General features: G+C 72.6%; 51 protein-coding genes and 1 pseudogene (2 of these 52 cut by a window edge). 31 read left to right on the top strand and 21 right to left on the bottom strand.

Features of this window, described 5'->3' with window-relative positions:
• The 7 genes from O7600_RS08730 to O7600_RS08700 form a co-directional block, all read left to right on the top strand.
• Window positions 1-1498 carry the 3' portion of an ABC-F family ATP-binding cassette domain-containing protein gene (locus tag O7600_RS08730; protein WP_281593156.1) on the top strand. Its footprint begins 110 nt before the window's first position, so 1498 of the gene's 1608 nt are visible here — the last part of the coding sequence; the start codon falls outside the window, past its left edge; its stop codon occupies window positions 1496-1498.
• Window positions 1499-1697: 199 nt separating this feature from the next.
• Complete coding sequence (locus O7600_RS08725) at window positions 1698-1925, top strand: helix-turn-helix domain-containing protein (protein WP_007072022.1); 228 nt, start codon at window positions 1698-1700, stop codon at window positions 1923-1925.
• Between the two features lie 46 nt (window positions 1926-1971).
• Complete coding sequence (locus tag O7600_RS08720; protein ID WP_281593155.1) at window positions 1972-2739, top strand: enoyl-CoA hydratase/isomerase family protein; 768 nt, start codon at window positions 1972-1974, stop codon at window positions 2737-2739.
• Window positions 2740-2853: 114 nt separating this feature from the next.
• On the top strand, window positions 2854-4836 hold the full coding sequence (locus O7600_RS08715) for an ABC transporter ATP-binding protein (protein ID WP_281594101.1): 1983 nt from the start codon (window positions 2854-2856) through the stop codon (window positions 4834-4836).
• A 78-nt stretch (window positions 4837-4914) separates the two neighbouring features.
• Entirely contained in the window at window positions 4915-5700 is a 786-nt protein-coding gene (locus tag O7600_RS08710; RefSeq protein ID WP_281593154.1) for an ATP-binding cassette domain-containing protein, read from the top strand.
• On the top strand, window positions 5697-6458 hold the full coding sequence (locus O7600_RS08705; RefSeq protein ID WP_281593153.1) for an ABC transporter permease: 762 nt from the start codon (window positions 5697-5699) through the stop codon (window positions 6456-6458). Before O7600_RS08710 ends, O7600_RS08705 begins: the two co-directional genes overlap by 4 nt.
• A 43-nt stretch (window positions 6459-6501) precedes the next feature.
• Window positions 6502-7266 carry a MerR family transcriptional regulator gene (locus tag O7600_RS08700; RefSeq protein WP_281593152.1) on the top strand — a complete coding sequence of 255 codons (765 nt, stop codon included), beginning with the start codon at window positions 6502-6504 and terminating at the stop codon, window positions 7264-7266.
• A gap of 12 nt (window positions 7267-7278) precedes the next feature.
• On the opposite strand, the gene mug is transcribed toward O7600_RS08700, so the two are convergent.
• From mug to O7600_RS08670, 6 genes are all read right to left on the bottom strand, one after another.
• A complete protein-coding gene (mug, locus tag O7600_RS08695; RefSeq protein ID WP_281593151.1) occupies window positions 7279-7899 on the bottom strand; it encodes a G/U mismatch-specific DNA glycosylase in 621 nt (206 codons plus the stop codon).
• 40 nt (window positions 7900-7939) lie between these two features.
• Window positions 7940-8701 carry an SDR family oxidoreductase gene (locus O7600_RS08690; RefSeq protein WP_091573428.1) on the bottom strand — a complete coding sequence of 254 codons (762 nt, stop codon included), beginning with the start codon at window positions 8699-8701 and terminating at the stop codon, window positions 7940-7942.
• 32 nt (window positions 8702-8733) lie between these two features.
• Window positions 8734-9180 (bottom strand): hypothetical protein, encoded by a 447-nt coding sequence (locus O7600_RS08685; protein WP_281593150.1) that lies wholly within the window; start codon window positions 9178-9180, stop codon window positions 8734-8736.
• Window positions 9177-9995 (bottom strand): DUF692 domain-containing protein, encoded by an 819-nt coding sequence (locus O7600_RS08680; protein ID WP_281593149.1) that lies wholly within the window; start codon window positions 9993-9995, stop codon window positions 9177-9179. The genes O7600_RS08685 and O7600_RS08680 overlap by 4 nt, the downstream gene beginning before the upstream one ends.
• A complete protein-coding gene (locus tag O7600_RS08675) occupies window positions 9992-10915 on the bottom strand; it encodes a TIGR04222 domain-containing membrane protein (protein ID WP_281593148.1) in 924 nt (307 codons plus the stop codon). The genes O7600_RS08680 and O7600_RS08675 overlap by 4 nt, the downstream gene beginning before the upstream one ends.
• Before the next feature lie 92 nt (window positions 10916-11007).
• Window positions 11008-11580, bottom strand: coding sequence for a TetR/AcrR family transcriptional regulator (locus tag O7600_RS08670; RefSeq protein ID WP_091573431.1), 573 nt, complete (start codon window positions 11578-11580; stop codon window positions 11008-11010).
• A gap of 79 nt (window positions 11581-11659) precedes the next feature.
• Here O7600_RS08670 and O7600_RS08665 point away from each other — a divergent pair, with 79 nt between their 5' ends.
• The 3 genes from O7600_RS08665 to O7600_RS08655 all read left to right on the top strand — a co-directional run bounded on the left by O7600_RS08665 (window position 11660) and on the right by O7600_RS08655 (window position 14302).
• Window positions 11660-12499: a carbon-nitrogen hydrolase family protein gene (locus O7600_RS08665; protein WP_281593147.1), complete on the top strand. Its 840-nt coding sequence runs from the start codon at window positions 11660-11662 to the stop codon at window positions 12497-12499.
• Window positions 12500-12557: 58 nt separating this feature from the next.
• Window positions 12558-13202: an HAD family hydrolase gene (locus tag O7600_RS08660; protein ID WP_281593146.1), complete on the top strand. Its 645-nt coding sequence runs from the start codon at window positions 12558-12560 to the stop codon at window positions 13200-13202.
• 170 nt (window positions 13203-13372) lie between these two features.
• Complete coding sequence (locus O7600_RS08655; protein WP_281593145.1) at window positions 13373-14302, top strand: RIO1 family regulatory kinase/ATPase; 930 nt, start codon at window positions 13373-13375, stop codon at window positions 14300-14302.
• Between the two features lie 45 nt (window positions 14303-14347).
• On the opposite strand, the gene O7600_RS08650 is transcribed toward O7600_RS08655, so the two are convergent.
• On the bottom strand, window positions 14348-14596 hold the full coding sequence (locus tag O7600_RS08650) for a DUF2630 family protein (RefSeq protein ID WP_091573435.1): 249 nt from the start codon (window positions 14594-14596) through the stop codon (window positions 14348-14350).
• 291 nt (window positions 14597-14887) lie between these two features.
• On the opposite strand from O7600_RS08650, the gene O7600_RS08645 reads away from it, so the two are divergent.
• The 8 genes from O7600_RS08645 (at window position 14888) to O7600_RS08610 (ending at window position 23316) form a co-directional block, all read left to right on the top strand.
• Window positions 14888-16225 (top strand): cytochrome P450, encoded by a 1338-nt coding sequence (locus tag O7600_RS08645; protein ID WP_281594100.1) that lies wholly within the window; start codon window positions 14888-14890, stop codon window positions 16223-16225.
• A complete protein-coding gene (locus O7600_RS08640) occupies window positions 16222-17097 on the top strand; it encodes a terpene synthase family protein (protein ID WP_281593144.1) in 876 nt (291 codons plus the stop codon). The genes O7600_RS08645 and O7600_RS08640 overlap by 4 nt, the downstream gene beginning before the upstream one ends.
• Entirely contained in the window at window positions 17094-18650 is a 1557-nt protein-coding gene (locus O7600_RS08635; protein WP_281593143.1) for a prenyltransferase/squalene oxidase repeat-containing protein, read from the top strand. The genes O7600_RS08640 and O7600_RS08635 overlap by 4 nt, the downstream gene beginning before the upstream one ends.
• An 80-nt stretch (window positions 18651-18730) precedes the next feature.
• On the top strand, window positions 18731-21181 hold the full coding sequence (locus O7600_RS08630; protein WP_281593142.1) for a nitrate- and nitrite sensing domain-containing protein: 2451 nt from the start codon (window positions 18731-18733) through the stop codon (window positions 21179-21181).
• Between the two features lie 67 nt (window positions 21182-21248).
• Entirely contained in the window at window positions 21249-21674 is a 426-nt protein-coding gene (locus O7600_RS08625; RefSeq protein ID WP_091573440.1) for a roadblock/LC7 domain-containing protein, read from the top strand.
• Entirely contained in the window at window positions 21671-22060 is a 390-nt protein-coding gene (locus O7600_RS08620) for a DUF742 domain-containing protein (protein WP_281593141.1), read from the top strand. Before O7600_RS08625 ends, O7600_RS08620 begins: the two co-directional genes overlap by 4 nt.
• A complete protein-coding gene (locus tag O7600_RS08615; protein ID WP_091573442.1) occupies window positions 22041-22649 on the top strand; it encodes an ATP/GTP-binding protein in 609 nt (202 codons plus the stop codon). Before O7600_RS08620 ends, O7600_RS08615 begins: the two co-directional genes overlap by 20 nt.
• Window positions 22650-22812: 163 nt before the next feature.
• Window positions 22813-23316, top strand: coding sequence for a GNAT family N-acetyltransferase (locus tag O7600_RS08610; protein ID WP_281593140.1), 504 nt, complete (start codon window positions 22813-22815; stop codon window positions 23314-23316).
• On the opposite strand, the gene O7600_RS08605 is transcribed toward O7600_RS08610, so the two are convergent.
• Window positions 23313-23720, bottom strand: a complete 408-nt coding sequence (locus O7600_RS08605; protein ID WP_281594099.1) for a LysR substrate-binding domain-containing protein — start codon at window positions 23718-23720, stop codon at window positions 23313-23315. The two genes, O7600_RS08610 and O7600_RS08605, sit on opposite strands and share 4 nt — an antisense overlap.
• Window positions 23721-23775: 55 nt before the next feature.
• Between O7600_RS08605 and O7600_RS08600 the strand changes: the two are divergent.
• Window positions 23776-24036 (top strand): annotated as a pseudogene (locus O7600_RS08600) (SDR family NAD(P)-dependent oxidoreductase); the annotation flags it as partial.
• A 9-nt stretch (window positions 24037-24045) separates the two neighbouring features.
• Here the strand turns inward: O7600_RS08600 and O7600_RS08595 are convergent.
• On the bottom strand, window positions 24046-24828 hold the full coding sequence (locus O7600_RS08595; RefSeq protein WP_281593139.1) for a hypothetical protein: 783 nt from the start codon (window positions 24826-24828) through the stop codon (window positions 24046-24048).
• 68 nt (window positions 24829-24896) lie between these two features.
• On the opposite strand from O7600_RS08595, the gene O7600_RS08590 reads away from it, so the two are divergent.
• On the top strand, window positions 24897-25298 hold the full coding sequence (locus O7600_RS08590; protein ID WP_281593138.1) for an SRPBCC family protein: 402 nt from the start codon (window positions 24897-24899) through the stop codon (window positions 25296-25298).
• Window positions 25299-25817: 519 nt separating this feature from the next.
• Window positions 25818-26486 (top strand): DUF6531 domain-containing protein, encoded by a 669-nt coding sequence (locus O7600_RS08585; protein WP_281593137.1) that lies wholly within the window; start codon window positions 25818-25820, stop codon window positions 26484-26486.
• 659 nt (window positions 26487-27145) lie between these two features.
• Here O7600_RS08585 and O7600_RS08580 read toward each other — a convergent pair.
• The gene (locus O7600_RS08580; RefSeq protein WP_281593136.1) at window positions 27146-30001 is read right to left on the bottom strand and encodes an aconitate hydratase; all 2856 of its coding nucleotides are present in this window, start codon (window positions 29999-30001) and stop codon (window positions 27146-27148) included.
• Between the two features lie 224 nt (window positions 30002-30225).
• Between O7600_RS08580 and O7600_RS08575 the strand changes: the two genes are divergently transcribed.
• Entirely contained in the window at window positions 30226-30879 is a 654-nt protein-coding gene (locus O7600_RS08575) for a DedA family protein (protein ID WP_281593135.1), read from the top strand.
• Between the two features lie 46 nt (window positions 30880-30925).
• On the opposite strand, the gene O7600_RS08570 is transcribed toward O7600_RS08575, so the two are convergent.
• Window positions 30926-31573: a C39 family peptidase gene (locus tag O7600_RS08570; protein WP_281593134.1), complete on the bottom strand. Its 648-nt coding sequence runs from the start codon at window positions 31571-31573 to the stop codon at window positions 30926-30928.
• 1341 nt (window positions 31574-32914) lie between these two features.
• Window positions 32915-33103: a hypothetical protein gene (locus tag O7600_RS08565; RefSeq protein ID WP_281593133.1), complete on the bottom strand. Its 189-nt coding sequence runs from the start codon at window positions 33101-33103 to the stop codon at window positions 32915-32917.
• On the opposite strand from O7600_RS08565, the gene O7600_RS08560 reads away from it, so the two are divergent.
• Window positions 33102-33797 (top strand): hypothetical protein, encoded by a 696-nt coding sequence (locus tag O7600_RS08560; RefSeq protein ID WP_281593132.1) that lies wholly within the window; start codon window positions 33102-33104, stop codon window positions 33795-33797. The two genes, O7600_RS08565 and O7600_RS08560, sit on opposite strands and share 2 nt — an antisense overlap.
• A 40-nt stretch (window positions 33798-33837) precedes the next feature.
• Entirely contained in the window at window positions 33838-34227 is a 390-nt protein-coding gene (locus tag O7600_RS08555; protein ID WP_281593131.1) for a hypothetical protein, read from the top strand.
• 69 nt (window positions 34228-34296) lie between these two features.
• Here the strand turns inward: O7600_RS08555 and O7600_RS08550 are convergent, their stop codons facing one another.
• On the bottom strand, window positions 34297-35805 hold the full coding sequence (locus O7600_RS08550; protein WP_281593130.1) for an APC family permease: 1509 nt from the start codon (window positions 35803-35805) through the stop codon (window positions 34297-34299).
• A gap of 199 nt (window positions 35806-36004) precedes the next feature.
• On the opposite strand from O7600_RS08550, the gene O7600_RS08545 reads away from it, so the two are divergent.
• Entirely contained in the window at window positions 36005-36658 is a 654-nt protein-coding gene (locus tag O7600_RS08545) for a GPP34 family phosphoprotein (RefSeq protein ID WP_099164425.1), read from the top strand.
• 37 nt (window positions 36659-36695) lie between these two features.
• Here O7600_RS08545 and O7600_RS08540 read toward each other — a convergent pair whose 3' ends face one another.
• Window positions 36696-37301, bottom strand: a complete 606-nt coding sequence (locus tag O7600_RS08540; protein WP_281593129.1) for a GNAT family N-acetyltransferase — start codon at window positions 37299-37301, stop codon at window positions 36696-36698.
• A 147-nt stretch (window positions 37302-37448) separates the two neighbouring features.
• Between O7600_RS08540 and O7600_RS08535 the strand changes: the two genes are divergently transcribed.
• Both O7600_RS08535 and pulA read left to right on the top strand, forming a co-directional pair.
• Window positions 37449-38132, top strand: coding sequence for a cellulose binding domain-containing protein (locus O7600_RS08535; RefSeq protein ID WP_281593128.1), 684 nt, complete (start codon window positions 37449-37451; stop codon window positions 38130-38132).
• A gap of 128 nt (window positions 38133-38260) precedes the next feature.
• Window positions 38261-43759 carry a pullulanase-type alpha-1,6-glucosidase gene (pulA, locus tag O7600_RS08530; RefSeq protein ID WP_281593127.1) on the top strand — a complete coding sequence of 1833 codons (5499 nt, stop codon included), beginning with the start codon at window positions 38261-38263 and terminating at the stop codon, window positions 43757-43759.
• 69 nt (window positions 43760-43828) lie between these two features.
• Here pulA and O7600_RS08525 read toward each other — a convergent pair whose 3' ends face one another.
• The 3 genes from O7600_RS08525 to O7600_RS08515 all read right to left on the bottom strand — a co-directional run bounded on the left by O7600_RS08525 (window position 43829) and on the right by O7600_RS08515 (window position 49702).
• Entirely contained in the window at window positions 43829-45739 is a 1911-nt protein-coding gene (locus tag O7600_RS08525; RefSeq protein WP_281593126.1) for a hypothetical protein, read from the bottom strand.
• Between the two features lie 497 nt (window positions 45740-46236).
• Window positions 46237-48003, bottom strand: a complete 1767-nt coding sequence (locus tag O7600_RS08520) for a hypothetical protein (RefSeq protein WP_281593125.1) — start codon at window positions 48001-48003, stop codon at window positions 46237-46239.
• A gap of 223 nt (window positions 48004-48226) precedes the next feature.
• Window positions 48227-49702, bottom strand: a complete 1476-nt coding sequence (locus O7600_RS08515; RefSeq protein ID WP_099164431.1) for an aminopeptidase P family protein — start codon at window positions 49700-49702, stop codon at window positions 48227-48229.
• A gap of 112 nt (window positions 49703-49814) precedes the next feature.
• Between O7600_RS08515 and asnB the strand changes: the two genes are divergently transcribed.
• Entirely contained in the window at window positions 49815-51776 is a 1962-nt protein-coding gene (gene asnB / locus O7600_RS08510) for an asparagine synthase (glutamine-hydrolyzing) (RefSeq protein ID WP_099164432.1), read from the top strand.
• A gap of 58 nt (window positions 51777-51834) precedes the next feature.
• Here the strand turns inward: asnB and O7600_RS08505 are convergent, their stop codons facing one another.
• Complete coding sequence (locus tag O7600_RS08505) at window positions 51835-52977, bottom strand: lytic polysaccharide monooxygenase (RefSeq protein WP_281594098.1); 1143 nt, start codon at window positions 52975-52977, stop codon at window positions 51835-51837.
• Between the two features lie 320 nt (window positions 52978-53297).
• Here O7600_RS08505 and O7600_RS08500 point away from each other — a divergent pair, with 320 nt between their 5' ends.
• A complete protein-coding gene (locus O7600_RS08500; RefSeq protein ID WP_281593124.1) occupies window positions 53298-54227 on the top strand; it encodes a carbohydrate kinase in 930 nt (309 codons plus the stop codon).
• A 76-nt stretch (window positions 54228-54303) separates the two neighbouring features.
• Here O7600_RS08500 and O7600_RS08495 read toward each other — a convergent pair whose 3' ends face one another.
• Window positions 54304-55527 (bottom strand): multidrug effflux MFS transporter, encoded by a 1224-nt coding sequence (locus tag O7600_RS08495; protein ID WP_281593123.1) that lies wholly within the window; start codon window positions 55525-55527, stop codon window positions 54304-54306.
• 82 nt (window positions 55528-55609) lie between these two features.
• Between O7600_RS08495 and O7600_RS08490 the strand changes: the two genes are divergently transcribed.
• On the top strand, window positions 55610-56056 hold the full coding sequence (locus O7600_RS08490; protein ID WP_098747972.1) for a MarR family transcriptional regulator: 447 nt from the start codon (window positions 55610-55612) through the stop codon (window positions 56054-56056).
• A 103-nt stretch (window positions 56057-56159) separates the two neighbouring features.
• Here the strand turns inward: O7600_RS08490 and O7600_RS08485 are convergent, their stop codons facing one another.
• Together O7600_RS08485 and O7600_RS08480 are read right to left on the bottom strand one after the other, a co-directional pair.
• On the bottom strand, window positions 56160-56990 hold the full coding sequence (locus O7600_RS08485) for an MBL fold metallo-hydrolase (protein WP_281593122.1): 831 nt from the start codon (window positions 56988-56990) through the stop codon (window positions 56160-56162).
• A complete protein-coding gene (locus O7600_RS08480) occupies window positions 56987-57391 on the bottom strand; it encodes a hotdog domain-containing protein (protein WP_281593121.1) in 405 nt (134 codons plus the stop codon). Before O7600_RS08480 ends, O7600_RS08485 begins: the two co-directional genes overlap by 4 nt.
• A gap of 127 nt (window positions 57392-57518) precedes the next feature.
• Here O7600_RS08480 and O7600_RS08475 point away from each other — a divergent pair, with 127 nt between their 5' ends.
• On the top strand, window positions 57519-57541 hold the 5' end (the start) of the coding sequence (locus O7600_RS08475) for a phosphatase PAP2 family protein (RefSeq protein ID WP_281593120.1). The gene runs 1036 nt beyond the window's last position; the window shows 23 of its 1059 coding nt (coding positions 1-23); it begins with the start codon at window positions 57519-57521; its stop codon lies beyond the right edge, outside the window.

Raw genomic sequence — 57541 nt, 5'->3', positions numbered from 1 at the left:
CGCCGGCAAGACCACCACCCTCAAGGTGCTCGCGGGGGAGGGTCAGCCGTACGCCGGGCAGATCGACCGGCGCAGCGCCATCGGCTACCTGCCGCAGGACCCCCGTACCGGTGACCTCGACGTCACCGGCCGCGACCGGGTGCTCTCCGCGCGCGGGCTGGACGTCCTCATGGCGCAGATGAAGGAGCTGGAGAACAAGCTCGCCGAGGGCGCCGACGACGAGCGGTTGGTCCGCCGCTACGGCGCGCTGGAGGACCAGTTCGCCTCCCTCGGCGGCTACGCGGCCGAGGCCGAGGCGGCCCGGATCTGCGCCAACCTCGGCCTGCCCGACCGTGCCCTGGCGCAGACCATCGGCACGCTCTCCGGCGGTCAGCGCCGCCGCATCGAGCTGGCCCGGATCCTGTTCCGCGACGCCGGCGAGAACGGCGGCGGCATCCTGCTGCTCGACGAGCCGACCAACCACCTCGACGCCGACTCGATCACCTGGCTGCGCGGCTTCCTCGCCAACCACAAGGGCGGCCTGATCGTGATCTCCCACGACGGGTCGCTGCTGGAGTCCGTGGTCAACAAGGTGTGGTTCCTGGACGCCACCCGGTCCGTGGTCGACACCTACAACCTCGGCTGGAAGGCGTACCTGGAGGCGCGCGAGACCGACGAGCGGCGCCGCCGCCGGGAGCGGGCCAACGCGGAGAAGAAGGCCGGCGCGCTGATGGCGCAGGCGGACAAGATGCGGGCCAAGGCCACCAAGACGGTCGCCGCGCAGAACATGGCCCGCCGGGCCGAGAAGCTGATCTCCGGGCTGGAAGAGGTACGCCACGCCGACAAGGTGGCCAAGGTGCGCTTCCCCAACCCGGCGCCGTGCGGCAAGACGCCGCTGACCGCCACCGGCCTGTCCAAGTCGTACGGGTCGTTGGAGATCTTCACCGACGTCAACGTGGCGGTGGACCGGGGTTCCCGGGTGGCCATCCTCGGCCTCAACGGCGCCGGCAAGACCACCCTGCTGCGGATGCTCGGCGGCCTGCTGGAGTCGGACACCGGCGAGGTGCGCCCCGGGCACGGGCTGCGGCTGGGCTACTACGCCCAGGAGCACGAGACGCTGGACGTGGACCGGACGATCCTGGAGCACATGCGCAGCGCGGCCTCGGACCAGACCGACACCGACCTGCGCAAGATTCTCGGCGCGTTCCTGTTCTCCGGCGAGGACGTGGACAAGCCGGCGGGTGTCCTCTCCGGCGGGGAGAAGACCCGGCTGGCGCTGGCCACGCTGGTCTGCTCGGGCGCCAACGTGCTGCTGCTCGACGAGCCGACGAACAACCTCGACCCGGTCAGTCGTGAGCAGGTGCTCGACGCCATCGCCCGCTACCCGGGCGCGATCGTGCTGGTCACCCACGACCCGGGCGCGGTCAGCGCGCTCAAGCCGGACCGCGCCATCCTGCTGCCCGACGGAGACGAGGACGCCTGGTCCGACGACCTCCTGGAACTGGTCGAGCTGGCCTGATCCCCACCACCGCCCGTTCCGCGACGAGGTCGTCGGGGTCGGTACGGATCAGCCGGTCGGAAGGATCACTCTATCGGGAAGCTGACATTGCGTAGCGTGTCGGTTGGCGAATAGTTGATATCTGGCGCATGATCGTCCGAGGCGGTCTAATAGGTGGGACCGTATCCGAACCGCACAGTCTGGGACGTGAGGAATCAGCATGGCAGCCACCGGCACAGCCACCAGCACTGAGAAGGGTCGCCGGATCGTCGGGGCCGAGCGTCAGACGCTCGCCAAAGACCTGGTAAAGCGGTACACCGGCGGAGAGAGCATCCGTGCTCTGGCGGCCTCGACCGGCCGTTCCTACGGGTTCATCCACCGGGTGCTCACCGAGTCCGGGGTGCAGCTGCGGCAGCGCGGCGGCGCCCGGCGCCGCAAGAAGGCGTGACCCGCCCCCCAGCGTCGTCCATCAGCGCCGCGCTCCGGGTGGTCCGGTGACCGCCGAGACGACCGGAGTGCGACTCGACTGCGACGGGCCGGTCGCGACGGTGACGTTGTGCCGGCCCGACGTTCTCAACGCCCAGACCCCGGCGATGTGGCGCGCGATGAGCGACTTCTCCCGGGACCTGCCCGGCGACGTCCGCGTCGTCGTCGTACGCGGGGAGGGCCGGGCGTTCTCCGCGGGCCTGGACCTGGCGGTCGCCGGCGCCACCGGGCCCGGTTCCTTCGCCGAGCTGGCCACGCTGTCCGAGGCGGAGTGCGCCGACCGGATCGCCGAGTACCAGGGCGGCTTCACCTGGCTGCACCGGCCGGACGTCATCTCGATCGCCGCCGTGCAGGGCCACGCCATCGGCGCGGGCTTCCAGCTCGCCCTCGCCTGCGACCTGCGCGTGCTCGCCGCCGACGCCAAGCTGTCCATGGCCGAGGTCACCCTCGGTCTGGTCCCCGACCTGGCCGGCACCCGCCGCCTGGTCGAGCTGGTCGGCTATTCCCGGGCGCTGGAGATCTGCGCCACCGGCCGCCGGATGGACGCCGCCGAGGCGGACCGGATCGGCCTGGCCACCCTGGTGGTGCCCGACGACGAGCTGGACGCCGCCGTCCGCGACCTGTCGGCCGGGCTGCTGGCCAACAACCGGGACGCGATCGTGGAGATCAAGGCGTTGCTCGCCGGCGCGGTCGGACGCTCGCACGCCGAGCAGCAGCGGGCCGAGCGGGAGGCGCAGACGCGGCGGATCCGGGACCTGGCCGGACGGGGCGAATAGTAAGGACCGTTCGGGAAGATCCGGGTTACTCGCGAGGTTGTCACAGGCGTCGGGAGAATTGAACCCGACGGTTCATGCTGCCCGACGACCCGGAGGTGACGGATGTCCAACCACATGGCCGGCGGCGGCATGGGCGGCTGGAGCATGCTCCGGTCGCTGCGCAACCGCGACGAGGTCTCCGCCCACCAGCTCAAGCGCGGCACCGCCCGGCGGATCGTCGCCTTCGCCGGGCCCTACCGGCGCGACATCGTCGTCTTCCTGCTCACCGTGATCGTGGCCGCCGTGATCGGCGTGGCCACCCCGCTGCTCGCCGGTGACGTCATCGACGCGATCGCCGGCGGCGGCCCGGCCGCCCAGTCCACCGTCGTCCGGCTCGCCCTGATCATCGCCGTGCTGGCCGTGGCCGACGCGCTCTTCTCCCTGGCCCAGCGGTGGTATTCCGCCCGCATTGGCGAGGGCATCATCCTCGACCTGCGCACCCGGGTCTACGACCACGTCCAACGGATGCCGTTGCAGTTCTTCACCCGCACCCAGACCGGGGCGCTGGTCAGCCGGCTCAACAACGACGTGCTAGGCGCCCAGCGGGCGTTCACCTCGACGCTGTCCGGGGTGGTCAGCAACGTCATCCAACTCGTGCTCACGGCCGGGGCGATGCTCGTGCTGTCCTGGCAGATCACCGTGTTGGCGCTGGTGCTGCTGCCGATCTTCATCATTCCGGCCCGCCGGGTCGGCCGGCGGCTGGCCGAGATCACCCGGGAGTCCTACAACCTCGACGCCAAGATGAACGCCACCATGACCGAGCGGTTCGGTGTCGCGGGCGCCCTGCTGGTCAAGCTGTTCGGCGCGCCGGAGGTGGAGGCCGACCGGTTCGCCCGCCGGGCCGAACGGGTCCGCGACATCGGCATCCAGTCCGCGATGTACTCGCGCACGTTCTTCGTGGCGATGCTGCTGGTGGCCTCGCTGGCGCAGGCGCTGACCTACGGTGTGGGCGGCTGGCTCGCGGTCGCCGGCGCGGTCAGCGCGGGCACCGTCGTCAAGCTGGCCCTGCTGCTCACCCGTCTCTACGGTCCGCTCACCGCGTTGTCCAACGTCCGGGTCGACGTGATGAGCGCGTTGGTCTCCTTCGACCGCGTCTTCGAGGTGCTCGACCTGCGCCCGGGCATCGAGGAGAAGCCGGACGCGGTGCCGGTCCCGCCGCGTAACGGCCGGGTCGAGTTCCGTGACGTGCGCTTCCGCTACCCGACCGCCGCCGAGGTGTCACTGGCCTCGCTGGAGGAGGTCACCACGCTCGACCGCACGGTCAACGAGCCGGTGCTCAAGGGCGTCTCGTTCGCCGTCGAGCCCGGGCAGATGGTGGCCCTGGTCGGCCCGTCCGGCGCCGGCAAGTCGACGCTGTCCATGCTGATCTCCCGGATCTACGACGTCACCGACGGCCAGGTGCTGGTCGGCGGCGTCGACGTGCGCGATGCGACGCTCGCCTCGCTGCGCGACGAGATCGGTGTGGTGACGCAGGATTCGCACCTGTTCCACGAGACGATCCGGGAGAACCTGCGCTACGCCAAGCCCGACGCCACCGACGACGAGATCTGGGCGGCCCTTGCCGGCGCGCAGGTCGCGGACCTGGTGCGCGCGCTGCCCGACGGGCTCGACACCACCGTCGGCGAGCGCGGCTACCGCTTCTCCGGCGGCGAGAAGCAGCGCATCGCGATCGCCCGCCTGCTGCTGAAGGCCCCGTCGATCGTGATCCTCGACGAGGCCACCGCGCACCTCGACTCGGAGAGCGAGGCGGCGGTGCAGCGGGCCCTGTCGGTGGCGCTGACCGGGCGCACCGCGCTGGTGATCGCGCACCGGCTCTCCACCGTGCGCGACGCCGACCAGATCCTGGTCCTGGATGAGGGGCGCATCGTCGAGCGCGGCCGGCACGACGAGCTGGTGGCGGTCGGCGGTCTCTACGCCGAGCTCTACCGCACCCAGTTCGCGGTCGCCGACTCGCCGGCGCCCTACGCCGAGCCGGAGCAGCCCGAGCCGGTGGTGACCACGGTGCCGATGGGCACCTACGTCGCCCAGGAGAGCATGCCGCCCGCCACCGCCAACTAGGGCAGCCGGCCCACCGACCGAAGACCTCCGCTGCCGGGCTTGACCCTGACGCTGCGTCAACCCCCGATGCTGACCGTCATGAGCAGTCAGGTGGAACAACGGCCCGCGATACACGTGCGAGGGCTGGAGAAATCGTTCACGCGCGTCACGGTGTTGCGCGGCGTGGACTTCGACGTGGCCCCGGGCAGCATCTTCGCGCTGCTCGGCTCGAACGGGGCGGGCAAGACCACGGTGGTGAGGATCCTCGCCACGCTGCTGCGGGCCGACGCGGGGACCGCCCGCGTCAACGGCTTCGACGTCGGGACGCGGGCCGCCGACGTACGGGAGTCCATCAGTCTCACCGGGCAGTTCGCCGCGGTCGACGAGATCCTCACCGGGCGGGAGAACCTGGTCCTGGTCGCCCGGCTGCGACACCTCAGGGACCCCGGCGCGATCGCGGACGACCTGCTGCGGCGTTTCGCGCTGACCGAGGCGGGCGCTCGCAGGGTGGCGACGTACTCCGGTGGGATGCGCCGTCGTCTGGACATCGCGATGAGTCTCATCGGGGATCCACCGGTCATCTTCCTCGACGAGCCGACGACCGGGCTGGACCCCGAGGCGCGCATCGAGGTGTGGCAGGCGGTCAAGGACCTGGCGGCGCGGGGGACCACGGTGCTGCTCACCACGCAGTACCTCGACGAGGCCGAGCACCTCGCCGACCGGGTCGCGATCCTCCACGAGGGCCGGATCATCGTCGAGGGCACCGTGCCCGAGCTCAAGCGGCTCCTCCCACCCACCGAGGTCCAGTACGTCGAGAAGCAGCCGACCCTCGAGGACGTCTTCCTCGCCCTGGTCGGTGCCGACGCCCAGGGGGCACAGCGATGAACAGGCACCTGCTCGGTGACACCGCCGTTCTCCTGGGACGGTCGCTGCGCCACGTCGCCCGCAGCCCGGACACGATCATCACGACCGCGATCATGCCGATCGCCTTCATGCTGCTGTTCGTCTACGTCTTCGGCGGCGCGATCGACACCGGCACCGACTCGTACGTGAACTATCTGCTGCCCGGCATCCTGCTCATCACGATCGCGTCGGGCATCTCGTACACCGCGTTCCGGATCTTCCTCGACCTGCGGGGTGGTCTCGTGGACCGGTTCCGGTCCATGCCGATCGCACGGTCCGCCATCCTGTGGGCGCACGTCCTGACCTCGCTGGTCGCGAACCTGGTCTCGATCACGGTGGTCGTCCTCGTCGCCCTGGTGATGGGTTTCCGCACGGGGGCGGGGGTGCCGGGGTGGCTCGCGGTCGCCGGCATCCTGGCCCTGTTCACCCTGGCGCTGACCTGGCTCGCCGTGCTCCCCGGCCTGGCCGCGAAGTCCGCGGACGGTGCGAGCGCGTTCTCCTACCCGCTGATCCTCCTGCCGTTCGTCAGCTCGGCGTTCGTGCCGACCGACACCATGCCCGGCCCGGTCCGCGCGTTCGCCGAGAACCAGCCGGTGACCTCCATCGTCGACACGATCCGGGCCCTGTTCGACCAACGGCCGGTAGGCGCCGGCATCTGGACCGCCCTCGCCTGGTGCGTCGGCCTCCTGGTCGTGGCCTTCGTCTTCGCCACCATCTCCTACCGTCGGCGGACCTCCTGAGTCGAGGCGACGGGGCCGGGCACGTCGAGGGCAGGATCAGAGGATGTTGACGATCGGGCAACTCGCGGCGTACGCCGGCGTCACGGTGCGGGCGGTGCGGCACTACCACCAGGTCGGGCTGCTGCCCGAGCCGGAACGGGACGCCTCCGGCTACCGGCGGTACGGCCCGACGGCGGTGGTGTCGCTGATCAGGATTCGCACGCTCGCCAATGCCGGGGTGCCCCTGTCGGAGATCAGCCGGCTGCTCGACGCCGACGAGTCGGCATTCACCGAAGGGATCCACCGGATCGACAGCCGTCTTCGCGACCAGATCGAACGGCTCGAAACCAGCCGTCGGCAGATCGCCCAGCTCGCCGCCGGGGACGCGCTGGCCGTCCCGGCGGAGGTGACCACCTACCTCGACCGGCTGCGGGAGATCGGAGTGTCGGAGCGGGTGGTGAACGGCGAGCGGGACGGGTGGATCCTGCTCGCGGCCCGCTGGCCCGATCGGGTCCGGGAATTCATCCCCTACAAGATCGCGCAGCTCGACGACCCGCACGTCGTCCGGCTCTACCGGACCCTGTCGGAGGTCTTCGACGGTGACGGTGACGGTGCCGGCGATCCGCGGTTGGAGGAGGCCGCCGACATCATGGCCTGCCTGGCCGAGCAGGCCGACACCGGCGGCGAGGTCCACGCCGACTACGACGACATGCCCCACGATCTCCTGGATGCGCTCGCCGTCGAATCCGATCCGCGCGTGCGGCGTCTGGTGGAGCTGATGCGCGAGCGCGGCTGGTCCGGCTGGAACCGCATGGAGCGGCTGGCATAGCCGCGTTCCCGGCTATCCGCCGGCGACCGCGGCGCGCAGCTCGCCGAAGGCGGCGCCGAGCGTCTCCGGGGTGAAGTGGGCGTTCAGCCCGCTCGGGTTGGGCAGCACCCAGAGCCGGGCGGGCCCGAGCGGTTCCGGCTGCCGCCCGAACCCGGCCTTCGGCCGGACGAACCCGATCCGGTACGCGGTCACCCCGACCACCGCCACCCAGCGGGGCCGGTAGTGCTCGACCTTCGCGGTCAGCTCGCGGGCGCCGTCGACCAGCTCCTCGGCGGTCAGCTCGTCGGCGCGGGCGCTGGCCCGGGCCACCATGTTGGTGATGCCCAGTCCCAGCGCGGGCAGCGTGTCCTGCTCGCTGGGGTGCAGTTGGCGCGGGGTGAAGCCGCCGCGGTGCAGCGCCGGCCAGAACCGGTTGCCGGGCCGGGCGAAGTGCCAGCCGGTGGCGGCCGACCACAGGCCCGGGTTGATGCCGACGAAGAGCACGTTCAGCCCGGGTGCGATCACGTCGGGCAGCAGCCGGTCGGCCGCGGCGGCGAGCTGTTCCCGGCTGGGCCGGGGATGACGCCGGTCCGGTGTGCCCGGGCCGGGCGCGGGTTCCGGCCGGCCGCCCGCCGGTCGACGTCGATCGCTCACCGAACCGCCCCCACCGGTCGCGAGGTCACCCCGGCCGTCCTCACAGGCCGCGCAGGGCGCCGCCGTCGACCGGGACGCTCACCCCGGTGACGTAGCCGGCGGCGGGGGAGAGCAGGAACGCGGCCACCCGGCCGAACTCGGCCGGGTCGCCGATGCGGCGCAGCGGGATCGCCGCCTCGGCCTCGGCGCGGGCCCGATCGGCGTTGCCGGCGGCGGCCAGCAGCTCCCGGTTGCGGTCCGTCATGATCCGCCCCGGCAGCAGGCTGAACACCCGTACGCCGCGTGGGCCGTACTCGTCGGCCATGTCCTTGGCCACGCCGGCCAGGCCGGGCCGCAGGCCGTTGGAGATGCCGAGGCCGGGCAGCGGCCCCCGGACCGAGGTGGAGAGCACCAGCCCGATCGCGCCCCCGTCGCCGAGCGCGCCGGCCACCGTCCGCGCGACCCGGACGCTGCCCAGGAAGACCGTCTCGAAGGACTCCCGCCACTGCGCGTCGGTGACCTCGGCGGCGGTGCCCCGGGGCGGGCCGCCGACCGAGACCAGCGCGCCGTCGAGGCGGCCGAAGTGCTCCCGGGCCGCCGCGACGAGCCGCTCCGGGGTGCCCGGGTCGGTGAGGTCGGCGGTCAGCCCGATCGCCCGTTCCGGGTCACCGAGCGCGTCGATCGCGGCGGCCACCCGTTCCGGGGCCCGAGCGGAGATCACCACGCGGGCGCCGTCGGCGACGAGCTGTTCGGCGGTGGCGAAGCCGAGGCCGCCGGAGGCGCCGGTGAGCACGTACACCCGGTCGGCGAGTCCGAGATCCATGCCTCCGATCCTGCCGTACCGCGGGGCGCGTGTCAGCGCGGGGCGGCTCGCAGCAGGCGTACCCGGCCGGCGAGCTGGGCCGCGACGGCGCCGCCGGCCCGGGCGACGGCCGGGAGGCGGCGGGGCCGGGGCGCGGTGCGGCCGTCGTAGCGGCTCGCGGCCTCGCGGGCGGCGAGCTCCTCCGCGCCGAGCGGCGGCAGGGCGCCCCGGTCGCGCAGCTCGCGGGCCAGGTCCCAGCCGTCACGCAGCGAGCCGTTGGTGGGCCGGCCGTCCGCCCAGCCGGTGAACGTGGCCGGCCAGTCGGCGCCGAGGCCGGCGGCGAGCAACGGCCAGTGCCGGGCCACGTCGCCGGCCCGCTTGCGCAGCAGCGCCCGGCGCGCGGCGTCGACCGGCGTCGGGGCGAAGCCGGGCGGCAGCGGCCCGCCCGCGACCAGCGCCGCCACCAGCTCGGCCTGCCGGGCCGCCAGGTCGCCGCTCACGTGACCACCGGATACCCGGAGGCGGTGGCGAGCGCGTCCAGCTCGCCGCGCAGCTCGGCGGCGGGCGGGTAGTGGCCGTCGCGTTCCAGCAGCAGCGCCGGCGGGCGGCGTCGGGCGCACAGCTGACGGACCAGGTCGAGCACCTCGGCGGGGACCGGGTCGGTGTGCGTGTCGTGGTAGAAGCCGCCGGCCTCGGCGCCGCCGGCCACGTGCACGTAGGCGATCCGGTCCAGCGGCAGCCGGTCGAGCAGGGCGGTCGGGTCGCCGCCCCGGTTGCGGGCGTTGGCGTGCACGTTGGCGACGTCGAGCAGCAGCAGCGCGTCGGTGGCGGCGAGGATCTCGGTGAGGAAGTCGGCCTCGTCCAGCTCGTCGTCGGGCCAGTCGAAGAGCGCCGCGATCGGCTCCAGCGCCAGCGGCACCGGCAGCTCCGCCTGCGCCCGCCGCACGTTGGCCACCACCGCGGCCACCGCCTCCCGGCTGCGCGGCAGCGGCAGCAGGTGTCCGGCCTCCAACCCGCCGGCGCGCACGAACGCGATGTGCTCGCTGACCAGCGGCGCCTCCAGCGCCGCGGCCACCCCGGCCAGGTGCGCCACCCGGGCCGGGTCGACGGGTTCCGCGCCGCCGAGGGACAGCCGCACCCCGTGGGGTACGACGGTGACGCCGCGCTCGCGCAGCTCGGCCAGGCCGGCCGGGAGCGGCCCGGTCGGGGCGACCGCCTCCGCGACCACCTCGACGAAGCGCAGCCCCGGCAGCCCGGCGACGAAGCCGGCGATCTCGGGACGCCAGCCGATGCCGACGCCGGACGGGCCGCTCATCCGCCGCACCCGCCACCGCCGCCGCAACCCCCGCCGCCGGAGCAGGAGCTGCCGCCGGAGCAGGAGGAGCTGCCGCCGGAGCAGGAGCTGCCACCGCCGCACGAGGTGCCCGTGCTGCCCGCCGAGCCCATCGCCTGTCGTTGGATCTCGGCCTGCTCGGCGAAGCCCGGATCCATCGTCCAGAGCGTGGCGGTGCCGAACAGGGCCACGCCCAGGGCCGCGTCCGACGGGCCGTACGTGGCGTACGCCGGTGCGGCGGCGGGCCGCAGCCAGGCGTGCCGGCGACGCAGGTCGCGCAGCGCGGCGGTGGCCGCCCGGGTGCGCCAGGGCACGCGGTTGAGCAGGAGGAACGCGATGAACAGCGGGACCAGGGTGAGCATCAGGAAGCCGGCGGGCCGGCTGTGGGAGAGCCCGACGAAGGCGCGCAGGAGGCCGATCGCGAGCAGGACGCCGATCAGCACGGCGCCGCGCCGCAGTGACCGGCGTCGGTCCTGGTCCAGGGCCAGGCCCCGGCGGACCAGGCCGTCGCGCAGCTCGTCGAGCGCGCGCCGGACCCACTCGTCGCGGGCCAGCTCGCGGGTGCGCAGGCCACGGGTGGCGGCGTGGCGGACGGCCTGGTCGAGCGGGGTGACGCCGGCCGGCAGCGGTCCGCCGGGGGCCAGCCGCCGGTCCGGGTGCGCGCCGACCGCGCCGGCCCGGCGCAGCCCGCCGAGCGAGGTCCAGACCGCGAGCTGGTCGCCGCCGTTGAGGTACGCGACCTGCTGCGGTCCGAGCGCGCCGTGGTCGGTGACCGGGGTGCCGGCGAGCGCCCGGAACCGGTGCACCGCCGTGCCCACGACCAGGACGACGGCGGCCACGAGGTACCAGCGCAGGAAGACGGGACCGGGAATGCCCCAGGTGTCGGCCGCGAGGACGGTCATGGGCTGCTCCTGTCGCGAGGGGGTCGCGGCTCATTGTGGAGCAGGAGCGCCAGTGTCGATCTCCGCGGAGGGCCGAGTTACCGGACCGAGACTCAGTGCCGGCGGACGGCCTCCTCGACCAGGTCGAGCACCCGGCTCAGGTCGCCGGCCGGACGCCCCATCGCCAGGTGCAGCACCAGCCCGTCGTAGGCCAGCTCCAGGAACTGGGCCAGCACGTCGATCGGCACGTCGTCGCGGAGCACGCCGGCCTCGCGTTGGCGGAGCAGGCGTTCCCGGGTCGCCTCCGCGATGGCGGCCGAGCGTTCCGCCCAGCGCCGGGCGAAGGCCGGGTCGGTGCGCAGGCGGCGGGAGACCTCCAGCTGGCTGCCGAGCCAGCCGGTGGTGTCCGGGGAGACGGCCCGGGCGAGCAGGTCGCGCATCACCTGGACCAGGCCGTTGCGGGCGACGGTCTCGACCATGGCGGCGGCGTCGTCCTCGGCCACGGCGAGGAAGAGCGAGTCCTTGTCCCGGAAGTGGTGGAAGATCGCGCCCCGGGACAGTCCGGTGGCCTCCTCCAGCCGTCGCACGGTCGCGCCCTCGTAGCCGTGCCGGGCGAAACACGCCCGCGCGGCGCCCAGGATCTCCTGTCGGCGCGCGTCGAGCTGGTCCTGACTTACTCTGGGCACGGGAACGATCGTCGCAGGTGGAGACGGCCGACGCAAACCGTACGTACGGCTTGGGAGAGGGTCCGCTAGCATCCCGGTCGTGTCGCTCCCCTCCCGCCCGCTGACCGTCGCCGCCGTGCAGGCCGAACCCGTGCCCGGCGACGTCGCCGGCAACGCCCGCACCGCCGCGCGCCTGGTCGGGCGCGCCGGTGCCCGCGTCGTGGTGCTGCCGGAGTTGTTCCTGCCGGCGTACCACCCGCCGACGCTGGGCGCCGACCCGGCCGGGACGGACGTGGCCGCCGACCCCGACGGCCGGGTCGACGACCCGAGGCTGGACCCGCTGCGTGTCGCCGCCCGGGAGGCGGGAGGCGCGGTGGTGATCGGGGCGGCGGTGCGTCAGCCCGACCGGCGGCGCACCATCTCGTCGCTGGTGGTGGACCCGACCGGCGCGGTCACCGTGGGGTACGACAAGCAGCAGCTCTGGAGCGGCGAGCGCGAGCTGTTCGACGCCGGCCGGCGGGGCGCCACGCTGGTGGTCGAGCAGTGGCGGTTCGGCCTCGGCATCTGCTACGACGGCTGCTTCCCGGAGCACGGCCGGGCCGCGGCGGGCGACGGCGCGCACGGCTACCTCTGCCCGAGCGGCTACCTGGCCGGCTCCGCGCACCGCCGCGACCTCTACTACGCCGCCCGCGCGCTGGACAACACGATGTACGTGGTCTTCGCCAACGCGGTCGGCGGCGCCGATCCCTGGCGGTTCAACGGTGGCGCGGCGGTCTACGACCCGGAGGGCCGACCGCTGGCCCGGGGCGCGGACACCGGTGAGGACGTGCTGGTGGCCACGCTGGACCCGGAGGCCCTGGCGGCCACCCGCGCGGCCCACACCATGCTGCTCGACCGGCCCGCGGACGGCGGCGACCCGCGGGCGTCACTCGTCGCCTGAGCGCGCCGGGGGACCCTCGGCCCTGTCGGTGCTCCGACCCTTCCCGTAGGGTGCCCAAGTGCCGTTGCTCCTGCTCGATCTGGACAACACCCTGCTGGACCGCGACGGGCCGTTCCGCTCCTGGGGAGAACGCTTCCTGGAGGGCATCGGCGCGCCGCCCACCGACCTCGACTGGCTGGTCTCCGTCGACGCCGACGGGCTGACCAACCGCTGGGACGTGGCCGACGCCATCCGTGACCGCTACAGCCTGCGCATCCCCTCGATCGACCTGGTCGACGAGCTGCACGACGGGGTGGGGGCGCTCATGCGGCTGGACCCGCTGGTGGCATGCGCGTTGCGGATCGCCGCCGACGCCGGCTGGGTGCCGGTCGTGGTCACCAACGGCACCGCCCGGCAGGACGACACCAAGATTCGCAAGACCGGCCTGGACCGCTACGTCGCCGACTGGGTGATCTCCGAGGAGGCCGGCGTCAGCAAGCCGAACCCGCGCATCTTCGCGCTCGCCGCGCAGCGGGCCCGGATGCCGCTGCGCGGGGCGTGGGTGATCGGCGACAGTCCGGAGGCGGACATCGGCGGCGCGACCGCGGTAGGCCTGCCCAGCGTCTGGCTGCACCGGGGGCGTCGCTGGTCGGACACCCGGTTCGCGCCGACCCGGGTCGAGGACGGGTTGATCCCGGCCGTGGCCGCAGTGCTGGCGGGCTGAGCGCGGCGGGTCGAAAACCGGTTGCGTCGTTCGGCACGCCGCACGAACATGGTGCCGCGCGAGGGCGCAGCCGGGTGTCGCCCGGTCGAGGAGAGGAGGTCGGTCATGGCCGTCTTTGCAGGGTCGTTCCACCTGCCTCCACCAGCCTCGATCGAAGGACAGATCCACCCGTGCGCGATCACGACACCCCGGCGCCGCAGCGCCGTGGCCGCGGCAAGAGCCGCTTCGACGACGACGAGCCCGATTTCCTGAAGCGGGGGCGGCACGCCCCGCCGACCCTCACCGACCCCGACGCCGAGCCCGACGCGGAGGACACCTGGTCCTCCTGGGACCAGGCGGTCCACGGCCCCGAGCCGCATCCCGACTGGCTGGTCACCGAGCTGGCAGCCCGGGACACCGAACTCGGGGTGCTGAAGACCGGCAAGGAGGCGGACGTCCACCTGGTCCGCCGTGCCGTGCCGGACACCGACCGTGCCTGTCTGCTGGCGGTCAAGCGCTACCGTGACGCCCAGCACCGGCTCTTCCACCGCGACGCCGGCTACCTGGAGGGCCGCCGGGTCCGCCGGTCGCGGGAGATGCGGGCGATGGCCGGCCGCACCGCCTTCGGCCGGCAGATGATCGCCGGGCAGTGGGCGGCGGCCGAGTTCGACGCGCTGTCCCGGCTGTGGGAGATCGGCGCCGCCTCCGGGCGGATCGCCGTGCCCTATCCCGTCCAGTTGCTCGGCACCGAGCTGATGCTGGAGTTCGTCGGTGACGCCGAGGCGGGGGAGGCCGCGCCCCGGCTGGCCCAGGTCCGACCCACCGACGACGGGCTGCGCGACCTGTGGGAGCAGTTGGTCGAGGCCCTGCTGGTGCTGGCCCGGGCCGGGTACGCCCACGGCGACCTGTCGCCGTACAACCTCCTGGTGCACACGGGCCGGCTGGTCATGATCGATCTGCCGCAGGTGGTCGACGTGGTGGCCAACCCGCAGGGGGCCGAGTTCCTGGCCCGCGACGTGCGGGTGGTGGCCGCCTGGTTCACCGCCCGCGGACTGCCCGCCGCCGACACCGACCCGGTGGCGCTGACCGAGGTGCTGCTCCGGGAGGCGGGGATCCGCTGACCACCGGGTGTCCCGGGCGGGAGTCGTCCCGCCCGGGACCTCGGCTCACTGCAGGTAGCGCTCGACCTCGGGCACCGGGCGCTCGCCCTGGGCGTCCGGGTCGCCGTGTGCCTGCCGGGCGGCCCGGCGGCGGCGGAGCAGGTCCCAGCACTGGTCCAGGGACTCCTCCAGGGCCCGCAGCCGCTCCCGGGCCTCGTCGTCGGTGCCGGCCTCGTGCTGCTGCGCGTCGGAGCGCAGCCGGTGCTCCTCGTCGACGAGTTCCGAGATCCGGCTCAGGATGGTCTTGTCGTCCATGCCCGAAGCTTGGCACAGCGGACGCGCCCGCGCCCGCGTTCCCGGGGGACGACGCCCGGGCACCAGAAAGACTTCCCGCGTGACGCACGTCCCACTGGCTCCATTCTCGACAAAGAGAATGTTGTTACGTGAAATATCCTCCGTCCCGTCTTTTGATTCGGCGCTCAGGATGGCATGCTCACGAGCAACGTTTCACGGGTCGCGACGGGGTGGCGACCCTCAGCAACCCGAGGGAGCGTTCAGGTGGCGGATTCGTCCGGCCCGTACCGGCCTGCCGGTCGCCCGCACACCGTGCCGTTGCGACAGATCCTGCCCGCCGTCCTGCGCGACCCGGCCCGGGCGCTGATCGACATCGGCAACCGCACCGGCGGCGACCTGGTCCGGCTCAACCTCGGCTCGTTCCGCCCCTACCTGGTCACCCACCCCCGGCACGTGCAGCACGTGCTGCGGGACCGGGCGGACAACTACGAGCGGGCCGGCGACGGACTGTTCTGGCGCCCGGTCAAGCGCCTGTTCGGCGAGGGCATCCTCGGCGAGGGCCAGATCTGGTCGGCCAGCCGCCGGATGCTCCAGCCGATGTTCACGGCGAAGCGGGTCGAGGCGCTCGTCGACGGCATGGCGGACGCCGTCCGGGACGCGGTCGACGAGCTCGACGAGCCCTACCGCGCGGGCCGGCCGGTGGACATCGGCGTCGAGCAGGCCCGCATCGTCAGCCGGGCGATCATGAAGGTGCTCTTCGCCGACCGCATCTCGGTGCCGGACGCGATGCGGGTGATCGACGCCCAGGACCGGATCGCCACCGCCGTCATCCCGCGGATCGTGGTGCCGTTCGCGCCGCTGTCGCTGCCGATGCCGGGAGACCGCGCGTTCCGCCGGGCGGTACGCGTCGTCGACGACGTGCTGGTGCCGATCGTCCGGCAGACCCGTGACGCCGCCGACCAGGGCGACGACATCATCTCCACGCTCTGGCGGGCCCGCACCGACGACGGCCGGCAGCTCGACGAGCGGCAGGTCCGCAACGACACCGTGGCCATGTTCGCCGCCACCACCGAGACCACCATCAACGTGCTCACCTGGGCCTGGCCGCACCTGCACCAGCATCCCGAGGTCGCCGAGCGGCTCTACGCCGAGATCGACGAGGTGGTCGGCGCCGGGCCGGTACGCCGGGAGCACCTGAACCGGCTCACCTACACCCGGATGGTGCTGGACGAGTTGCTGCGGCTCTACCCGATCGGCTGGATCATCCCGCGTCGCGCGGTCGTCGCGGACGTCATCGACGGCGTGCCGATCGAAGCCGGCGCCACCATGGCGGTCAGCCCGCTGATCACCCAGCGGATGCGGCAGTTCTGGGACCGCCCGGACGAGTTCGACCCGGAGCGGTTCCGCCCGGAACGGGTCCGCGCCCGCCACCGCTACGCCCACTTCCCGTTCGGCGGCGGCCCGCACCAGTGCCTCGGCATGTACCTGTTCTATCTGGAGGCCCAGCTCATCCTCGCCACGATGCTGAGTCGCTACCGGTTCCGGCTGGACCGCACCGACGTACCCGGATTGCGGTTGGCGGCGGCGCTGCGGCCACGCCGGCGGGTCGAGCTGACCCTGCTCGCCGCCGGCCGGGCGGAGCCGGCGTGACCGGCGGGCCGCTGCCGGATCCCATCGCCGACGCCGCCGAGCAGGGACGGATCTGCGCGCTCGCCGCGCACGGTCAGCGCGGCCTGCGCCGGGCCGCGGCCGCGCACCCCGACCTGTTCCCCGCCGAGCCGTTCGACGCCACCCTGTTCAGCAGCATCGCCTCGGCGATGGCGTTCAGCGCCCCCTGGCACACCGCCGCGGAGCTGGCGGTCACCAACCGCGCGGTGCTCTGGGGGTTCGCCGTCGACTGGCTGGTCGACCACGAGGCGACCAGTCGGGCCGAGGTCGACCGGATCTCCGACACCTGCCTGGCCGTGCTCGACGGCGCGGACGCCGCCGACCCGCTCGGCCGGTTCCTCGCCGAGCTGCGCGACGACGTCGCCGCCGCGCCCGCCTACCCGGCGCTGCGCGGACGCTGGCGGGCCACGATGGAGCGCACGGTGCGGGCGATGGCCCGGGAGTGGACCTGGCGGCGCACCACCCGACCCACGCTCGCCGACTACCTCGACAACGCGGACAACCTCGCCGCCACCGTGGTCGACGTGGCCCACTGGATCCACACCGGATCGGTCGTCGACCCCGCCGCGCTGGACCGGCTGATCGAGGTCGCCGACGAGGTGCAGCGGGCCCTGCGGCTGGTCAACGACCTCGGCACGCACCGGCGGGACGCGGAGTCGGGCGACCTCAACGCGCTGCTGCTGGTCGACGACCCGGCCGAGGTCGAACGGCGGTTCGCCGAGCAGGTCGACCACTGCCGCGTCCGGTTGGCGAAGCTGGCGGAGGAGTCGCCCCGGGAGGCCGAGTTCCTGTCCCGGCAGCTCGGCTTCACCACCGGGTTCTACCGGCACACCGACTTCTGGGGCGTGCGGTGAGCCTCACCGCCGAGCCGGAGACCCGGGTCGGACCCGCGCCCGAGCCGGTCGGCGCGCTCGTGGACGACTCGGCGGGAGGGACCTCGCCGTCGGTCTACGAGACCGGTCGGCTGGTCGCGTCGGCGCCCTGGCTGCCCGGCCACGGCGAGCGGCTGGCCTGGCTGCTCGACGGGCAGCGTCCGGACGGCGGGTGGGGCGCTCCCGGCGGCTACGCGATCGTGCCGACGCTGAGCGCGGTCGAGGCGCTCCTGACCGAGCTTCGTCGCGGCGGACCGGCCCCGCAGTCGGTGGCCGCCGCCGCGCACCGGGGCCTGGCGTTCCTGGCCGCCGCGCTGCGCGCGGAGACGCCGCCCGACCTGCCGGCCACCGACCTGATCGTGCCGGCGCTGCTGGCCGCCGTCGACCGGCTCCTCGACGCGCCGGCGGGTCCGCCGGCCGGGCTGGCCGACTGGGCGGGCCGGCCCCGCCTGCCGCTGCCGGCCGGTCTGGACCCGACCCGGCTGAGCCGGGTACGCGGACTGCTGGCCGCCGGCCGGCCCGTGCCGGAGAAACTGGCGCACGCCCTGGAGGTGGCCGGCGAGCTGGCGTACCGGGCGCCGGGCGTGCGTCCCTCGGCCAGCGGGGCGGTGGGCGCCTCACCGGCCGCCACCGCCGCCTGGCTCGGCCGGCCCGAGCCTGGTCCCGCCCTGGACTACCTGTACACGGTCGCCCGGTCCGGTCCGGTGCCCTGCGCCAGCCCGATCACCGTCTTCGAGCGGGCGTGGGTGCTCGCCGTCCTGGTCCGGGCCGGTGTCCCGGTGCGCGTGCCCGAGGGGGTGCTGACCGGGCTGAGCGCCGCCGTCGGCGCGTCCGGCGCGGCCACCGCGCCCGGGCTGCCGGCCGACGCCGACACCACCTCCGTTGTGCTCTACGCGCTCGCCCGGCTGGGCCGGTCGCCCGGTGTGGGCGCGCTCGCCGGATACGACACCGGGCGGCACTTCTGCACCTGGCCGGGGGAGGACGGGGCGTCGCTGACCACCAACGCGCACGTGCTCGACGCGCTCGGCGAGCACCCGAGCCGGCCGGGTGTGACGGCGGCCCGGCGGCGGGTCACCGACTGGCTGGTCGGGCGGCAGGAGGCGGACGGGCGGTGGGAGGACCGGTGGCACGCCTCGGCCTACTACGCCACGTACGCGGTGCTGCTCGCGCTGGCCGACCACGCGCCCGACGGCGCGGCGCGGACCGCGGTCGAGCGGGGCGTCGGCTGGCTGCTGGCGACCCAGCGGCCAGACGGCTCCTGGGGACGCTGGCGCGGCACCGCGGAGGAGACCGCGTACGCGGTGCTCGCCCTGGCCGGCGCGGGCCGCGCGGGCGACGCCCGGATCGGCGCGGCGCTGGCCCGGGGGCGGGCTCTCCTGTCCGACCTGGACGGACGCGACGGCGGTCCGGCACTGTGGCACGACAAGGACCTCTACCGCCCGACGCTGATCGTGCGCGCCGCGGTGCTGGCCGCCTCGGGGCACGCCGGTCGGGCGTCGGCGCACCCGGAGGCCACCATGATCAGGATCGCTTGAATGGAGTTCACGACGGCTGCTAGCGTGCGCCGGAGTCGATCGGATTTCGGACCGACCGAAGACCGGGCCAGGACGGTGTGATGCGTTCCCGCAGTACGAATCTCCGTACGAAGATCATCGCCCTGCTGGCGTCGCTGACCGCGCTCTGGGCGTTCGCGGCCTGGGTGACCGTGCGCGACGGGTTCAACCTGCTCGGCGTGCAGGCGCTCAACGCCCGGGTGTTCGAGCCGAGCGATCCGCTGTTGCTGGAGTTGCAGAACGAGCGCCGGCTGTCGCTGCGCTACCTGGGTGAGTCCGACCCCGGGCAGTTGCAGGAGTTGCAGGCCCAGCGGGCGCGCACCGACGAGACCGCCACCGCGCTGTGGGACTCGGTGCAGGACTGGCGCACCGAGGTGCCGGCCAGCGACGAGCTGGAGCAGCGGCTCGCCGAGCTGAAGACCGAGCTGGGCCAGCTCGTCCAGGTCCGCGAGGAGGTCGGCCGCAAGACCATCGACCGGACCGCGACATTGGCGGCCTACGACGAGGCGGTCGACGGCATCTTCGCCGTCTTCGACGCGCTCGGCGGCCTCGACGACGACCAGATCGCCCGGGACACCGCCGCGCTGATCGACCTGAACCGCTCCCGGGAGCTGCTGTCCCAACAGGACGCCCTGCTCACCGGCGCGGTCTCGGCCAACCGGTTGACCGTCGCCGAGCAGACCGCGTTCGCCCGGCTGGTCGGCGCCCAGTGGTTCCTCGCCGACCGCACCGCCCGGGAACTCGCCCCGACCGACCGGGCCCGCTATCAGCAGATGGTCGACGGGGAGGCGTTCGTCGCGCTCCGGACCCTCCAGGACCGGGTGCTGGCGGCCAAGGGTGACGACGTGCGCCCGCCGATCACCGCCGCGGCCTGGCAGAAGGCCGCCGAGCCGGCGATGGCCGACCTGCGCGAGGTGATCCTCGCCGGTGGTGAGGACATCGTCTCCCGGGCCACCCCGGTCGCCATCGGCGTCATCGTCCGGCTGGTCCTCGCCGCCGGCCTCGGCCTGATCGCCGTCGTCGCGTCCGTGATCGTCTCGATCACCACGGCCCGGTCGCTGGTCCGGCAGCTCGAACGGCTGCGCGGTGCCGCCATCCGACTGGCCGACGAGCGGCTGCCCAGCGTGGTGGAGCGACTGGGTCACGGCGAGGAGGTCGACGTCGCCCGGGAGGCGCCGCCGTTGCAGTTCGGCGACGACGAGATCGGCCAGGTCGGCCGGGCCTTCAACCGGGTGCAGGAGACCGCCGTCCGCACCGCCGTCGAGCAGGCCGAGCTGCGCCGCAGCGTCCGCGACGTGTTCCTCAGCCTGGCCCGGCGCACCCAGGCCCTGGTGCACCGCCAGCTCACCCTGCTCGACGCCATGGAACGCCGGGAGCACGACGCCGAGGAGTTGGAGGACCTGTTCCGGGTCGACCACCTGGCCACCCGGATGCGGCGCAACGCGGAGAACCTGATCGTCCTCTCCGGCTCGACGCCGGGCCGTGCCTGGCGGCGCAACGTGCCGATGGTGGACGTGGTGCGTGGCGCGGTCGCCGAGGTCGAGGACTACACCCGGGTGACCGTGCGACCGCTGGGTCCGGTGTCGCTGACCGGCCGGGCCGTCGGTGACGTGATCCACCTGCTGGCCGAGCTGATCGAGAACGGCCTCTCCTTCTCCCCGCCGCAGACCACCGTGGAGGTGCGCGGCCAGCTCGTCGGCACCGGCTTCGCCATCGAGATCGAGGACCGCGGCCTCGGCATGAGCGGCGACGAGCTGGCCGCCGCGAACGCGCGCATCGTCGACCGGTCCGAGCTGAACCTGGCGGACGCGGCCCGGCTCGGCCTGTTCGTGGTCAGCCGGCTCACCGAGCGGCACGGCGTGAAGGTCCAGCTCCGGGAGTCCGCGTACGGCGGGACGACAGCGGTGGTGCTGATCCCGCGCGAGCTGATCACCGTGGACGGTGACTCGGGTGGGTCCGTCGACGTGACGGCGGGCCCGGTCGCGTCGGCGCTGCCGCCGGCGGCCGAGCCGGCCGCCCCGCCCGCCGCCGACCCGGTCGCGGCCCCGACCGCCGAGGCCGGCGACGCCGCGACCGAGCCGACCGACGACGGTACGACCGCGACCGAACCGGTACCGCAGGCGCTTCGGCTGACTCCCTCCGGGCTGCCGGCCCGTACCCGCAAACGGCAGCCCGCGGTCGCCGCGCCGACCGCGGAGCTGGCCGTGGTCGAACCCCCCGCGGCGCCGGTCGGGACCGAGGAGGTCCCGGCGGTGACCGATGCCGGGTTGCCGGTCCGGGTACGCCAGGCCAGCCTCAAGCCGGAGCTGCGCAACGACCAGTCCGGTCCGGACGAGCCCGGGGCGGAGGACGACGGGGCGGACGACACGGCGCGCCCGCCGGAGCAGGTGCGCCGGATGATGAGCTCCTACCAGAGCGGCACGCGACGTGGCCGCACCGACGCGGCGCGCCTGCTCGGCGGGGCGCGTGGGGCCGGCGGCGCGCCCGCCGACGAGAACGAGCAGGCCACCTGACCGGGGCCGTCGACGCGACGGGACCGGGACGAGAACGGCACACCAGCCGGGGAGAAGAGGACGACGAGTGGCGCAGAAGACGGCTTCGAGCGCGGATCTGGCGTGGCTGCTGGATGACCTGGTCGGCCGGGTCAAGCAGGCGGAACACGCCGTGGCGCTCTCCACGGACGGACTGCTGATGGCCTCGTCCCGCGGCCTGAGCCGGGACGACGGCGAGCACCTGGCGGCGATGGCGGCGGGCATCCAGAGCCTGGCCCGCGGGGCGGGCAAGCGGTTCGGCGGCGGTCAGGTGCAGCAGACCATCATCGAAATGCAGTCCTCCTTCCTCTTCGTCACCGCGGCCGGCCGCAACGCCTGCCTGGCGGTGCTGGCGGCGGAGGACGCGGACGTCGGCCTGATCGCGTACGAGATGGCCATGCTGGTCACCCGGGTCGGCCGGTTCGTGGCGTCACCGACCCGGGAACAGCCCCTCGGCGAGAACACGGCGCGATGACCGGCCCGGGGGAGTCCGCGGAGCAGGAGTGGGTGGACGACCACGCCGGCCCGGTGGTGCGCCCGTACGCCGTGACCGGAGGCCGGGCCCGCCCGGTCACCGGGACGTTCGACCTGATCTCCCTGGTCAGCGCGACCCGCACGGAAGTGGGGTCGGAGTCCGGGCTCGGCCCGGAGCACGTGGCGATCGTCGGCCTCTGCCAGCGGATCCAGTCCGTGGCCGAGATCGCCGCCCATCTCAACCTGCCGGTGGGCACGGTCCGGGTCCTCCTCGGAGACCTCGCCGCCCGCAGCCTGGTGCAGGTACGCGAGCCGCGCGCCACCCCCGCCGGCCTTCCCGACGAGCACGTTTTCGAGGCGGTAATCAATGGACTACGGGCGCTCTGAGCGGCCGGCGGGAGCGGCGCCGCTGCCCACCGCGATCAAGATCCTGATCGCCGGCGGGTTCGGCGTGGGCAAGACCACCCTGGTCGGCGCGGTCAGCGAGACCCGGCCGCTGCGCACGGAAGAGGTGCTGACCGAGACCGGCATCGGCATCGACGACCTGTCCGGTGTGGAGGAGAAGTCGACCACCACCGTGGCGATGGACTTCGGCCGCATCACCATCAGCGACGACCTGGTGCTCTACCTGTTCGGCACGCCCGGGCAGGACCGGTTCTGGTTCGTCTGGGACGAGCTGGCGCTGGGCGCCCTCGGCGCGGTGGTGCTCGCCGACACCCGCCGGCTGGCCGACTGCTTCCCGTCCATCGACTACTTCGAGGGCCGGGGCACGCCGTTCGTGGTGGCGGTGAACTGCTTCGAGGGCGCCCGGACGTTCCGGCTCGACGAGGTGCAGGCGGCGCTGGACCTGGACCCGGGCGTGCCGGTGGTGCTGTGCGACGCGCGGGAGCGGGACTCGGCCAAGGAGGTGCTGATCACGCTGCTGGAGCACGCCATGAAGCTGCGTGAGGCGCGCCGTCGGGCCGCCGGCGACTGACCGTCACCACGCGCGGGAGAAGGCACCACTCTTCTGCGATATACCTCAGCGTCATAAATATGACGCTGAGGTATATCGCTCGTCACGGCTTGTGCCGACCGGAGTCGACACGCCGCGGCGCCGAGCGTCTGCCCCGTGGGCACCGGGGCGGCCGGTCCCCAGCATGCGTGAGAGTCTGGCGCACATGACCGAGGTGACCGTCCGGGCGATGTCCCCGCAGGAGTTCGACCACTGGCAGCACGAACTCGCCGCCGGCTACGCCCAGGAACAGGTCGCCGCCGGCAACTGGCCGGCCGAAGAGGCGCTCGACCGGGCCCGGGAGGCCAACGCCACCCTGCTACCCCAGGGCATGGCCACCCCCGACATGCTCTTCCTGATCGGCGAGACGGCCGACGGATCCCCGGTCGGCCACCTGTGGATCGGCCTGACCCATCCGCGTGGCGTCCCGGACTGTGCCTTCCTCTACGACATCGAGGTGGCACCCGAGCGGCGCGGCGCGGGCCTGGGCCGGGCGCTGCTCGCCGCGGGGGAGGCGGCGGCCCGGGAGCGGGGCGCCCGGGCGCTCGAACTCAACGTCTTCGGCTCCAACGAGCGGGCCGCGTCGCTCTACCGGACGTCGGGCTACCGCGTGATCACCCAGCACATGCGCAAGGACCTGCTCGCCTAGAGACGGGTGGCGGTGCGGACCAGCGCCGCCAGGGCGCGCGAGCGGCTGTGCGGCGGCCACGCGATCACGGTGGTCACCGCGGGCGCGTCCGGCACCGGCACGGCGGCCAGATCGGGGCGCAGCAGCGGCCGGCACGACTCCGGCAGCACCGCCACGGCCCGGCCGAGCGCGATGAGCTGGAGCAGTTGGGCGTGCTCCCGGACCTGAGGGCCCGGACCCGCGGGATAGGTGCCGTCCCGCTGTGGCCAGCGCGGCAACGGCAGGTCGGGCAGCGCCTCGACGTCGGCCAGCCGCAGATGCGTCCGGCCGGCCACCGGATGCCCCGCCGGCACCACCGCCACCTGCTGCTCCGTCACCAGCGCCTCGGTGTCCAGCCCGGCGGTCGAGTCGAACGGGAGGTGCAGCAGCGCGACGTCGGCCCGACCGTCGCGCAGCAGCCGCTCCTGCTCGCCGATGCAGCAGACCGGGCCGCTGTCCGTCGCCTACGCGCCGTCGAAGTCGATGCTCAACGCGGTGACCATCCAGTACGCCCGGGCGTTGGCCGACCCGAACATCCTGGTCAACGCCGCCTGCCCCGGCTTCACCGCGACCGACCTGAACGGCTTCCGTGGGGTGCGGACGCCGCGGCAGGGCGCGGCGGTCGCGGTCCGGTTGGCGACGCTGCCCGACGACGGGCCGACCGGCGGCTTCTTCGAGGACGCGGGCGTGGTGCCGTGGTGACCGGCCCGGTCAGCACCACATGACCGGGTTGCCGGTGGCGACCGACGCGGCGCAGAGCCGGCGCAGCGGCTCGACGAGGTAGGCGTAGTCGTCGGCGCACCGGGGCCGGGTCACCACCGCGAGCCGCTCGGGTCGGGGCGAGTCGTGCTCGCCCACCGGCCTCATCGTCACGGTGGCCCGGGTCCCGTCGTCGCCGACGAGGTCCACCCGGCCGTCGGGCCGCACGCGTTGGGTGAACCGTGTGGCGCGGAACAGCGTGGACGGTGGCTGCGCGACGGTGTCGACGACGAAGAACCCGGCCGGGTCCACGCCGGCGTGCCAGCCCGACCCGTGCATGAAGATCCCGTGGTAATCCTCGATGTACTGCATCACCACCTCCCCGGTCGCCTCGTCGACGAGCGCGGTCTCGTCGGCGATCCGGCTCTCCCGGAACGCGTCCAGCTCGGCGAGCGCCGTCGCCGCCTGCTCGACCGTCAGCCCGCCGTCGTTGCCGTCGGGCAGGCCGGCGACAAGCGTCGGGAAGCGGTCCGCCCCGGCCGCGCGCAGCGCCTGCTGGAACATCCGTACCCCGGTCCAGTTGGCCAGGCCCTCGCTGACCAGCTCCATGTGGCGGTGCGGGCAGGCGTTCTCGGCCATCCAGGCGTAGAAGGCATTCTCGGCCGCGGCGTCGTACCCGTCGCCCGGCAGCAGGGTGAGGCGGCCCTCCTCGTCGTAGCCGACCGGCCCGACCGGGCACGGCGCGGCCAGGCCGTCCTGCCAGCACCGGCAGTGCACGAACGCGTCGAGTCCCACGCCCGCACCCTAGGCGGCGACCGGCTCGGTCGTGGTCCCGGCCGGACGGGCGTGCCATCATCGGCGGCGTGGCTACGCCGTCCCGGCACCTCAGTGTGCACATCGACCGTCCGGTCGCGGAGGTCTACGCGTTCGCGTCCGACCCGGCGAACCTGCCCCGCTGGGCGCCCGGCCTGGGTGCCTCGGTGACGCGCGAGGACGGCCGCTGGTACGTCGAGACGCCCGAGGGGCGGGCCGGGTTGACGTTCGCGCCGGGCAACGACTTCGGCGTGCTCGACCACGAGGTGCGGACGCCGTCCGGCGAGACGGTGTACGTGCCGCTGCGTGCCGTCGCGGACGGCGACGGCACCGAGGTGGTGTTCAGCCTCCGGCGGGGCCCCGGCATGAGCGACGCCGACTTCGCCCGGGACACCGCGCTGGTCGAGGCCGACCTGGCGCGGCTCAAGGCCGTGCTGGAGTCGGCGGAGTAGGTCGGCGGGACAGCCGGTCACGCAGCGCGATCTTTTCATTACTTGTGCCCGGATTCGCGGCTTTGCTCCTTTCCGGATGTCGTTGTCATTGACTCCCGTTTGTGTGGTGGATAGCGTTGTCGTCACGTTGATTGACCGATGACAACCACGGGGATGACATGAGTGAGGTCCTGCGGCGCTGGCCGCGTGTGTGGCGGCTCCATTGAGCCGTCTCGGCATACTCATTCCTCGGGGCCTTACGGCCCTGGAGTGAGTCTTTTCCGGCGTGCGCCGAGGCGTCACACCGGTTTCGTGGGGACCTGACCGTGCTGGTGTAGCGCGTGAATCGCGCCCCTGGTGGCCCTGTCGCCCGTACTGAAGGATCCCTTTTTCTTTTCTCTTTCCGCGATGACGCCGGCGCTTTCGCAGATGCGTCGAACTCCGTGCTGCCACGAATTCTTTCGTGGTCGGCACGGCGCGGTGCGTCCATTTTCCGGCGGAAACAGGTCCGCCCGGAAAAGTGTCTGGTGAGGAGTGTCGATGGGTCAACGTCAAGTGGTCGTGGGGGTGGCGTCCGCGCTACTGGCCACGTCGGTGCTGGCGGTTCCGCCGGCCGCGTCCGCCGTGCCCGCCGCGCCGAAGGCGACGGAGTCGGCGCCCGAGGTGTCGCCGCGCTCGTCGTCGAAGGTGTGGTTGTACGACTCGCCGCAGCGTGCGGTGGCACGGGCCGCCGCGGGGGCGGCGCCGTCGGTGCCGAAGGGCACCGGGCCGGTACGCAGCGGCACGCAGGTGTCGTTCTCGCTGGCCGACCGGATGGAGGTGAAGGTCAACGTCGGGTCCGGCAACCTGATGGTGAACACGACGGACCTCACGCTGCCGGGGATCGCCGGGAACCTGACGCTGGGCGCGTCGTTCAACAGCCTGATGCTGGGCAGCGACCTGTCAGCCGGCGCGCACGGGCCGGGATGGCGGACCCGGGCCGGGCAGGACGTCAAGCTGTACCCGGCCGACGACGGGTCGGTCACCTACGCCGCCGCCGACGGGGTGGTCGGCACGTTCACCTGGTCCGGGTCGGCCTACACCACGCCGGGTGAGTTCAAGGCCAAGCTGGTCAAGAACGGCACCGGCTGGAAGCTGACCGAGAACGAGAGCGGCAAGGAGTTGTTCTTCACCTCCGACGGCCTGCTCGACAATTTATGGTTTGTTTAGCTGAGGATCAACATGGTTCGGTCAACAGACGACGATCTTCCGCGCAAGTTGACCGAGGAGGCCCGGCGCGAGGTGCGCCAGGCTCTCCGGGCAGGAAGGCAGGTACAAGATCCCTCTCTCGCTTGCATGGCTGTAGCGGAGGGGGAAAGGAGTTTGACGTGGCTGGATAACTCCTTGAACCGTCCGAAGAGCCGAAGTTTGCTGGTTCGCCTTGCGCCGCTATTCTGGACCACCGTAATGCTGGCAGCAGCCGTGTATCTACTGCAGCAGGATCGGCTGCTGTTCGGTCTTATTGCAGCTGCTGGCGCTCTTTTGGTGGGACTAGCCGTAATCGGTGCGGGATGGGCGAGAGCTCGCCTACGTCTACTCCGGCTACGTACTCGGAGGTCGGTGGGTTTGAACCGATCGATTTGTGGCACTGCACGAGACGCTAACTCGTGATTCTGCCTGTGGGAGCCGAACGTGACGTTCGGTCCCCACAGCGTCGCTGGCCTCGGGGCCACAGCCCAATGCCACGTAGCCTAATTGGTCGACGGCGTACGCGGTGAACTGGTCGTGCCGCAGTTGTAAGGAAGGGCCCCTTATTAACGCCTGGGGTAGAGGAAGGGCCCCTTTTTAACAGCGAGCTGTTAAAAAGGGGCCCTTCCTTACATCCAAGGTCAGCTGGCGATCATGCGGCGCAGCACGTACTGCAGGATGCCGCCGTGCCGGTAGTAGTCGGCCTCACCCGGGGTGTCGATGCGGACCACGGCGTCGAACTCCACGCCGGTGTCGGTGGTGACCTTCACCGTGCGCGGGGTGTCGCCGTCGTTCAGCGCGGTGACGCCGCTGATCGAGAACGTCTCCGTGCCGGTCAGGCCCAGCGACTCGGCGGTGGTGTCCACCGGGAACTGCAGCGGCAGGACGCCCATGCCGATCAGGTTCGAGCGGTGGATCCGCTCGTACGACTCGGCGATGACCGCCTTGACGCCCAGCAGCATGGTGCCCTTGGCCGCCCAGTCGCGCGACGAACCCGAGCCGTACTCCTTGCCGGCCAGGATGACCAGCGGGACGCCCGCCTCCTGGTAGGCCATCGAGGCGTCGTAGATCGAGGACTGCTCGCCGGTGAGGTGGTTGACCGTGAAGCCGCCCTCCACGCCCGGGACGAGCTGGTTGCGCAGCCGGATGTTGGCGAACGTGCCCCGGATCATCACCTCGTGGTTGCCCCGGCGGGAGCCGTACGAGTTGAACTCGTGCCGGGCCACGCCGTGCTCGGCCAGGTACGTGCCGGCGGGGGAGTCCGCCTTGATCGAGCCGGCCGGGGAGATGTGGTCGGTGGTCACCGAGTCGCCCAGCTTCGCCAGCACCCGCGCGTCGGCGATGTCCTGCACCGGGGTCGGCTGCTGCTGCATGCCCTCGAAGTACGGGGGCTTGCGCACGTAGGTCGACTCGCCGTCCCAGGAGAACGTGTCACCGGTCGGGGTCGGCAGCGACTGCCAGCGCTCGTCGCCGGCGAACACGTCGGCGTACGCGGAGCTGAAGCCGGTCGCGCCGATCGCCGAGGCGATGACGTCCTGAATCTCGGCGGTGTTCGGCCAGATCTCCCGCAGGTACACCGGGTTGCCCTGCGAGTCCTCACCGATCGGCTCGTTGGCCAGGTCGATGTCCATGGTGCCGGCGAGCGCGTACGCGACCACCAGCGGCGGGGACGCCAGGTAGTTCATCTTGACGTCCGGGTTGATCCGGCCCTCGAAGTTGCGGTTGCCGGACAGCACCGACACGACGGCCAGGTCGCCCTCGTTGACGGCGGCCGAGACCTCCTCCGGCAGCGGGCCGGAGTTGCCGATGCAGGTGGTGCAGCCGTAGCCGACCAGGTTGAAGCCGAGCTTCTCCAGGTACGGCGTGAGGCCGGCGCGGTCGTAGTAGTCCATGACGACCTTGGAACCCGGCGCGAGGGTGGTCTTCACCCACGGCTTGCGGGCCAGGCCCTTCTCCACCGCGTTGCGGGCCAGCAGCGCGGCGCCGATCATGACCTGCGGGTTCGAGGTGTTGGTGCAGGAGGTGATCGCGGCGATCACCACGGCGCCGTGGTCCAGCTCGTACTCGACGCCGTCGGCGCCGGTCACCCGGACCGGGTTGGTGGCCCGGCCGCCCGAGCCCACCGCGGCGGTCTCCAGGTCACGCGGCGCGTCCGCCGGGTCGTTGACCCCGTTGGCCGGGGCGTCGCTGGCCGGGAACGACTCGGCGCTGGCCTCGTCGGCCGGGCCGTCGGTGCCGAACGGCTTCTGCTGCTGCGGCACGCCCGGCTTGCGGCTCGGGTCGCCGCCGGTCTCGTCGGCGGCCACGTAGTCGGTCAGCGCCGAGCGGAACAGCGTCTTGGCGCTGCCCAGCGGCACCCGGTCCTGCGGGCGCTTCGGGCCGGCCAGGGACGGCTCGATGGTGCCGAGGTCCAGCTCCAGGCGCTCCGAGTACTCCGGCTCGCGCGCCGGGTCGTGCCAGAGGCCCTGCTCCTTGGCGTACGCCTCGACCAGCGCGACCTGAGACGCGTCACGGCCGGTCAGCTCCAGGTAGCGGACGGTCTCGGCGTCGATCGGGAAGATCGCCACGGTCGAGCCGTACTCCGGCGACATGTTGCCGATGGTGGCGCGGTTGGCCAGCGGCACCGCGCTCACGCCCGGGCCGTAGAACTCGACGAACTTGCCGACCACGCCGTGCTTGCGCAGCATCTCGGTGATGGTGAGCACCAGGTCGGTGGCGGTGGTGCCGGCCGGCATCTCACCGGAGAGCTTGAAGCCGACGACGCGCGGGATCAGCATGCTGACCGGCTGGCCGAGCATCGCGGCCTCGGCCTCGATGCCGCCGACGCCCCAGCCCAGCACGCCGAGGCCGTTGACCATGGTGGTGTGCGAGTCGGTGCCGACGACGGTGTCCGGGTACGCCTGGCCGTTGCGCTCCATGATCGTACGGGCCAGGTACTCGATGTTGACCTGGTGCACGATGCCGGTGCCCGGCGGGACTACCTTGAACTCGTTGAACGCGGTCTGGCCCCAGCGCAGGAACTGGTAGCGCTCCTTGTTGCGCTCGTACTCCAGCTCGACGTTGCGCTCGAAGGCGTCCTCGCGGCCGAACAGGTCGGCGATGACGGAGTGGTCGATGACCAGCTCGGCCGGGGCGAGCGGGTTCACCTTGGTGGCGTCGCCGCCGAGGTCGCGGACCGCCTCGCGCATGGTGGCCAGGTCGACCACGCAGGGCACGCCGGTGAAGTCCTGCATCAGCACCCGGGCCGGGGTGAACTGGATCTCCACGCTCGGGTCGGCGGTGGGGTCCCACGCGCCGAGCTGCTGGATGTGGTCGGCGGTGATGTTCGCGCCGTCCTCGGTCCGCAGCAGGTTCTCCAGCAGGATCTTCAAGCTGTAGGGCAGCCGATCGTGGCCCTCCACCTTGTCGATCCTGAAAATCTCGTAGCTCGCGTCTCCGACGCGTAGCTGGGTCTTCGCACCGAAGGTGTCGAGGCTCGCCACGTCGTACTCCTTCACACCAGCGACCGTGAGTAGTCCTGAGCAGTTTGTCGCACCGACCGGGGCGCCGCCGTGCTTAGGCGACACTTACCTACGTCGGTCTCTACAAAACCGTACGTCCGTCTTGCTATTCGCGCAACCTCGCGTGAGGGTGCGGGACGCGGAGGGCTCCCGGCCGGCGACGGGTCCACACGTGTGCTTCGGGCCCTCGGGCGGCGAGGTCGCGCGGGTAGGGTCGGTGCGTGGTCGACGTGCAGCACTGGCTCTCCGCGCTACCCCCGGGCGTGATCTACCTGATCGTGGGCGGGGTGATCGGCGTCGAGAGCATGGGCATCCCACTGCCCGGCGAGATCGTGCTGGTCAGCTCCGCTCTGCTCGCCGCCACCGGGGTGGTCCAGCCCGAGTGGGTGGCCATCGCCGCCGCGACCGGCGCGATCGTCGGCGACTCCATCGGGTACGCGGTGGGCCGTCGCGGCGGGCGGCCGCTGCTCGAACGGCTGGGTCGGCGCTTCCCCAAGCACCTCGGCCCGGCGCACCTGGCCCGCGCCGAGCAGAGCTTCGCCCGTCACGGTGTCTGGGCGGTCTTCTTCGGGCGGTTCGTCGCGCTGCTGCGCATCCTCGCCGGCCCGTTGGCCGGGGCGCTGCACGTGCCGTACCGGCGGTTCCTGGTGGCGAACGCGGCCGGCGGTCTGGTCTGGGCGTTCGGCACCACCTACCTGTTGTTCTCCGTCGGGCGGGCCGCCGAGCACTGGCTCAAGGACATCTCCTGGGCCGGGCTGGTGCTCGCCGTGCTGGCCGGCCTGGTCAGCACCGCGTGGCTGCGCCGCCGCGCGAAGCGGCTGGGCCCGGTCGAGGCGCCCGACCAGGCTGAGCCGGTCGGGGCGACCGAGCGCTGACAAAGGGCCCGACCCCGTGGTGGGGTCGGGCCCTTGTCGGTGTGGGTCAGCTGGTGCTGTAGCCGCGGGTGGCGATCCAGTCGGCGAGGTTGTCCACGCTCATCCGGTAGGTAGCCATGGTGGGGTCGGCGCTGTCGGCGATGGTGACGGTGGTGCCGTTGTCGCGGTAGCCGATGACGCTGATGTAGTGGCCGCCTTCGAAGGAGTGGGTGGTGCCGTCGGTGTCGGTGGCGGTGCCGGCGATGTTGGCGACCACGGCGCGGCCGTCGTCGACGGTGCGCACGATGTCGGCGCGCAGGGTGTCGGTCTGCTTGTCGTCGGCCTTACGGTCCTTGATTTCGACGGAGTGGTAGGTCTTGCCGGTTTCCTTGTTCAGGACCGGGGTGATGTCGTTGATGCTGTTGGTGCCTGCTTCGGTGGTGCCCATCTCCTTGGCCATGGCGTGGACGTCGATGTTCTTGCCCAGGACGCTGATGGCGTTGCGGGCGGCGGCGGGGCCGCAGTAGTAGAAGTTGGGCTGGGCTTCGTAGCGCACGTCGAGTTCCCGCTCGCCGTGGCCGCTCTTGCGGTCGGCCACCACGGCCTTCTCGGCCGGGGCGGCGTGGGCGGCGATGGCGGGGCCGGCGATGCCACCGGCGGTCGCGGCGATACCGGCAGCGGTCAGCACGGTGGTGCGCAGCAGGGTGGTAGCCATGATGGTGCCTCCCGAAGGGGGGGTGGGGGGACACGGCACGGGGGGTGCCGTGAAGAGGGGGGAAAGTCTGCGATCCGGCGGCCCGGGGGCCTGCACGGGGCCTGCGCGGCGGCCGGGGGGCCTGCACGGCGGCTCAGGGGGATGTAACCACCGGCGGGGGCCGGTCATTCCCAGCGGGCCTGCCGGAGCGGGGGTGTGTAACCACCGGTGGCGGCGTGGTCATTCCGACCGGGCCCGGCAACCACCGGTGGCGGGGTGGTCATCCCGACCGGGCCTGGCCTGCCGACTCGACGGTCGGGGCGGCACGCGGTCTACCCGGTACAACGCCGCGCCCCCGGCACCGATTCCACCCTGACCGTGGCACCGACCACGGCCGAACCGGACACACGGGCTGATAGCGCGCAGCCACCCCTGATGTCCGGTTTGTCGACCGGACATCACGGGTCACATCGCCGTCGACGACCTACGCGCCGACCCCGGCTTCTCGGTCGACGGTCCCGAGATCTTGATAGGGAAGCGGCCCCCCGTCGGGGCGCTTTCTACCAAGGTCTCGAGGCGTCCCGGACGGTGATCCTGAAGGCGAGCAGCTCACCCCACCCGACGCAGATGGCATCGGACCGGGCGGACACCACCGACCGGGGGCGTCGGGTGACCCGGCACGGGCCGGGCGGCGCCCTGTCACGGTGCCTATCGAGCTGATGCCGTCAACGACTCACGCTCCCGTCGCCGGCGGGCACCAACGCCCCGAAGCGACTCACGCTCCCGTCGCCGGCGGGCACCAACGCCCCGAGTCGTTTCTGATATCAGCTCGAAAGGCGTCGCGAAGGCGAATGCAGCGGGCGCGGGCTGTACGCGATCCGTCCTGGTACGCGGGCGGCGACCGAGCCACCGGCTCGATCACACCCCCGGTCGCAGCCGTTCGGCGGCCGGCTGGCGGACACGCGAATGTCACGGCCCGACGCACCGACAGCAGGCCAAGCATGCCTCTGAGGCCATCCGCGTCGCCGCCACCTCGGCGTCATGGATCGGGACGTCAGGTGAGCCGGTCGAGCAGGGCGTCTCGGGCGGTGCGGACGGCAGTCGGGATTCCTCGGGTGTGGTCCAGAGGGTCGAATCCGTGCCGTCCGTTCGGTACGTCCACCACGCGCATCGGCAAGCCCTGTCGCTCGGCGGCGGCGGTGAACGCCGCGACGGTCGAGGCGACCCGGGTCGGTCCCCCCGACCCGGGTCGGCCGCGCCCGTCGACCCGGCCGCGCACGCCGCCCGCAGAGGGCCGGCGGGTCTCCCATCGCCCCGATGGGAGGGCAGCCCGCCACCGCGCGCCGCCCCGTCACCCTCCAGTCAGGAGGAGGATGCTTTCGCGTGCCGCTCGCGCAGCCGGTCCCGGATCTCCTCCGGGGTGTACGCCCGCCGCCGCCGTTCTGCCCGGGCCACGACCACGCCCGTCGCCGCCACACCGGCGAGACCGGCCAGGCCGAGCAGCTTCCACCACCGCATCCGTTGCCGCATCGGCTTAGGGTAGTCCTCCATGAGCATCAGCCTGGACGAGGCCGTGGAGCTGACCCGCACCGGCGACCTGTGGGTGTTCCGCGGACGCAGCGTGCCCGATCGGGCCATCCAGTTGACCACCAACAGCCCGGTCAACCACGTGGGCATGGCGGTGGTGCTGGACGACATGCCGCCGTTGATGTGGCACGCGGAGCTGGGCCGCTCGCTGCCGGACATGTGGACCGGCACGCACCAGCGCGGCGTGCAACTGCACGACCTGCGCGACGCGGTCTGCGTCTGGGCCAACCGCTACGGCCAGCGGGGCTGGCTGCGTCAGCTCGAACCGTCGGCCGACGCCGCGATGGAGGAGGCGGTGCTGCGTACCGTGGCTCGTCTCGACGGCACACCCTTCCCGTCCACGGCGCAGCTCGCCTGGCGCTGGGCCCGGGGCCGGGTGCCGAACCCGCGCCGCCGTCCGTCCACCCCGGACGGGGGCCGGCCGACGGACGGGAGCGGGTCCACCGACGGCGGCCGGACCTCCGGCCGCGACCGGGCGCTGGAGACGGCGTACTGCGCGGAGGTCGTCGCGGTGACCTACGAGGCGATGGGGCTGCTGCCCGCCGGCCGGCGCCCCAACTGGTACGACCCGGGGCGGTTCTGGAGCGGCGACGACCTGGCCCTGACCGGCGGCGCGCAGCTCGGCGCGGAGATCGAGGTGCGCATCCCGCCCCGCTGACCAGGTTTGCCCGGTCGGCCGGCCGGTAATGAGGAGCCTCGTGACGGCTTCCACCGACCTCGACACGCTCGCCGACTTCTTCGACCGGTACGGCGTGGCGCTGACCACCGCCGACGTGCCGGCCATCGCCGGCTGCTACGCCCTGCCCGGGCTGGTGGTGGCTGACACCTACAGCTTCTCGTTCACCTCGCCGGCCGCGGTGGCGCTCAGCTTCGTCGGCGCCGCCCCCGACTACCAGGAGCGGGAGCTGGTCGCCGCGAACGCCCAGATCGAGGACGTGCAACAGGTGTCGGCGCTGCTCACCGAGGTGGCGGTGCGGTGGGAGTTCCTGGACAGCCAGGGCGGCGCGGTGCCCGGCGAGCGCTATCGCTACCTGCTGCGGACCACCGACGAGGGTCCGGTGATCTGCACCGTCATCCGCACCGCCTGAACCGCCCCGGGTGTTAAGCGGGGGCCCCTCCTCTACCGCAGGCGTTAAGAAGGGGCCCCTCCTTACCTGTCAGCGGCGGCTGCCGGCCCAGCGGTCGGCCTCGGGCGCCGAGTGCAGGCCCGGCTCGTGCAGGCCCTCCTCGGTCACCTGGCCGATCCGGCGGTAGGTGTCCGGCCGGCTGGTCCGAAGCACCGCGCCCCAGATCAGGCCGAGCACACCGGCGATCACCGGGATCGCCGGCAGCAGCCACTTGAGGTAGCTCGCGGTGTCCGGCGCGAGCAGCGCGTCGAAGTTGAACAGCAGCACCAGCAGCACGGCGGTGAGCAGGACCGTGCCGAGGACCGGGGCGATCGCCCGCTGCCACAGCGTCTCCGGGCCGGAGCGGCCCCGGAAGAAGCCGACGACGGCGGCGGAGGTGAGCGTCATCAGCAGCACGACACCGACCGCGGCCGAGCCGGACAGCCAGGTGAACAGGTCGATGACCGGGTCCCGGCCGGTGACCGCGAACGCCAGGAAGACGACCACGGCCAGCACGCTCTGCACCAACGAGCCCGCGACCGGAGCGCCGCTGCGGCTGGAGGTGGCGCCGAGGAAGCGGGGCAGGACGTTCTCCCGGCCCAGCGCGAACAGGTAGCGGGCGACGCCGTTGTGGAACGACAGCAGGGCGGCGAGCACGCTGGTGATGAACAGGACGTTGGCGATGTCCGCGACGACCGCGCCGGTGTACTGGTCGAGGGCGCCGAAGACGACGCCCGGTCCGGCCTCGCCGCTGGCCTGCGGCGCGTTCTCCGGCCCGGTGAGCACGGTCAGCGCCCAGGCGGAGAAGGCGTAGAACAGACCGGTGAACGCGACCGCGATGTAGGTGGCGCGGGCCACCGTGCGCCGCGGGTCCTTCACCTCCTCGCTGTAGATGGCGCCGCTCTCGAAGCCGGTGAAGGAGGCGATGGTGAACGCGAGCACGGCGCCGAACCCGGCTCCGAACAGCTGGCCGGGGCTGATGCCGGCGGTGGTGACGCTGCCGCCGGCCGGGTGGGCGAACGCGACCAGGTCGAAGATCAGCACCACGACGCACTCGAGGACGAGCAGCACCGCCAGCACGCTCGCGTTGAGGTCGATGCGCAGCACGCCGAGCACGCCGATGAAGACCCAGGCCAGCAGCGCCCAGACCCACCAGGCCAGGTCCAGCCCGGCCTTGGCGGACATGAAGTCGGAGACGATGGCGCCGAGCAGCCCGTAGAGGCCGATCTGGATGGCGTTGTACGCGGCCAGCGCGACCGCCGAGCCGGCCACCCCGCCGGCCCGGCCGAGGCCGTTGGCGATGTACGCGTAGAACGCGCCCGCGTTGGCGACGTACCGGCTCATCGCGGCGTAGCCGGTGGCGAAGATCGCGAGGACGGCGGCGAGCAGCACGAAGCCGAGCGCGGCGCCGATGTTGCCGCTGACGGCGTACATGGTGGTGACACCGCCGCCGAGAACGGTCAGCGGGGCCGACGCGGCGACGGTGAAGAAGACGAGATGGGCGGTGCCGAGACGGCCACGGCGCAGCCCACCGTCGGAGAAGAACGGATCGGAGGACAAGGCTTCTCCAGGGGAGGGGGTGAGGGGGTCGGGAGTGTCTACTTCGGAACAGCCTGAAGCAGGGTATTGGTGATCACGGATCGTCACAACCCCACTTCGATATCGATTGGGGCGCGCGCACTCGACCGGAATTGAGCTGTGCGTGGTCATGCCGTACCGTCCCGTGTCGACGATCACGGCCACCGTTCGAGGATGGACCATGACCTACCCCGGGGCACAAGCCACGTACCGGCTCGCCGATGCGCTGTTCCTCATCGGACACGACGAGTTCACCGGTAAGCCGCACGTCGCCGTCGACCGGCTGGAGTGCGGGCTGGCCGGTGCCGCGCTCGCCGAGCTGATGTTCGAGGGGCGGATCGCCCTCGACGGTGGCGGCATCGCCGCGGTCGACCCGCGGTTGTGGCAGGAGCCGCTGACCGATCTGCTGATCACCGAGATCCTGCGCCGTGAGGGCGCGCATCCGGCCCGGCTGTGGATCCGCTACCTGCGCACCCAGCTCAACATCAACGAGCGGGTCGGCACCCGGCTGGTCACCGCCGGCGTCCTGCGTCGCGAGCAGGGCAAGCTCATCGGCCGGTCGGTGCGCTGGCCGGCCATCGACCCGAACCAGGCGGCCTCACCTCGGGTACGCCTGACCGCCATGCTGATGCACTCGTCCCCGGCCGAGCTGGACCCGGGCACACTGCTGCTGGCGAGCCTCGCCGAGGCGGTCGGGCTCGCCGCGCACATCTTCGACCCGCAGGTGGGCGGCCGGATGCGGGACTGCCGGCGGTTCCTGCCGGCGCAGCTCGACGGGCTGCTCGCCGCCGTGGTCGGCGCGCTCGACGCCAGCACCACGACGGTACGCCGCTGAGGTCCCGCCCCGACGGGCCGGGGCGGGACCGGCCCGCTCAGGCGGGGTCGCGCCACATCGGGTAGAGGCTGGGTCCCTCGGGCAGGTCCAGCGTCACCGGGCGGCGCCGGAAGCCGAGCCGTTCGTAGAGCGCGGCGTTGCGCGGAGTGCTGGCCTCCAGGTACGCGGCGGTGCCGGCCCGGTCCAGCTCGGCCAGCCGGTCGCGTAGCAACGCCGATCCGACACCCCTGCCGTGGTGGTCGGGGTGCACGCCGATGAACGGCAGGTACCAGTGCGGCTCGCCGGGATGGTTGGCGGCCATCAGCTCGTCGAGCACGCCGAAGCGCTTCATCGCCTCCGGCCCGATCGCGTTCTCCAGGTCGGCGAGCTCCTCGCCCTCGTCCTCGGCGTGGTCGCCCCCGACCGGCAGCCAGAGCGTGGCGCCCAGACCGTCGCCGGCGACGTGGACCTCACCGGTCCGCAGCGCGAGGGCGACGAACGGCCCGAAGAACGCGGGGTGCACCCGCGCGCGGTGGTCGTCGGCCGGGAAGATCCAGCCGCTCACCGGGTCGCGCATGAACGCCTCGGCGAGGATTGCGGTCACGACGGCGGCGTCCTGCGTGGACGCTCGCCGGATGGTGCCCTGCCACTGAGTCACTGCCACCCGTCCTGCCGGCTGCACGAGCCATTGTGGTCATTGATCGGCGTGCAACGTATCAGGTGCCCCCGGTCGCGCGGCAGACCCCGGCGCTCCGGTCGCCGTACCCCGCTCTCCGTGGCTACGCTGGCCCGGCCCGCCGAACGGAGGACCATGTCCCGTACGCGTCGCCCCGGCTCCTCGCCCGGGGCCGCCATCACCTCGTCGCCCTGGGTCCTGGTCGCGATCGGGGTCATCGTGATGGTGGTGCTGCTGGTGGTGGCGCTCGGCTCGGTGCGGGGCCGGCGGACGTTCCCGGCGGCGGCGCCGTCGGACCCGGTGATGTCGCTGCCGGGGCTGCCGGCGTCCCCGCCCACCCCGTCCGGTGGCCCGGCCGCCCCGCCGAGCACGGCCGCGCGGCCCGTGGTCCCGGGGTTGTCCCCGCGGTCGACCGTGCTGCCCGCCGCGCCGACGCCGGTCGCGCCGACGAGCAGCCCGCGCGCCGGCGGCCGACCCGCCCCGCCGCCTCCGCCGGCCCCGCCGTCCGCGGTGACCGGCCGGTACGCGGTGGTGAACAGCTTCGACGGCGGTTTCATCGGCGAGGTGCGGTTGGTCAACACCGGCGGCGCGGCGCGGGGCTGGACGGTACGGCTGACGTTCCCCGGGGGCCGGCTGGTCACGGCCTGGGTGCAGGGCGCCGAGCAGGGCACCTTCGGCTTCGCCGACGACGTGTTCACCTACCGCAGCGGTGTCGACCTGGCCGCGGGCGCGTCGGTGCCGGTGCAGTTCCACATCGAACGGGCGGGCTCCCATCCGGCGAGCTGCGCGGTCGACGGCGTGGCCTGCGCCGGGCTCTGAGACGGCGGGACGACCCCACCTGCTTTTGCAAGATGACTGCTTTGTTGCGGCATCGTTTGCAAGGTATTGCAGAATGTTTCGGCAAGGGCTAGCGTGCGGGCGAATCAGCGACCAGAGAAAGGCCGTCGATGAAACCGCCGCCGATATCCCCCAAGGCGCTGCTCGCCCTGGTCTCCTCCCTCGTACTCACCCTCGTCGGCGTTCCGGTGGCCCTCCACCAGATGAACGCCGACGGCACCGACCGCGCCACCACCCCCGACGTGCTCGCGGCCGGGAACGCCCCGCAGTGGGACCGCGAACCGTCCGCCGACACGCTGCTCAAGGCCGGCCGGACCACCGCCAAGGCGGAGCAGTTCTACTTCGTGCTGCCGGACCGCTTCGCCAACGGCGACAAGCGCAACGACACCGGCGGCCTGCGTGGCGACCGGCTGGCCACCGGCCTGGACCCGAAGGACAAGGGCTTCTACCACGGCGGCGACCTCAAGGGCGTCATCGACAAGATGGACTACATCCAGGGGATGGGCACCACCGCCATCTGGCTGGCCCCGATCTTCAAGAACCGGCCGGTGCAGGGCACCGGCGCCGACGTCTCGGCCGGCTACCACGGCTACTGGATCACCGACTTCACCCAGGTCGACCCGCACTTCGGCACCAACGCCGAGCTGAAGAAGCTCGTCGACCTGGCACACCGGCGCGGGATCAAGGTCTACCTCGACATCATCGTCAACCACACCGCCGACGTCATCCGGTACGCCGAGGACAAGTACGGCTACGTGGACAAGAAGACCACGCCCTACACCGACGCTCAGGGGCGGGCCTTCGAGGACCGCAACTACGCCGACGGCACCCGGAAGTTCCCCGCGGTGAACTCGACGTCGTTCCCGTACACCCCGACGTTCGCCAGCCCGGCCGACGCGAAGGTCAAGGTCCCGGCGTGGCTCAACGACCCGACCATGTACCACAACCGCGGCGACTCCACCTTCGCCGGTGAGAACAGCGAGTACGGCGACTTCTTCGGCCTCGACGACCTGTGGACCGAGCGTCCCGAGGTCGTGCGCGGCATGACCGACATCTACGGCCAGTGGATCGGCAAGGCCGGTGTCGACGGCTTCCGCCTGGACACGGTCAAGCATGCCAACCTCGACTTCTGGCCGCAGTTCACCCGGGGCGTCGACGCCTACGCGGCGAAGGCCGGCAAGAAGGACTTCTTCATGTTCGGCGAGGTCTACAGCGCCGACCAGGAGATCGAGTCGACCTACGTCCGGCAGGGCGGCCTGCCCGCCACGCTCGACTTCTCGTTCCAGGAGGCCGCGCGCGGCTACACCGCCGCCGACGGCTCGGCCAAGGCGCTCGCCGACGTGTACGCCAAGGACGACCTCTACTCCGCCCGCGACACCAACGCGAACCGGCTCACCACGTTCCTCGGCAACCACGACATGGGCCGGATCGGCTCGTTCATCGCCGCGGCCGGCGGTGACGACGCCGCCCAGCTGCGCCGCGACCAGCTCGCCCACCAGCTGATGTTCCTCACCCGAGGTCAGCCGGTGGTCTACTCCGGCGACGAGCAGGGCTTCACCGGCCCCGGTGGCGACAAGGACGCCCGCCAGGACATGTTCGCCTCGCGCACCGCGGACTACCTCGACGACGACCTGATCGGCACCACCCGCACCCACGCCGTGGACCAGTACGACACCCGGCACCCGCTCTACCGGACCATCGCCGAGCTGGGCAAGCTGCGGGCCGCGCACCCGGCGCTGCGCGACGGCGTCCAGGTCACCCGCCACGCCGCCGACGGCCCGGGCGTCTTCGCGTTCTCCCGCGTCCTTCCGTCCGAGCGGGTGGAGTACGTCGCGGCCGTGAACAACGCCTCGACCCCGCAGACTGTCACCGTGGACACCTGGTCGGCCGGCACCCGCTTCACCGGCGTGTACGGCGGCGCGGCCACCGCCACGGCCGGCGGCGACGGCAAGCTGAGCCTCACCGTGCCGGCGATGTCGGCAGTGGTGCTCAAGGCCGACCGAGCGATCCCGGCGGCCGGCGCGGCCCCGCGGATCACGCTCACCGAGCCGGGTGACGCGCCGGTCCCCACCCGGACCGCGATCACCGCCCAGGTCGAGGGCGACCCGCTGGCCACCGTCACGTTCGCCGCCCGGGTCCCCGGCGGCAGGTGGACGCTGCTGGGCACCGCCGACCGCGCCCCGTACACGGTGCACCACGACCTGACCGGCCTGCCCGGCGGCACGAAGGTCGAGTACAAGGCGGTGGTCCGCGACGGCAAGGGCCGGACCGCCACCGCCCGCACCACCGGCACCGTCGGCACCCCGGCCCAGGGCGCGTCCCGGGACTGGGCGATCGTGCACTACCAGCGCCCGGCCGGCGGGTACGCCGACTGGGGGCTCTACACCTGGGGCGACATCGACCCGGCGTACGCCACCGAGTGGCCCACGGGACAGCCGTTCGCCGGCGAGGACTCGTACGGCCGGTTCGCCTGGGTGAAGCTCAAGCCGGGCGCCAAGTCGGTCGGCTTCCTCGTGGTCGACAAAGACGGCAACAAGGACGTGGCGAACGACCGCACCATCGACGTGACCCAGACCGGCGAGGTCTGGGTGAAGCAGGGCGACCCGACGCCCTACCCGACCCGGCAGGCCGCCACCGGCGAGCCCGACCCGCCGGTGGACCAGGGCACCGCGGTCATCCACTGGCGCAAGGCGGACGGCAACTACGACGGCTGGGGCCTGCACCTGTGGGACGGCGCGGCCAACCCGACCGACTGGGCCGCCCCGCTCAAGCCGGAGAAGATCGACGCGTACGGCGCGGTGTTCCGGGTGCCCCTCGCCGCCGGTGCGACCGGGCTGAGCTACATCATCCACAAGGGCGACGAGAAGGACCAGCCGGACGACCAGCGGCTCGACCTGACCGCCGTCGGGCACGAGGTCTGGCTGCTGGCGGGGGTCAAGGGCCGGCTGCTGCCGGCCGCCACCACCGGCGCCGCGAAGGACCTCGACCTGACCAAGCAGAAGGCACAGTGGATCGACCGGTCCACCGTCGCCTGGGCCACCGGCCCCACCGACGGCAAGCGGTACGCGCTGGTCGCCGCCTCGGCCGGCGGCCTCGGCATCGCCGACGGCGAGCTGACCGGCACGTACACCACGCTGCCGCTGAGGGCGCAGCGCAACGGGCTGACCGAGGCGCAACGGCAGGCGTACCCCCAGCTCTGGGCCTATCGCGCGTTCACGCTCGACCGCGCCGACCTGGCCAAGGTGCCGGCGGCGCTGCGCGGGCAGCTCGTGGTCACCGAGCGGGACGCCGAGGGCACCCTGCTCGGCGCCACCGGAGTGCAGATCCCCGGCGTGCTCGACGACGTCTACGCGGCGGCCACCAGGGCGAAGCTCGGCCCGACGTTCGCCGGCCGGGTACCCACCCTCGCGGTGTGGGCGCCGACCGCGCGGAAGGTGTCGCTGCAACTGTTCGACTCGCCGACGGCGCAGCCGAGCACGGTGGCGATGAGCCGCAACGACCGCACCGGCGTCTGGTCGGTGCGCGGCACCAGGGCGTGGACCGGCCGCTACTACCGCTATCAGGTCGAAGCCTGGCAGCCGGCGGCGCAGAAGGTGGTCACCGCGTCGGTGACCGACCCGTACTCGGTGGCGCTCGCGCCGAACTCGACGCACAGCCAGATCGTCGACCTGAGCGACCCGGCGCTCGCGCCGGCCGGTTGGTCGAAGCTGCGCAAGCCGGCGGCGGCGCCCGCGTCGAAGGCGCAGATCTCCGAGCTGTCGGTGCGCGACTTCTCCATCGCCGACAGCACGGTCCCGGCGGAGAGGCGGGGCACCTACCTCGCCTTCACCGACCCGAGGACCGCCGGGATGACGCACCTGCGGGCACTCGGCGACGCCGGGGTCAACTACCTGCACCTGCTGCCCGCGTTCGACTTCGCCACCATCCCCGAAAAGCGGGCCGACCAGGCCCAGCCCGCCTGTGACCTGGCCAAGCTGCCGCCGGACTCGGACGAGCAGCAGAAGTGCGTCGCGGCGGTGGCCGAGACCGACGGCTACAACTGGGGGTACGACCCGCTGCACTACACCGTGCCGGAGGGCGGCTACGCGGTCGACCCGAGCGGCGCGAAGCGGACCACCGAGTTCCGGCAGATGGTCGCCGGGGTGAACCAGGCCGGCCTGCGGGTGGTCATGGACGTGGTCTACAACCACACCTCGGCGGCGGGGACCGACGGAAAGTCGGTGCTCGACCAGGTGGTGCCCGGCTACTACCACCGGCTGCTGGAGGACGGCGCGGTCGCCAACTCGACCTGCTGCGCCAACACCGCCCCGGAGCACGCCATGATGGGCAAGCTCGTGGTGGACTCGCTGGTCACCTGGGCCAAGGCGTACAAGGTGGACGGGTTCCGGTTCGACCTGATGGGTCACCACCCGAAGGCGAACATCCTGGCCGTGCGGGCCGCGCTGGACAAGCTCACGCTCGCCCGCGACGGGGTGGACGGCCGGAAGATCCTGCTCTACGGCGAGGGCTGGAACTTCGGCGAGGTCGCCAACGACGCCCGATTCGTCCAGGCCACCCAGGCCAACATGGCCGGCACCGGGATCGGCACGTTCAACGACCGGCTCCGCGACGCGGTGCGCGGCGGCGGTCCGTTCGACGCCAACCCGCGCGTGCAGGGCTTCGCCTCCGGCCTGTTCACCGACCCGAACGGGGACGCGGTGAACGGCTCGGCGGCCGAGCAGAAGGCCCGGCTGCTGCACGCCCACGACCTGATCAAGGTGGGTCTGACCGGCAACCTGCGGGACTACCGGTTCACCGACTCCGCCGGGAAGACGGTCACCGGCGCCCAGGTCGACTACAACGGCTCCCCGGCCGGCTACACCGCCGCGCCGGGCGAGGCGGTCACGTACGTCGACGCGCACGACAACGAGATCCTCTACGACGCGCTGGCGTACAAGCTGCCGCAGGGGACCTCGGCGCAGGATCGGGCGCGGATGCAGGTGCTGGCGCTGGCCACCACCGCGCTCGGGCAGGGCACCGGGTTCGTGACGGCCGGCTCGGAGCGGCTGCGCTCGAAGTCGCTGGACCGCAACTCGTACAACTCCGGTGACTGGTTCAACCAGATCCGCTGGGACTGCGCCCAGGGCAACGGGTTCGGCGCCGGCCTGCCGCCGGAGCAGGACAACAAGGACAAGTGGCCGTACGCGAAGCCGCTGCTGGCCGATCCGAAGCTGGTGCCGGACTGCGCGGCGGTCGAGCTGGCCGACGCCCGGTACGCGGAGCTGCTGCGGGTCCGGCGCTCCTCGCCGGTGTTCGGCCTGTCCACCGCCGAGCAGGTGCAGAAGCGGGTCGCGTTCCCGCTGTCCGGGGAGAAGGAGACCCCGGGCGTGCTCACCATGACCCTGGACGCCCGCGGGCTGGACGGGAAGTGGAAGTCGGTGACCGTCGTCTTCAACGCCACCCCGGAGACGGCGAAGCAGACCGTGAGCGGTCTGCGCGGTGCGAACGTGGCGCTGCACCCGGTGCTGCGGAACTCCGCCGATCCGGCGCTGCGGACGGCCTCGTTCGACCGGGCCGGCGGCACGTTCACGGTGCCGGCGCGCAGCGTGGCGGTCTTCGTCCAGAGCTGATCCACCAGCGGACCGGCCCCCCTGCCACTCGTGGCAGGGGGGCCGGTCCGTACCCCGGGACCGTCAAGGTCAGTTGAAGCAGTCCTCGACGGTGTTGGCGCAGTTGGTGGGGTCGTTGTTGCTGATGAGGGACTCGTCGTCGAGCTTGACGTGTCCTTCGTTGTTGAGGACGCCGCCGGCGACGCGGTGCAGCTTGCTGGAGTCGGTGGCGGTGTTCTTGGTGACGTGGGTCTTGGTGAGGGTGATCTTCGCCTTGTTGTTGAAGATGCCGCCGCCGTTGAGGGCGGTGTTGCCCTTGACCAGGGTGTCGCGGATGGTGAGGGTGGCGTTGTCGTCCTCGTCGTGCTCGCGGGTGAGGAAGCCGTCCTCGATCTTGACGAGCCACTCGCCGTTGAAGATGCCGCCGCCGAAGCGGTTGGCGGTGTTGTCGACGATGACGCTGTCCGAGATGGTGGCGCTGGCCTCGTCCTTGTTGTTGGGGTAGCCCCAGTGCTTGCCGCCGGTGACGACCACGCCGCCGCCGTTGCCGTCGGCGTGGTTCTTGGCGACGTGGACCTTGTCGAGGTCGAGGTCGGTGTTCTCGGCGTAGACGCCGCCGCCGTTCTCGCAGGCGGTGTTGTTGGTGATGGCGGTGAAGGAGACGGTGACGGTGCCGCCGCTGCTGAACAGGCCGCCGCCGTTCTTGCCGGCGCGGTTGTTCGTCAGGGTGGACTTGACGCCGTCCTTGCCGTGGTCGGAGCCGATGATCTCGACCGTGCCGGCCTCGTCGTGCTTGCCCTTCGGGTCGTAGCCCTTGAGCGCGGAGGCCTCGGCGTCGTGCTTGCCGGACAGGCCGTTGCCGTTGGCGATGCCGCCGCCGTTGCCGCCGGCGGTGTTGTCGTCGACGTGGGATTCTTCGACCTTCAGTACGCCCTGGTTGAAGATGCCGCCGCCGTCGCCCTGGGCGTGGTTGTCGTAGACCTTGCTGTCCTGCACCCAGACGCGGCCGTAGTTGGCGATCGCGCCGCCGTTGCCTTCGGCGTTGTTGTGGGTGAGCTTGACCTGGGACAGGTGGGCCTTGCCGCCGCGCTCGACCAGCAGCGCGCCGCCGTCACCCTCGCCCCGCTTCTCGTCCCCACCCATCGCGTCCGCGACCGGAACGGCTGCGACCGGCGCGGCCGCTGCCATCGGAGCGGCCGCCGTCATCGGAGCGGCCTGCGCCGGCGCCGTGGCGGACTGCGCCGCGGTGGCTGCCTGCGCCCCCGCGACCGCCGGAGCGGCCGGGGCGGCCGGCTGGGCGGGCGTGAGCGCCGCCCCGTCGGCCGGGGTGCCGTTGGCCGGTCCCTGTCCGCCGCCGTACTTGAACTCGTTGGCGTTGCCGCCCTTGACGGTCAGGTCCTTGAGGGTCAGGGCGCCGCCGTCGACGACGCGGAAGATCCGGAAGGTGTCCTCGGCGTCGCGCTTGATGGTGGAGCCGTTGCCCTTGATGGTGACGTCCTGCTTGATCTCGGGCAGGGCGGCGCCGAACTTGCGGTCCTTGACGCCGACCTCGTAGGTGCAGTTCTCGGCCAGCTTCAGGGTGCCGCCGTGGTCCCGGTTGGTCAGGTCGAGGGCGTCGACCAGGGCGTCGTCGTCGCAGGGCACGTCACGGACCTTGCCGTGGTCGTCCTTGTCACCCCACTCGCCCCACTCGCCCTTGTCCCGGCCCTCCTGGCCCCGGTCCTTGCCGTCCTTGCCGTGCTCGTCCCGGCCGTACTCGTCCTCGCCGTACCCGCCCTCGTCGTCGCCGTGGGCGTCGTCGCTGAGCTGCTGCGCGGTCGACCACTTCACGTCGGCGAGCCGGTGCGGACCGGTGACACCGGTCGTCGCGTAGGCCACGCCGGCGAGGCTGACCGCTCCGGTCAGGCCCACGACGCCGGTGGCGAGCCAGAGCCGACGGCGCCGGAGCGGGGAAACGGTCTCGCGGGTGGCGTCATCGTTATTGCGAAGGTAGTTGGACATCGGAGCTCTCTGCCCTCTCCTTGTACCTGACAAGGTCGCTTCGTCACAGCGAGGCGGCCTTCGCTACAAATCGGTTGTAGCTGCTGAACACGACCGTATGAGAGCCTTCTTCGCCTCGTGGCCATATACGAAAAAAACCCGCATAAGGGTGCGGGTGGGTCGGGGCGACGCAGCGGGGACGGGAGGCCCCGGTCGGGGACACCGCGCCGGTCGGGGACGCCGCGCCGGACAGGCGATGCGGGGGGCGGCGACGGTCTGTCGGGAGGTGAGCGGCGGGCGGGCGGTATGAGGCCGGAGAGCGATATGCCACTTAGTCATATTTATGACCAGGAGTCATAGCGTTGAAGATGCGCCCAGCTGGTGGCCGCCGCGAAGACGCCCAGCGGCGCTGCGCGCTGACCGCACGGGGCAGGAACCGCGACAGCGATGCCGGGTCCGGAGCCCTCCTCCCGCCGCGAGTGGCTGCGGGAGGAGGGCTCCGGCGGTTATGTGGTGGTTCAGTTGAAGCAGTCCTCGACGGTGTTGGCGCAGTTGGTGGGGTCGTTGTTGCTGATGAGGGACTCGTCGTCGAGCTTGACGTGTCCTTCGTTGTTGAGGACGCCGCCGGCGACGCGGTGCAGCTTGCTGGAGTCGGTGGCGGTGTTCTTGGTGACGTGGGTCTTGGTGAGGGTGATCTTCGCCTTGTTGTTGAAGATGCCGCCGCCGTTGAGGGCGGTGTTGCCCTTGACCAGGGTGTCGCGGATGGTGAGGGTGGCGTTGTCGTCCTCGTCGTGCTCGCGGGTGAGGAAGCCGTCCTCGATCTTGACGAGCCACTCGCCGTTGAAGATGCCGCCGCCGAAGCGGTTGGCGGTGTTGTCGACGATGACGCTGTCCGAGATGGTGGCGCCCGCCTCGCCGTTGTGCTTCCCGGCCCAGTGCTTGCCGCCGGTGACGACCACGCCGCCGCCGTTGCCGTCGGCGTGGTTCCCGGCGACGTGGACCTTGTCGAGGTCGAGGTCGGTGTTCTCGGCGTAGACACCACCGCCGTTCCCGCAGGCGGTGTTGCCGCCGATCGCGGTGAAGGAGACCGTGACGAAGCCGCCGCTGCTGAACAGGCCGCCGCCGTTCTTGCCGGCGCGGTTGTGGCTCAGCGTGCTCAGGGAGGCGTCCTTGCCCTCGTGCGCCCCGATGATCTCGACGGTGCCGGCGAGGTGCTTGTCGTGGCCGCCCTTGGCGTCCTTCTCCGCTTCGGCGCCGGCGAGGTCGGCCGGGCCGTGCCCACCGTGCTGGTCGCCGTTGCCGTTGGCGATGCCGCCGCCGTTGCCGCCGGCGGTGTTGTCGTCGACGTGGGATTCTTCGACCTTGAGCACGCCCTGGTTGAAGATGCCGCCGCCGTCGCCCTGGGCGTGGTTGTCGTAGACCTTGCTGTCCTGCACCCAGACGCGGCCGTAGTTGGCGATCGCGCCGCCGTTGCCTTCGGCGTTGTTGTGGGTGAGCTTGACCTGGGACAGGTGGGCCTTGCCGCCGCGCTCGACCAGCAGCGCGCCGCCGTCACCCTCGCCCCGCTTCTCGTAGCCGCCCCCCGGCCCCGACGCCATCGGCGTGAGCGCCGCCCCGTCGGCCGGGGTGCCGTTGGCCGGTCCCTGTCCGCCGCCGTACTTGAACTCGTTGGCGTTGCCGCCCTTGACGGTCAGGTCCTTGAGGGTCAGGGCGCCGCCGTCGACGACGCGGAAGATCCGGAAGGTGTCCTCGGCGTCGCGCTTGATGGTGGAGCCGTTGCCCTTGATGGTGACGTCCTGCTTGATCTCGGGCAGGGCGGCGCCGAACTTGCGGTCCTTGACGCCGACCTCGTAGGTGCAGTTCTCGGCCAGCTTCAGGGTGCCGCCGTGGTCCCGGTTGGTCAGGTCGAGGGCGTCGACCAGGGCGTCGTCGTCGCAGGGCACGTCACGGACCTTGCCGTGGTCGTCCTTGTCACCCCACTCGCCCCACTCGCCCTTGTCCCGGCCCTCCTGGCCACGGTCCTTGCCGTCGCTGCCGTGCTCGTCGCCCTTGCCTTCCTCGCGGGAGTCCTTGTCGGAGTGCTGCGGCGCCGCGGCGTGGTTGTCCGCCACCGGCTCCGTGCCGCCGGGCTTGTCGTCCCGAGCGGCGAGGCCACCCAGCGCCGCCAGACCGACGACGCCGGTCAGCCCGGCCACGCCGGTGGCGACCCAGAGCGCCCGCCGCCTGCTCGTCGGCGGGGTGCCCGTCGGGGCCCCGCCGTCGGGTGTCGTTACGTCGTTGGACATGAGAGCCTTCCGCCCTTTCGGTTCTTCCCAAACGGGTCGCTCCGCCCCAGGCCGGGCGACCAGCTACAAACCGGTTGTAGCCTCTGTTCGACACCGTATGAGAAGGATCCTCGCGAGGAAGACGTATCCGAAAAAAGCCCGCATTCGGACCTTGAAGGCGCAAAAGACGGCCCCACCACCGTCCTGCGGTGGTGGGGCCCGCAGTGGAACGCGGCCCGGAAGCTCAGCCGGGCAGGCGGGGGCCCGCCTCACGCTGCTCGGCCAGCCAGGTCTCCACCTCGTCCGAGCGGCGCGGCAGCCCGGCCGAGAGGTTCACCGGACCGTCGGCGGTGACCAGGATGTCGTCCTCGATCCGCACGCCGATGCCCCGCAGCTCCTCGGGGACCAGCTCGTCCTCCGGCTGGAAGTAGAGCCCCGGCTCGACGGTGAGCACGTAGCCCTCGCCGAGCGGGCCGTCGCGGTAGGTCTCCTTGCGCGCGTTGGCGCAGTCGTGCACGTCGATGCCGAGCATGTGGCTGGTGCCGTGCAGCGTCCACCGGCGGTAGACCGTGGAGGCCGGGTCCATCGCCTCGTCCACGCTCACCGGCAGCAGGCCGAGGTCCTTCAGCGCCTCGGCCAGCACCCGCATCGAGGCCAGGTGCACGTCGCGGAAGCCCACCCCCGGCTTGCACATGTCGATGCCGGCCTGCTGGGCGGCGTAGACGGCGTCGTAGACCTGGCGCTGCAACGGGGTGAACCGGCCGTCGACCGGCAGCACCCGGGTCACGTCGGCGGTGTAGAGGTTGCGGTTCTCCACGCCCATGTCCATCAGCAGCAGGTCACCCGGACGGGTGGCGCCGTGGTTGTGCACCCAGTGCAGGATCGTGGCGTGCTCGCCGGCCCCGACGATCGAGCCGTAGCCCACGTCGTTGCCGTCGTGCCGGGCGCGCAGGGCGAAGACACCCTCCAGCAGCCGCTCGGAGACCGCCCGGTCGGCCGGCAGTGCGCGGGCCACGTCCTCGAAGCCCCGCACGGTGGCGTCGCACGCCTCCTGGAGCTGCGCGATCTCCCACTCGTCCTTGACCAGCTTCAGCTCCGAGATGGCGATGGCCAGCTCCCGGTCGCGGCCCGGCTGGCCCTCGGCGCGCGGCCCGTCGTAGCGGCGCACCGCGGCGTCCACCCGGGCGTCGAAGCCGCGCAGCACCCGGGTCCGCCCCGGGGCCAGGTCGGCCAGCGCCGCGTCCAGCTCGCTCAGGTCGGCCGTCGGCAGACCCAGCTCGGTCGACTTCTCCCGCAGCGTCGGCCGCCGGCCCACCCACAGCTCGCCGTGGCGGCTGCGGAAGAACTCGTCGGTCGCCCGGGACGAGCGGGGCCGCATGAACAGCGTCGCCTCGCCGCCCGGCCGCAGCACGAGGACGCTGTCGGGCTCCAGGTCGCCGGTCAGGTAGGCGAAGTCGCTGCCCGGCCGGAACCGGTGGTCGGTGTCGTTGGCGCGTACCTTCTCGGTGCCGGTGGGGATGACCAGCGTCTCGCCCGGGAAGGCCTCGGCCAGCGCGGCCCGCCGCTTGGCGTGGTTGGGCACCTCCGGCCTCGGGGTGACCGACAGCTCGGTGTCCCGCCAGCCCTGCCGCATGAACGACAGGAACGCCTCCGGGAAGTCCGGGTCGTGCGACTCCGTGCCGTCCGCCGGCTTGCCCTGCTGCGTCCGCTCCTCGGCCATGATCCGCCCTCCCTGCGCCTCGTCGCTGGTCCCGACGGTACCGCGCGCACGTCAGCGGGAGGTGCCTGCGGTGCCGCGACGGTGGCTTCCGGCGCGTGGAAAGATGGCCCCCATGTGCGGACTCCTGGCCTTCTTCAGCGCGCGCGGCGACGCCGCCGCCCACCGCGACCACATCGCCGGCGCACTGGAGTGCCTGCACCACCGTGGCCCGGACGAGACCGGGGTCGAGGTGGTCGGCGACGCCTCCGGCCGGTACGCGGACGGCGTGTTCGCGCACAAGCGCCTGGCCATCATCGACGTGGCGCTCAGCCACGAGCCCCTGCCCTACGCGGGCGGCCGCTACCTGCTCACCTTCAACGGCGAGATCTACAACTACATCGAGCTGCGCGACGAGCTGATCCGCGACCACGGGGCCCAGTTCGCCACCAACGGCGACGGCGAGGTGATCGTCGCCGGCTACCACTACTGGGGTGAGCAGGTGCTCACCAAGCTGCGCGGCATGTTCGCGTTCGTGATCTGGGACCGGCAGGAGCGGCGGGCCTTCGGCGCGCGGGACTACTTCGGCATCAAGCCGCTGCACTACCTGGAGACTCAGGACGGCCTCTACCTGGCCTCGGAGAAGAAGGCGCTGCTGCCGTTCGCGCACTCCGCCTACCAGGGCGACGCCGGCATCGACACCGCCAACCTGAGCCACTACCTGACGCTGCAGTACGTCCCGGAGCCGGGCACGCTGCACAAGGGGATCAGCCGGATCGGGTCGGGGGAGTACCTCACCTGGACCCCGGGCGGCCGGATCGAGGTGCGCCGCTGGTACCGGCCGGTGTTCCGCCCGGCGCCGGTCTCCGACGAGCAGAAGCTCTACCACGAGATCCGGGAGACGCTGCGCGAGAGCGTCCGGATGCACATGCGCTCGGACGTGCCGGTCGGCTCGTTCCTGTCCAGCGGCATCGACTCGACCGCCGTCGTGGCGTTGGCCCGCGAGTTCAACCCGAACATCCTCACCTTCACCGTCGGCTACGACGTGCCCGGCTACTCCGAGATCGACGTGGCCCAGGACTCGGCCCGGCACCTCGACGTGACCACCATCCCGACCAAGATCGGGCCGCAGGACATGATCGACGCGCTGCCGAAGATCGTCTGGCACCTGGACGACCCGGTCGCCGACCCGGCCCTGGTGCCGCTCTACTTCGTGGCGAAGAAGGCCGCCGAGCACGTCACCGTGGTGCTCTCCGGCGAGGGCGCGGACGAGTTCTTCGGCGGCTACACGATCTACCGCGAGCCGCTCTCGCTCAGCTCCGTCAACGGCCTGCCGGACGGCGTGCAGAAGGGGCTGCGGGCGGTCTCCAAGGCCATCCCGCAGGGGGTCAAGGGCAAGAGCTTCCTGGAACGCGGCACCACCCCGATCGAGCAGCGCTACTACGGCAACGCGCGGATGTTCACCGAGGAGGAGAAGCAGCACCTGCTGCGTCGCTACGACCCCTCGGTGCGCTACACCGACGTCACCGCGCCGATCTACGCCGAGTGCACCGAGCTGGACGACGTCACCAAGATGCAGTACGTCGACCTCTACACCTGGCTGCGCGGCGACATCCTGGTCAAGGCCGACCGGATCTCGATGGCGCACTCGCTGGAGGTCCGGGTGCCGTTCCTGGACCGGGAGGTGTTCAACGTCGCCGCCGGCATCCCGGTCGACCTGAAGCTGCCGCCCCGCTCCGAGGCCACCAAGTACGCCATGCGCCAGGCGCTGCAGGGCGTGGTGCCGCCGGCCATCGTCAACCGCAAGAAGCTCGGCTTCCCCACCCCGACCCGGGTGTGGCTGCGCGGCGAGATGTACGAGTGGGCCCGGCACGTGCTGTCCACCTCCGGCGCGGGCGACCTGGTCGACCTGTCGTACGCGCTGCGGCTGCTGGACGAGCACAAGCGGGAGGAGGCCGACCACTCCCGCAAGGTGTGGACCGTGCTGATCTTCTGCATCTGGCACGCCATCTTCGTGGCGAAGACGCTCGACCCGGGCATCCAGCGCAACCAGTCCGCGCTGCTCACCAAGCCGGTCGTCGGCAGCATGGTGCGCTGACCCGTACGCGGTGAAGGGCCCCCGGGGTGTTCCCCCGGGGGCCCTTATCCGTGCGGGGTCACCGACCGGTGCAGGTGACCGTCGGCAGGGTGTTGGTGCCGGAGACGTTCGCGGTGAAGCCGAACGTGGTCCGGCCCTCCGGCGGGACGCTGCCGTTGTAGGAGGCGTTGGTGACCGTCACCGACGCCCCGCTGCCACTGAGCGTGCCGTTCCACACCTGGTTGATGCTCTGGCCGCTCGGCCAGGTCCAGCTCGCGGTCCACCCGGCGTACGTCCGGGTGCTGTGGTTCATGATCTCCACCTCGCCCTGGAAGCCGCCCTGCCAGGCGCTGACCACCTTGTAGACCGCCATGCAGTCGCCGCTGCCCGGCGGCGGCATGGTCGGCGTCGAGGTGGGCGTGGGGGTCGGCGTCGAGGTGGGCGTGGGCGTCGGGGTGGTGGGGGTCGGCGTCGGGGTGGTCGGCGTGGGCGTCGGCGTACCGCCGCCCGAGCCGATCCCGGTCACCTCGCCGTTGCCGCCGTCGAACGTCACGTCGGAGCAGCCGAAGAAGTTCTCCTGGCTGTCCGAGCGCACCCAGCGCGAGTAGATGATGTGCCGGCCGCTCTTGTTGGTCGGCAGGTTGCCGGTGAAGTAGTAGTGCCCGTCGTTGGTGCCGACCGCGCCGCGCTGCGGCGGGTTGGTCACCTGCAGGAACGGCTGCTCCTCCAGGTCGCTCCAGGCCAGCGGGCGGGTCGGGCTCCAGCTGTCCTTGGTGACGTAGAAGTAGAACGTGCCCGGGTGGTGGGCCCAGTTGCTGTAGCGGAACTCCATCGACCGCCCGGCCGTCAGGTGCGTGATCGGCCAGTCGTTGCGCGCCGCGTCGTAGCCGCTGAAGTTGGCGTTACCGCCGCTGCACAGCTTGCCGTCGGGGATGAACCCGACGGTGCGCCCGCCCGCGTCCGAGCGCAGCACGCTGAACCAGTTGTAGAGCGAGTTCGCCCCGTTCTGGGCGACCGCGGCGGAGCAGGCGGGGTTGTTCGGGCGGATCTCACCGGTGCCGGAGAGGCCGTCCTTCCAGCACAGGTAGGTCCGGGCGCCCGGCGTCATGGCCGCGCCGTGCGCGGCGGCCGGATCGGAGTGGGAGGCCAGGGCGAACGCGCCCAGGGCCAGGGTGAGGGCCGCGGTGACCAGCGCGGCCGTACGGGATCGGTGCACGGGGATCTCCTGACTGGCGGAGCGCGACCTGCTCTCGGCCCGCCCCGCTGCGACGAGCGGATGCGACGATCGCGGTGCCCGCGCCCGGCGGTCGGCGTGCGGCCGGAACCGTCGGGGGACGCGCACCGCCTGCGGTCCGTGCCACGGACCGTGGGTGCCCTCGCGTCGGCTCGACCGGCGGCGCGGCAGCCCACCGCGCCCTCCCGGCAGCGCCATCCCATCACGTCCGGCCGCCGTATGCAATAGCCGCTGGTCGATGCCCGGGTCCCGTCGCGCCGGATCCCGGCATGCGCCAGGATCGGGGGAGGACGAGGAGAGGAGCCAGGATGGGGTACGCGGTGGTGCTCGGCGAGGCGCTTGTCGACCTGCTCGACGCCGAGCACGACGGGGAACCCGTCTACCGGCAGGCGGTCGGCGGCGGGCCGCTCAACGTGGCGGTGGCGGTCGCCCGGCTCGGCGGGGACGTGCAGTTCGTCGGCTCGCTCGGCGACGACGCGCTGGCCGGACGGATCCGGGCCTTCCTCACCGGGGCCGGCGTGGGCGTGGCCGGCGCGGTGACCGTGCCCGCCCCGACCGCGCTGGCGGTGGCCACCTTCGCCGGGCCGGAGCCGGAGTTCCGCTTCTACGGCGAGCCCCGCTCGTACGCCCTGCTCGGCCCGGACGACCTGGACGTGGCGCTGGTCGAGGGCGCCGACGTGCTCTACTGCGGCTCGATCGTGCTGCTCGACCCGCCGGTGCTGGCCGCCGCCCGCCGCGCCTGGGCGATCGCGGGCGGCCTGCGGGTGTTCGACCCGAACGTCCGCCCCAGCCTGCTCACCGCGCCGGACGCGCTGGACCGGCTGCGCGGGGTGGTCGCGGAGTTCGCCGCCGGGGCACACCTGGTCAAGCTCAGCAGCGCCGACGCCCGGGTGCTCTACCCGCACGAGCCGGTCGCGGGCGTCGCGGCGTACCTGCGGGAACTGGGCGCGACCACCGTCGTGGTCACGCTCGGCGCGGACGGCGCCCTGGTTGCCGCCGACGACGACGTGGTACGCGTGCCCGCCCCGAAGGTCGAGGCGGTGGACGCCACCGGCGCCGGCGACTCGGTGATGGGCGCGCTCGTCGCCGAGCTGCTCGCCGCCGGCGAACCGACCGACGCGCTCGGCTGGCGGGAGCGGGTGGCGTTCGCGCTACGGGTGGCCGGGCTGGTGTGCGAGTCGCCCGGCGGCGCCACCGCCATGCCCACCCGGAGCGCCATCACCGCCCGCTTCGCGTGAAAGGAGGGGCCCCTTCTTAACGCCTCCGGTAGAGGAGGGGCCCCCTCTTAACGCGCCAGGCCCGAGGCGCCGGAGATCAGCGGGGGCGGGTGAGGGTCAGGACGGCGCTGAGGGAGAGGGCGGCCGCGCCGGCCAGGACGGTGGCCATGGGGAGGGCGCTGCCCTCGCCGCCGAGACCGACCAGGGGTGCGGCGAGCGCGCCGACCACCGACTGGACGCCACCCATCAACGCGGCGGCGGTCCCGGCGTGGCGGGCGTGCGCGTCCAGCGCCAGCGCGGTGCTGTTCGGCATCACCATGCCCAGCGAGCCGACGAAGGCGAACAGCGCCACCGCCGTCACCGCCAGGCTGCCGGCGAGCGCGCCGGTCAGCACGCCCGCCGCCGTGACCAGGCCGACCACCAGCGTGGTGACCAGCAGCCGGCGCGGACTGAACCGGTCGAGCAGCCGGGCGTTGAGCTGCCCGGTGGCGACCAGGGCGAGCGCGTTCACCCCGAAGACCACGCTGAACACCGTGGCGGAGACGCCGAAGACGTCCTGGAACACGAACGACGACCCCGAGATGTACGCGAACAGCCCGGCGAACGCGAAGCCCTGGGTCAGCGCGTACCCGAGGTAGACCCGGTCGGCGGCCAGTGACCGCATGGTGCGGGCGGTGGCGCCCAGGCCGCCGGCGCTGCGGCGCTCCACCGGCAGGGTCTCCGGCAGGCGTAGCGCCACCGCGACGGCGAGCAACGCGCCGATGACGGCCAGGGCGACGAAGACGGCCCGCCAGGAGCCGAACCGGAGCACCAGGCTGCCCACGCTGGGCGCGGCCACCGGCGCCACGCCGAAGACCAGGGTGAGTCGGGAGAAGTACTTCGCGGCGTCCCGACCGGAGTAGAGGTCCCGGACCACCGCACGGGCGACCACCACGCCCATGCCGCCGGCCACGCCCTGGACGAACCGCGCGGCGGCCAGCAGGGGAGCGTTCGGTGCCGCGGCGCAGGCCAGCGCGAGCAGGGCGTACGCGACCACGCCGACCAGCACCGGGCGGCGTCGCCCCCAGCGGTCGCTGAGCGGGCCGGTGACCAGTTGGCCCAGCGCCAGGCCGACCAGGCAGGTGGTCAGGGAGAGCTGGATGCCGGCCTGGTCGGCGCCGAGCTCGCGGGTCATCGCCGGGAACGCCGGCAGGTACATGTCCAGCGAGAGCGGACCGATCGCGGTGAGCGTGCCGAGCAGCACCAGCAGGGTGATGCCGCCGCCCGCCGCGGCGGGACGGTCGACGGTCGGGCGCGCGGTGACCCGCACGGTCTGGCTCACGAAGGTTCCCCCTGGATCTGGTGCGTTCCGGGTAACCTTATCTCTGTAGTCAGAACTATTGCGATGTGAAGCAGGTGACTCCGTGGCGACCGACGAGGAGATCGCGCGCTTCGGCGCCGTGCTCGGGGAGCTGCACCGGCTGCTGCGCCGCCGGACCGTCGCCCGCGCCGCCCGGGAGCCGCTGCCCGAGGCCCAGGTGGAGCTGCTCCTGCTGGTGCGGGCCGCCCCGGGCATCAGCGGCAAGGAGGTGGCCCGCCGGCTCGGCACCGCGCCGAACACGGTCAGCACGCTGGTGCGCGACCTCACCGACGCCGGGCTGCTGGCCCGCGAGCGCGACCCCGCCGACCGCCGGGTGGTCCGCCTGCACGTCACCGAGGCGGCCCGCCGGCGGATGGCCGACTACGAGGTCCACCGCGCCGCGCTGCTGACCGAGTCCCTCGCCGAGGTGGATCCCGCGGCCCGCTCGGCCGTCCTGGCCGCCGCCCCGCACCTCGACGCGCTGCTCACCGCCCTGCGCAACCGCCCCTGAGGCGCGATCACCGCCGCCGCGCCGACCGCCGTCGCACCGGCCGCCGCCGCACCGACCACCGTGGCACCGACCGCCGTCGCACCGACCGCCGCCGGCGGCGCGCTCAGGCGGTGCCGTCGAGCTCGGCGTAACCGCGGCGGGCCGCGATCAGGCCGGGCCGGGCCCCGAACGGCGACTCGGCCGCCACCCGCTCCGGCGGGGCGCTGCCGGTGTGGCCGGCCCGGATCAGCCACGCCTGCCGCGCGAGGCTGGCGTGCTGCTCGCGTACGAAGTCCGCGTCGACCGGCTCACCGTGGCCCGGCACCACCACCGTGGCCGGCGTGGTCAGCCGCAGCAGGTCGGCCACCGCGTCCGGCCACCGCAACGGGTACGACTCCTCGAACGCCGGCGGCCCGCTCTGCTCCACCAGGTCACCGGCCACCAGGACGTCCGCGTCCGGCACGTGCACCACCAGGTCGGCGTCGGTGTGCCCGTGCCCGGGGTGGCGCAGCAGCACCTGCCGCCCGCCCACGTCCAGCACGGTCTGCTCGTGCACCGCGTGCGTCGGCGTCGCCAGCTCGGTGCGCGCCAGCTCGTCGGCGAAAGCCGGCTGCTCGGCCCGCATCTCCTCGTACGCCGCCCGGCGCAGCGCGTCGGGGTGGTCCCGCAGCACCGCCACCGCCTGGGCGTGCGCGTACACCTCGGTGCCCGGCTCGGCGGCCAGCGTGACGTTGCCGAAGCAGTGGTCGAAGTGGTGGTGGGTGTTGACGATCGTCCACGGGTGCGGGGTCACCGCCCGGGCGGCCGTGGCCAGCTCGCGGGCCTGCCCGGCGGTGGAGAGCGTGTCCACCAGCAGCGCGGCGCCGTCGCCCACCACCAGCACCACGTTGACCCGCAGCAGCGGCTCGCGCAGCAGGTGTACGCCGGTGGCGATCTCCTCGAAGCGTGCGGTCATGACGCGCCGACGGCCCGCTCGACGAAGCGCTGCCGGTCGACCAGTGCCCGCTCGACGCGCCCCTGCGCGGCGACCGTGTGGCCGTCGGTCACGGTCACCTCGAAGACCAGCCGGCGACCGTCGACCTTGACCAGTTCGGCGTGGGCGGACACGGACCGCCCGACCGGGGTGGCCGTGCGGTGCTCCAGCTCGACCCGGACTCCGACGGTGGTGGACCCGGCCGGCATCCGGGGTGCCAGGGCCGCCACCGTGGCCGCCTCGGCCAGCGCCAGCACCCGAGGGGTGCCGAGCACCGGCACGTCCCCCGAGCCGAGCGCCCGGGCGGTGTCGGCGTCGGTCACGGTCAGCTCGACGCGGGCGGTCAGGCCCGGCGCGAACGGCGACTCCGGCTGCTCCTGCATGCGGCCGAGCCTAGTGCAGCCGACGGCGGACCGTCCGGCGTCCGGGGCCCCCGCCGGCCCCGCTCCGGGCCGGCCCACCGACGGTCGGCGTCGGTCCGTCGGTCGCCCGCCGTTAACCTTGTCCGCGATGGCCGTGCTGACAGATCCCCC

The organism is Micromonospora sp. WMMA1998 (genome assembly GCF_027497375.1).
GTDB lineage: Bacteria > Actinomycetota > Actinomycetes > Mycobacteriales > Micromonosporaceae > Micromonospora > Micromonospora sediminicola.
Note: the sequence above shows the minus strand (reverse complement) of the source record. Positions and strands in the feature narration are given on the sequence as shown.

Bases quoted from the DNA above. Each gene is read 5' to 3' on its own strand.
- O7600_RS08725 (WP_007072022.1), top strand. From the start codon at position 1,698: ATGGCAGCCACCGGCACAGCCACCAGCACTGAGAAGGGTCGCCGGATC.
- O7600_RS08715 (WP_281594101.1), top strand. From the start codon at position 2,854: ATGGCCGGCGGCGGCATGGGCGGCTGGAGCATGCTCCGGTCGCTGCGC.
- O7600_RS08710 (WP_281593154.1), top strand. From the start codon at position 4,915: ATGAGCAGTCAGGTGGAACAACGGCCCGCGATACACGTGCGAGGGCTG.
- O7600_RS08705 (WP_281593153.1), top strand. From the start codon at position 5,697: ATGAACAGGCACCTGCTCGGTGACACCGCCGTTCTCCTGGGACGGTCG.
- O7600_RS08700 (WP_281593152.1), top strand. From the start codon at position 6,502: ATGTTGACGATCGGGCAACTCGCGGCGTACGCCGGCGTCACGGTGCGG.
- O7600_RS08690 (WP_091573428.1), bottom strand. From the start codon at position 8,701: ATGGATCTCGGACTCGCCGACCGGGTGTACGTGCTCACCGGCGCCTCC.
- O7600_RS08680 (WP_281593149.1), bottom strand. From the start codon at position 9,995: ATGAGCGGCCCGTCCGGCGTCGGCATCGGCTGGCGTCCCGAGATCGCC.
- O7600_RS08675 (WP_281593148.1), bottom strand. From the start codon at position 10,915: ATGACCGTCCTCGCGGCCGACACCTGGGGCATTCCCGGTCCCGTCTTC.
- O7600_RS08650 (WP_091573435.1), bottom strand. From the start codon at position 14,596: ATGGACGACAAGACCATCCTGAGCCGGATCTCGGAACTCGTCGACGAG.
- O7600_RS08630 (WP_281593142.1), top strand. From the start codon at position 18,731: ATGCGTTCCCGCAGTACGAATCTCCGTACGAAGATCATCGCCCTGCTG.
- O7600_RS08620 (WP_281593141.1), top strand. From the start codon at position 21,671: ATGACCGGCCCGGGGGAGTCCGCGGAGCAGGAGTGGGTGGACGACCAC.
- O7600_RS08615 (WP_091573442.1), top strand. From the start codon at position 22,041: ATGGACTACGGGCGCTCTGAGCGGCCGGCGGGAGCGGCGCCGCTGCCC.
- O7600_RS08610 (WP_281593140.1), top strand. From the start codon at position 22,813: ATGCGTGAGAGTCTGGCGCACATGACCGAGGTGACCGTCCGGGCGATG.
- O7600_RS08585 (WP_281593137.1), top strand. From the start codon at position 25,818: ATGGGTCAACGTCAAGTGGTCGTGGGGGTGGCGTCCGCGCTACTGGCC.
- O7600_RS08570 (WP_281593134.1), bottom strand. From the start codon at position 31,573: ATGGCTACCACCCTGCTGCGCACCACCGTGCTGACCGCTGCCGGTATC.
- O7600_RS08560 (WP_281593132.1), top strand. From the start codon at position 33,102: ATGAGCATCAGCCTGGACGAGGCCGTGGAGCTGACCCGCACCGGCGAC.
- O7600_RS08565 (WP_281593133.1), bottom strand. From the start codon at position 33,103: ATGGAGGACTACCCTAAGCCGATGCGGCAACGGATGCGGTGGTGGAAG.
- O7600_RS08545 (WP_099164425.1), top strand. From the start codon at position 36,005: ATGACCTACCCCGGGGCACAAGCCACGTACCGGCTCGCCGATGCGCTG.
- O7600_RS08535 (WP_281593128.1), top strand. From the start codon at position 37,449: ATGTCCCGTACGCGTCGCCCCGGCTCCTCGCCCGGGGCCGCCATCACC.
- pulA (WP_281593127.1), top strand. From the start codon at position 38,261: ATGAAACCGCCGCCGATATCCCCCAAGGCGCTGCTCGCCCTGGTCTCC.
- O7600_RS08525 (WP_281593126.1), bottom strand. From the start codon at position 45,739: ATGTCCAACTACCTTCGCAATAACGATGACGCCACCCGCGAGACCGTT.
- O7600_RS08520 (WP_281593125.1), bottom strand. From the start codon at position 48,003: ATGTCCAACGACGTAACGACACCCGACGGCGGGGCCCCGACGGGCACC.
- O7600_RS08515 (WP_099164431.1), bottom strand. From the start codon at position 49,702: ATGGCCGAGGAGCGGACGCAGCAGGGCAAGCCGGCGGACGGCACGGAG.
- asnB (WP_099164432.1), top strand. From the start codon at position 49,815: ATGTGCGGACTCCTGGCCTTCTTCAGCGCGCGCGGCGACGCCGCCGCC.
- O7600_RS08500 (WP_281593124.1), top strand. From the start codon at position 53,298: ATGGGGTACGCGGTGGTGCTCGGCGAGGCGCTTGTCGACCTGCTCGAC.
- O7600_RS08485 (WP_281593122.1), bottom strand. From the start codon at position 56,990: ATGACCGCACGCTTCGAGGAGATCGCCACCGGCGTACACCTGCTGCGC.
- O7600_RS08480 (WP_281593121.1), bottom strand. From the start codon at position 57,391: ATGCAGGAGCAGCCGGAGTCGCCGTTCGCGCCGGGCCTGACCGCCCGC.